The sequence below is a fragment of the Actinomycetota bacterium genome (assembly GCA_040905475.1).
GTDB lineage: Bacteria > Actinomycetota > AC-67 > AC-67 > AC-67 > DATFGK01.
Genome location: JBBDRM010000096.1, coordinates 1 through 52,673 on the forward strand (window position 1 = coordinate 1; position 52,673 = coordinate 52,673).

Here is a 52,673-nt window from a genome sequence, read left to right on the forward strand (position 1 = left end):
GATGGGGGGCACTCTGCTCCACTCCGTCGGCGGCACCGTGGTCTTGATCGTGATCCTGGTGCTGAACATCTACAAGCCTCAGGGCTTGACGCCCCACGGGTGGCGGAAGCAGCAGAATTGAGCGGACGCAGCACGAGGACTCCACGGCACTCGTGCCTTAGATCTCTGGGGGCGTCGATCGGCTTTTTGACAAAGATTCGGACCACGTGATTATATGAATAGCTATTCAGATGAAAGCGAGACGACCACCCGGACCAGGCGACCTGCACGAGCGGATCGCTCCGGCAAGGCTCGCTGAGCTTCGTCGGGTCGCGCCGTCGGGGGAGAAGCTCGACCGGCTCACCAACGCCTTCGGGCTGCTGGCCGATCCCCGCCGGCTGCGCATGCTCTCGGCGCTTCAGGCAGAGCCCGAACTATGCGTATGCGACCTGGCCGCCGTCGCCGGCATGGAGGAGTCCGCTGCCTCCCACGCCCTGCGCCTTCTGCGGGCGCACGGGGTAGTGAAGGCACGCCGGTGGGGGCGGATGATCTTCTACTCACTCTACGATGAGCGCGTTCGCGGGATCCTCGATGGCTCGATCCCGAAGACGAGGTCCCGGTGAGCGCGCCAAACGATCCGATCGTGATCTCGGCCGAGAACTCGACGGTGCTTTCTCTCGGGCCGATCTCCGCATGGGTGTTGCTGCGATCGGCAGATACCGGGGGCAGGTTCGGGCTCATCGAGTCGCCCATCCCGCCCGGGATCCTTGCGGCCCCGCTCCATACCCACAGCAGAGAAGACGGGTGGTGGTACGTCCTCGAAGGAAACTTCGCCGCCCAGGTTGGCGATCAGGTCGTTGATGCGGAAGCCGGTTCGATGGTCCGCGCGCCACGCGGCGTTCCGCACACCTACTGGAATCCCGGCCCCGGCCCCGCCACGTACCTGGAGATGTTCGCTCCCGGCGGACTGGAACGGTTCTTCGAGGAAACGGCGGACTTGCTGGCCGTCGACGCTCCCGACCTTGGAGCGATCCTGGAGCTTCCCTCGCGGTATGGACTGGAGCTCCTGTGGGAAAGCGTCGCCGAACTCCAGCAACGACACAACGTGCAACTCCCGGGATCGGGAAGGGGATGAGCATGCTCAGGAGACCTCGAGCCACAGCGCTTTTGGCCTCCGCGACCTTTCTGGCGCTCGTCGCCTGTGGGGGATCATCGGGAGATGGAACGCAGAGCAAGAGCGTTCGGATCATCCTGGGGCACCTGCGCTTCGCCCCGAGCTCTGTGACCGTGGAAGCGGGCACGACGGTGCGTTTCGTGCTCGCCAACTCCGACGCCATCGATCACGAGTTCGTCCTGGGCTCCGAGGACGTCCAGAACGAGCACGCGCGGATGCGCATGGGTGGCGGACACATGATGGACAGCTCAGGCGCCGTGTCGGTTCCTCCGAGCAAGACCGTTGAGCTGACACACACCTTCGACGAGCCGGGGACGGTGCTCTATGGATGCCACGTCGCCGACCACTATGAGCAGGGCATGAAGGGAACCGTGACCGTCACGTGAGCGACCGGACGTTCCTGTTCGCAGACCTCGCAGGCTTCACCGCGCTGACCGAAGCCCACGGCGACGTCGACGCCGCCGACGTCGCCGAGCGCTTCACCAAGCTCGCTCGCGCGTCACTCGTCGGGGGGTCGAAGCTCGTTAAGACGATCGGCGATGAGGCGATGATCGTCTCTTCGGATCCACTCAGTGCCGTCCGCACGGCGTTGCAGCTTTCGGCGGCGGTCAGCGACGAGGAACGTTTCCCGGGTCTGCGCGCCGGGATCCACTCCGGCAGCAGCGTCGAGCGCGACGGCGACTTCTTCGGCACCGCCGTCAACGTGGCGGCGCGCGTCGCCGCGCACGCACGCTCCGGTCAGATCCTGTGTACCGGATCCGTCGCGGATGCGGCGCGCTCGGTTGAAGGTGTCGACGTTCGCCAGGCGGGTCGCGGTCACTTCAAGAACGTCACCGAGCCGGTCGATCTGTTCGAGATCGTCGTCCGCGACGACGCCGGCGCCGACCTCGAGGTCGACCCGGTCTGTCACATGCGTATCGGGGCGGAGGCCGCGCCCGCGCGCCTGCCGTATGGGGACCGGACGTATCTGTTTTGCTCGTTCGAGTGCGCCCGCGCGTTCGCCGAACGGCCCGAAACCTACGCCGGGAGGTAGCCGTGCCCGAGATGGCAGGGATAGAGAAACGCGTGCTCGCGAGCCGGAGCTGGGCGGCGTTCTCGACCAGACTTGTCGCGCCCTGGGTGCTCCGGGTCGCGGAGCTTCCCGTCCAAGCAGAAGTCCTCGAGGTGGGCAGCGGTGGCGGCGGCAACGTCGAGGTGTTCGTGCGACGCTTCCCGGGCTGGCGGATCACCGCGTCGGACTACGACCCGGACATGGTGGAGCTGGCGCGACACCGGCTCGAGCCGCTCGCCGACCGTGTGAATGTGGCCCATGCGGACGCGACCTCGCTGGCCTTCCCCGATGGAAGCTTCGACCTCGTCATCAGCATCGGCGTGTGGCACCACGTCGGCGACTGGGGCAAGGCGCTCACCGAAGCTGCGCGCGTGCTACGTCCAGGGGGATACCTCGCCCTCGCCGACCTCCTCGAAGGCTTCTTCCCCGGGCCGATGAAGAAGCTGTTCCCACCCGAGACGCCCTACCGACTGTCCGACGTTCGCGACGCGCTCGGCCCGGCGGGCTTCTCGCGCTGGCGCGTACGACCGCTCCGCCGGCTCGCGTACCGGCTCGTCACGCAGGCTGCGGGAAAGGCATGAAAGGCCCGATCGAAGTCATCGCCTAGGAACCCCGGAAGTCCCTTGGGAAATTAACTCGGCAGCAAAGTGAGCGCTGTCAAAAGCTCTGAAGTCCTTCGACTGCTTCAGACTTCCAAGTTGGTCTTCCAGGCATATTCGCGAGGATGGTTCATAACGCGTGACGTAATGCTTATCACCCAGAACCTGAGCGTCAGGACACAGCACGGCCGAAGTACTCCTGAGCAAGGTGGTAGTCACTCAGGGTGTCGATCTCAACCCAGCGCAGACCCGTGATGTCGAGAGTCTTGAACGGCTCGCCGGCACGGATGATCGCGTCATACGCTACTTCGTAGTAGAGCTGATGATTGGCTTCATGCTCCATCATCTGCTCGAGCGTTGCGAAGAGCGCAGCGTTCGACCGTTCGTCGATCCTCTCGACGCCTATTGATTCACCGGCGGCGCTCGAAACCGGCAGCTCGTTTCCTATTCGGGCAACTGTCCCGTTTGCGTGGCACTGCACTTTGATGACCTCGTCGTCTACCCCCGAGCTATCGACGCAAACATAACTCGAAGCGCTGTCCGCTTCGACCAGTTGCCTGATGATCTCCTCCTGAAAGATCACGTCGCCATCTAACTTTATGAAGGATCCGCCCAAGAGGAGGTCTTTCGCGAGCATCAAGGAGTAGCCCGTGTTGGTCGTCTTGTATCTCTCGTTCGTCGCGAACGCGCAGTCCAGAAGCGGGAACGTACGTGCGACGTATTGCCGTATCTCTTTCTGCATATGTCCGCAGACGATCACGAACGATCGGATGTCGTATTTCACTAGTTTGCGGATCATGTGCTCAAGAGTGTTGGTGTCGCCGATCGGCAATAGCGACTTCGGCATTTCATTGGTGAGAGGCTGCATGCGGTTGCCCATGCCCGCCAGCAAGATGACTGCTTTCATGACTAACCGCTTGCCAAGATCATTTGCGCAGCGGATATGTTAGGGACTCCGGCCGGTTCACAAGCTGGCGACCGCGCTGTATGAGCCGAACCATGGCGATGGACATCTGGCCTAGCGCGAAAAGCCAGCACCACAGATCGGGCCGACCGATCAATGCCGCCAGCGCGCCCAACGTGACGTGTTCGGCTTCGTCGAGTGCGAAGAAGGCGCGATGCCGAAACCAGAGCCATTTGAGTTGCTGACGGAAGGTCTTAGGCTGAGCCTTCTGCGAATCGAGTTCGACGTATAAGTCGCGTCGGCGCGCGCTTGACTTGTCGAGGTAGTCCTTGTCCCTGCGAAGTGCACCAAATATTGTCTCCAGCTTGATGTAGTAGCGGAAAAGGAAGCCGGAGCACGAGAAGACCCCGAGCAAGAAGTAGTAACTGTGATCGGTAAGTTTGACTGCGGCAAGAGCCATCGCCACGTTGATAATGAGGATCTTCAGAACGTCAAGCGTTTTGTCCAGGTAGTCGCCGATCGCAGAGCTTCGGTTCGTGTACCGAGCTAGTTGACCATCCAGACAATCAAGGACATAAGACAACGGAAGTAGAACAGCCGCCAACAAGCTCAACCATCCGCCCACCACGATGAGGCCCGCACTGACGCCATAGAGAACGAAGGACGCCACGGTCACATGATTGGGCGTTAGGGCAGCGATCTTGCTGGCGCTTCGAAGGAGCTTGTTGGCGAGCCGCGGGTACCACAGGTCGCCCCAGTTGCTGAAGTAGTTCGGCTCGATCACAGAATCCAGAGGCGGATACTCACGACCGGGCATGGGCGACGCTTCCGCGTGGTGCGGGGATAGGAGGTTCTTGCTTTGCCGCGGCAAATCGCCGCATGATCTTCCGCAACTGGCGCAATGCATCCCGCGTGTCGTGCTTACGCAGTGCACCGATGTGTCCGATCTGAAAGATCTTGCCCTTCAGCACGCCCTTGCCCTCATAGACGACGATGCCCTCGGCCTTAAACTCCCGAGCGAGATTCTCGAAGGTGAGATAGCTCGGCAGCGTGATGCAGGTTACGACGCTCGACGTGTTTCCGTCGCCGTAGTCGGCGTACGGCAACTTCATTCGAGTCAGTTGTCTGCGGGTAAATTCGGCCCGGTCTCGAATGACCTGGCGAGAGCACTCTGCGCCTCGCTTGGTGATCTCTTTCAGTGAGGCATGCAATGACACGAAGACTTGCACCGCTGGTGTGTTCGGAGTTTGAGCGTGATCCCGCATGAACCGAAAATGCCGATGCAGATCTAGGTAATGACTCTGGGCGGAAGTGGGCTTGTGTCGCTCAAGCACGCTCTTCTTGACGACCAAGATTCCAACGCCGGGCATCGCCGAAAGGCCCTTGCCTGTAGCACCGACCAAGACGTCGACGCCCCATTGCTCAACGGAGATCCCCTCGGCCCCGATGCTGCTGATCGCATCAACAAAGATCAGCGTCCCGTGACGATGTGCAAGCTGTGCCACTTCAGCGACCGGATTCATCATGCCGCTACTGGTCTCATGGTGAACAAGGGCAACCAACTGGTAACGCTTCTGCCTCAGAGCCTCCTCGACCTTGCCGAGATCGATTTGCTCTTGCCATCGGAAAGGAAGGTGATCGACAGCGTCGTTGTGCAGCTTCGTGACGTCGAAGAGCCGTTCACCAAATTCACCGTTGCTGATGACGAGGGTGGGGCCGACGGCGCCGATGCTCGACAGGATCGTTTCGTTCGCCGCTGTTCCGGATCCGGTGATGAAGGCGATCTCGTAGAGGCTTTCTTCGCTCTCGATTCCGACCAGCGGTTTCAGCATGGTCACGCTTTCCAACATCAGCGAGGAAAATGCCGCCTCCCGATGGCCGATGGCTGTGTTTTTGACGGCGCGCTTAACCTGCCTGGAAAGCAGGACGGGCCCCGGGCAAAGCAAAACAGGCCGAGGTTTCTTGCCAAAGGCCTTGAGTAACTTGAGTAAATAGAACAATAGAGGTCCCTTCAGCGCCGAGATGACGGCTCGGTGAAAACTCCTAGAGCGGTAGAAATTGCCATCTTACTGTGGCCTGAGGCCTCCTTGCGTGTCGGGATGCGAAGGTGCGCTCACAAGAGTGAGGGCTCCATTTTGGCTGCACCGACCCGCGCGAGTTTCGTCCTGCCTGACCCAACCGGTCTATCGTGCCTGCATAGCGGAGGCGGAAGGAATCGAACCCACCCGGCCCGGTTAAGGGCCGCACCGGTTTTGAAGTCGCCTCCGAAGTGTCTACTGAGTCCGATGGCGTGGGCTGGAGCTGTCCATAGGGGTTGTCTGTGGAGTCGGCTCGCGTCGCTGAATTCGGGCGCCACGTGGTGTCAGAGAACCGCAAGGACGTTGCTATCGGGGCACGTAGTGGCTCCTATTCGCCTTGCGAGCGGAGCGTTCGACATGAGTCCACACCGCGTCGCAAGCGTCATGTCCTCTGGCGTCGAAGTCGCGCTCAGCCGGCACCAACTGGCTTTACCGCCTGCGCGTAGTGGATCCAAGGCCGGAGGTCACCTCTACGCGTCTGCTCGAAGCCGGCTTCCCGCACCATCGGCTCGAGCAGATGAACGGGATTGTTCCTCATGGCGGGACTGGCGTAGGGAGCACTCAGCAGGCGGCCGACTCGACTGTTGGGAGGTCGGAAGTCGGCGATGAGGACCGACCCGCCGGGGCGAAGGACGCGGAACATCTCGCGGATCACCTGCGGGCGCAAATCCTCGGGCAGGTGATGGACCACCAGGCTGCTTACCACGACATCATATGAGCCATCAGGCGCGTCGAGGGCCTCGGCGATCCCTTCGGAGAAGGTGCAGTTGGCGAGACCGGTGTGCCGGCGGGCGTATGCGATCATGTCTCCGGAGGGATCCACGCCCTGAGCCGTGCCGCCGGGCGTGACCGCTTCGGCCATCAGGCGCGTGAAGTACCCCGTGCCGCAGCCGACCTCGAGAACCCGGTCCCCCGGGCGGGCGCCGCTCTCGGCGGCCAAGCGGGCGTAGACGCTGCGTCTGCGGCCGCCGAAGAAGATCCCCGCCAGGACGTCGTAGCTGCGTGCATGGGCGATGAGCCTGCCGGGTGTGTGAGCGTCCACGTCACCGTGTCGAAGATGTCGTCTCACGGTCCATCCCCATTCAGCGCGGGCGGCGCAGACCTGCCAGCGTGACCGCAACAAGCCGGCGGACAGCGGCCTTTGACTGCATGTTCCTCGCCGCCGCGAGGGAGTGAAGGCAGTAGCTCGCAAGCTCGTCTGGCGCGACGTCGTCCCGCACGTCTCCCGAGGCTGCGGCTTCGGTCAACAACTCTCGGATCATGTGCCGGAGTTTCTTCTCCGCTCGGGGGACCTGTTCGTCCCGATGCAGGAACACCGCGAGCTCAGAGTTATGGTGTCCCTGTGACTCGTGAGCGATCAGCGCGTAGGCGTGCATGACGGCTTCGAGTCGCCCGCCGTCGTCGGTGGCTTGTTCTCGCACGTCGGCGAGATGCCCGAGGTGAGCATTGATCTGGCGCTCGTGCCACGCGTGCAGGATCGCCTCGACGTCGGGGAAGTACTTGTAGAGCGTTGCTCGTCCGATGCCGGTTTCCTCGGCGATCCGCGACATCGTCACGGCGAGCAGACCATGCTCGGCGGCGAGTGCTGCGGTGGTGTCCAGAACGGCTTCCCGCACCTCGCGGCGGTGGGATTCGATCGTGTCGTTCCAGAGCTTCGGCACACCCCGAGTATACATGATGACAAGAGGCGAGACATCTTGGTTTGACAGAGACACTCTGTCTCGCTAACCTCGCAACTCGGTGCGGGTCCAGAGATCGACGACGTAACCGCGGAGGCGACGGAAAATGAATGACCATCCGCCTTCCCCTCAGGCAGGGGTCGAACCCGGCCAAGGGGAGAAGCCTGGCATGCCGCGCTGGGTGAAGGTGTTTGTCATCGTTGCGGTCGTTTTGCTCGTGGTTGTCGTCATCGGGCTTCTCACCGGCCAACTCGGCCCCGGAGGTCCCCACGGCCCTGGCCGCCATCTGGGCGCCCGGAGCAACGCCACACCCGCCAGCGCTCAGCAGCAGAACACCGGAAACGTCGGAGGGCCGGCCGCCGCGAGCGAAGCGTCCCGCACGATCGAGGTCACGCTGCTCGACACGATGAGCTTCGAGCCGGCATCGATCAACGTGTCGGCGGGAGAGACGGTCACGTTCGCGGTGACCAATGCGGGCCGGGATGTCCACGAATTCACCCTCGGGGATGCCGCGATGCACCAAGAACATGCCCAGGCGATGGCCCACATACCCGCCGGGGTGACCCATAGCTTTCCCAACAGCCTTACGTTGCAGCCCGGGGAGACCAAGCGACTGACGTGGCGATTCGGTGACGCGGCGCTCGAGTTCGCGTGCCACGAGCGGGGTCACTACGAGGCAGGGATGCGCGGCCAGGTCATGGTCATTTGACTCAGGTTCTCAACCCCGAGGGATTGCGGCTATGACCATGGCCCCGGGCCTCCGCAAGTTCGCGCTCGCCGTGCATCTCACGCTCTCGATCGGTTGGATCGGCGCGGTGGCCGCGTACATGGCACTCGACGTTGCCACTGCGACGAGCCAAGAGGCTCAGCTCTTGCGTTCCGCGTACCTGGGGATGGACCTGATCGCGCGCAACGTCCTCGTCCCGCTGGCCTTCGCTTCGCTTATCACCGGGCTCGTCATGTCGCTGGGGACCAAGTGGGGCTTGTTCCGCCACTACTGGGTCCTGATCTCCCTGGTGATGACCATCATCGCAACCGCGGTCCTGCTGGTAGAAACGCGGACGATCAGCCACCTCGCCGGAGTCGCAGCAGACCCGACAACGTCGGCCGACAAGCTGCGAGCCCTGGGTAGCACGCTGGTCCACTCCGTCGGCGGCACCGTGGTGTTGGTAGTGATCTTGGTGCTCAATCTGTATAAGCCGCAAGGCATGACGCGGTACGGGTGTCGCAGGCAGCAAGAGGAGCGAACGCAGCGCGGTCGTACGGCTGCCGTGCCGTAGATCTAGTGACGCGTGTCGTGATCCGCTCGTCATGCAGGCGCGCTGTGTGGCCACTTGGGCAGACGTCGCGGTCGATGATGTCGAGGGGTTCGCGGACTCGCCAGTACTAGTCGAGCGCTGCGCGCCAGTCGGTCGCGACAGCTTGAGAGTACGGTTGGGTGAAACCGCATCCCCATGCGAAGCCTCCGTCGCCTGCCACCAATAGGCGCGAGCCTGGGTCGAGGGAGACGCTCGGTCCAGCGGAGGTGATGCCGCCCAGTGTGGACGCGCCCTTGAGCGTGATCTGCTCGCTGGTACCACCCTTGAACCACTCGCCGACGGTGAAGGTGACCTCGTCGCCGCTCACCGACTTCACCGAGCCGTCGAAGGCGACCTGCCGGTTGGCGAGCGTCTCGGGACTGTAGAGCTCGACGCAGGACGCAGCGCCCGGAGTAATCGGGCCGCTCCCTGGACCTGGTGCCGGTGTGTCCGCTCCTCGCGTCGCAAGCACGATGCCGCCGCCGGCCACGATCAGGACGGCCGCGGCAGCCGAAAGCGCGCCGGCGCGTGTGCGCAACCAGATGGTGCGTTGCTCGCTCATGACGATCCTTTCCTTCAGGGCCCGCGGGGCGGGATCCTCGGCGGAAGGGATCGCGGTGCCTTGCACGGGATCTGCGTCGCTTAGGCGGCGCAGCTCGTCGAACTCAGACATCGATCTCCTTCCGACGAGCCTGTGTCCGGGAGGAAGCGGATCCTGTCAGGCGGTCTCGAAGTCGCGCGCGGGCTCGGCTGAGGCGCAACGCTGCTGCGTTGGAGCTGCATCCGAGAACGATGGCGATCTGTGGGGCGCCGAGTCCTTCCCACGCCGCCAAGCGCAGGACCTCCCGGTCCTCGGGCCGCAGGGCCGACAAGGCCTCGATCACCCCTGGGTCTGATGAAGGTTCGGCGGACGCGGGTTCGGCGGCAAGGCGAGCGGCGAGGCGCAGCCGCCGGCGTTGGGAGCGCAGATGGTTGCCGACAACCTTGTAGGCGACGCCATACAGCCACGCCAGGCTCGACTCATCGTCCGGAACGTGGTCGAGCCGCCGCCAGGCAACGGTCAGGACCTCGGCGACGATGTCGTCCACATCTGAAGCGGGGACCCTGCGGCGCGCGTATGCCCATAGCGGCCCGTACGCGGACGCGAAGAGCCGGGTGAAGCGGTCTTCTCGCTCACCCATGTCGCTTGCTCTGACGCAGGGCTACTCCGAAAGGTTCCCCTGAAGCTCATACACAGGAGGCTTCAACCACTTCTCCTAGTCTCCTGTTAGCGAGACGCCGTGACGTTCCGAAAGAGTGGCCACGCTGTCGAAGTCCATCGCGAGTCCGAAGGATTCCAGCAGGTTGAATGCCTCCGGGGCGCTGGCCTTCTCATCGCCGATCAGGATCGCTCCCAGGCGCTCAAACATCAGTTCCAGCCCCGCGGGAGAGAAGATTTCGAGGTAGCGCGCAGGAGTATCACCGGGATTCCAATAGGTGTGTGGGACGCCTCGGGGCGCGAGGACGAGCGCCCCTTGACCGGCGTGCACCTCTTGGTCGCCGACTTGCGCGCCGAACTCGCCTTCGAGGACGTACCAGAAACCTTGCTCGTTGACGTGGGTGTGCATCGGTCCCGCAAGCACTCGCGGCTGGATCCCCGATTCGACGAGGCCGAAGGCGCCTGCCGTATCCGCTCCGGAAACCAGGATCCGCGCATCGATCTTGCCGAGTCTGATGAGAGCGGCGTCATCCGCACGAAGGACGATGCGTCCGACTGAGAAGTCCAACGATTTCCTCCCTAGTTCTGACCGTGCTACTCGCCTGCGGTCTGCGCCAGCGCGCGATACAGGAACGGACCCACGCTCGAGATCCGCCAGCGCGCAAAGCCTGCCTCGGGGATCGCAGCACGGACGTCCCGGATCGAGTAATGGCTCATCGGCGGGAACAGCTTCGCCACCGGTGGGGGGAAGAAGGCCGACGTGAGGTCGACGAGCAGGAGCTTGCCTCCGGGTCGCAGAACTCGAGCCGACTCCGCGAGCGCCTTCTGCCAGTCGCCGACGTGATGCCAGACGAACATGCTGATCATCAGATCGAAGCTCGCGTCGGGAAAGGCGAGCGAGGTCGCGTCGGCCTGTTCGACGCGCAGCCGGCTGTCGTAGCGCTCCAGCCTGGTGCGCGTCAGCGCGACCATCTCGGGGTCGTAGTCGCTGGCCGTGAAGCGCCAGCGGGGGAAGCGTCGGAGGAACATCTCGGCGTTGAATCCACCTCCCGAGCCCACCTCGAGCACGTCGGCGTCGGTTGGCAGCGGCGCGATGCGAAGCGCCCACGGCAATGTCATTCGCTGGGTGAGCGTCTTCCAGAGGTTGCTCTGAAGTACGCGTCGCTCGATCCCTTCCAGCTCGGGCATGTTCAGCCTCCCGTATAGGTGTCGGGCCGCTCGGCAAACGTGCGCGCGCAGTCGAACGAGCAGAAGAGCCATGTGCGTCCGGCGTAGACGAGCTGGCCCTGGGCTGTGCCTGACGCGATTCGCATCTGGCACACGGGATCAACATCGCTGGCGCCGTCGCGGTGTTGGGGATCGACGATCTCGAACAGGCGCACGGGCTCCGAAATGTTCTTGAAGTGTCCCAGGCCGGCGGCGATGGTCTCGATACCCGAGCCGGGAATGTTGGAGGCGACGGTGTCGGTACACAGGATCTGGCCCGAGCGCGCGTGACCCGCGACTCGCGCTGCCAGGTTGACGGCAGCACCGAAGAAGTCGGAATCCTGCTCCACGGCGGGACCGTGATGGAGACCGGCCCGCACGGCCGGGAAGAGCGACTCGGCTTTGACGGCCCGCGCCAAGGCAAGAGCTGTAGAGGCTCCTTCCCGCGGAGTAGAGGCGACGATCATCACCTCGTCGCCGATCGTCTTGACGAGTCGGGCGTCTCCGGCGAGCGCGTTCTTCGTGAGTGCCGAGAAGCGCTTGGCGATCTGTGCGGCGTCGAGATCTCCGTGCGCCTCGGTCAGGGCGGTGAAGCCCGATAGGTCGGCGAAAAGGAATGTTGCTTCAGTCGTTCTTCCATCCGCCTCGTTCATCTCCTCAGATGATGACGCATCGCCGCGGGACTCAACCAATCCGGCCCGCGACGCCGCCATACCAGGCCCGTGCGCGACGCCACTTCCAGCGAAGTGGCGTCGTCACGAACGAGCGTGAGGCTAGCACTAGCCGCCCATGATGCCGCCGGTGTGATGGCCACCCATCATGCCGTTCGAACCCATCGTGGCTGCGCCCATTTGACCGTTCATCATCTGCGTGTGGAGCTGGTCGCATTGCGCCTGAGCGGCGGCAGGCATCTGGGAATGAAGCTGCTGCATGGACACGCCGTGCTCTTGGGCCATCTGCTGCTGGCAGGTTCCCTGCTGCGGGCTCCCGGCAACGGCGTAGCCGACGCTGAGCGCGACGAGCGCGGCGAGCGCTACTCCGACGAAGATCCAGCGAGCCTTCATATCGGTCACCTCCGTTTCTGATGCGAAGGTAGCCGGGTTGTGTGTTGGGGAGATGAAGGATTCGGGTTGAGGGCATGAAGGACAAGCGGGACGGGGCAGGCGGGTCTGCCGGTTGGTAGCCTTGGGGCCGTGCGGATCGGATCTGGGAGGTCGCGGATCCCGGCGGCCCTGCTGCTGGTCGTGGCCGTTCTGTGCCTCGCTCTTGCGATGCATGCCGCCGCGATGGGCGATCACGTCATGTCGATGCTCGGCGCCTGCCTGGCCGTCCTGGTCGCGATCGTTCTGACGCTTTGGATACCGGTCGCTTCGTCGCTCCGGCTCGTCGGCCCTGACCGGCCGACGATCCGTTGGATCGCCCCCGGAGCGAGTCCGCCTCGCGGCCGATACCCGCCGGACGAGGGAACCGTCCTGCGACACTGATTCCTTCCGATCGCGATCCTTCCTTACAAACGAGATTCGGAGGAGTGATGCCTGTGTTCAAGCTCAAGTTCTTGGCCGTCCCGGCAGCTGCGGGTTTGCTGGCTCTTGCCGCGTGCGGCGGTGGTACCGATGCGGGACCGACGTCCGGGGGAGAGGTTCGCACTGTCGAGGTCAGGGCGCTCGACACCTTGCGCTTCGAGCCCGCTTCCCTCAGCGTTACCAAAGGCGAGAAGATCCGGTTCGTCGTGACCAACTCAGGGAAGATCGACCACGAGTTCGTCGTCGGCGACGAAGAGACACAGATGGCCCACGAGGACCAATCCGGTGAGATGGACCACATGGCCGCCGAGTCACTGGCGGCGCTGGACCTGAAGCCCGGCGAGACCAAGGAGGCGACCGTCACGTTCGACGAGGCGGGCAAGGTCTTGTTCGGCTGCCACGAGCCGGGTCACTACAACGGCGGGATGGTCGGAACGATCACCGTCGGCTAGGCACGATTCGATACGAAGCGAGGGCCCGCGCGAGCGGCCCTCGCTTCTTCATGCGGCGCACACATCTCGCGCACGACCTCCACACACCTACGGCGTAGGGGTATGGCGTGACTTCGAAGGAGGTGCGTCATGAAGGCGATCGGGATCGGAATCGTGGGTCTCGTCGTGGTCGTGGCAATCGCCGTTGCCGCGATCGGCGGCTCTGCCGGAACCGCTCCGGCGACGGGCTGGCCATCGAACGGCGTCCCGCACGAGCAGCTCGAGTCGGACCGGATCATGACCCAGCAGATGGGCGTCGATGTCGGTCCCGGGATGCAGGCTGGGATGCCGGCCAACGGCATGCTCGGTCGCTCGATGAGCGCGAGCTACGTGCGGATGCTCGAGCAGCATGCCACCGACATTGATCGGATGCTCGCCCGCCGGCCGTAGCGGAGGTGGCGGAGATGTCGTGGGATTGGTTGCTCCTGGTCGCGATCGTCGTCTGCATGGCGGCCGCCGCGTTCGTCTGGTTCTACGCCCTGGAGCGGGCTCGTCGTCGCGAGCGGAAGGCGCGGAGGTGAACCTTGTGCTGGGTGCTCGAGTTCCGGTCGCTCGCCGGAACATCCTCGCCGACCGCAGGCGGCTCGTGACCGGTGTCTTCGGTGTCGGCGCGGCGATCGCGCTGATCTTCTTGCTGCAGAGCCTGTGGGGCGGCTTCCAGGTGCAGCTCGGCTCCTATGCGAAGAATGTGGGCGCCCAGGTCTTCGTTGGTGACCTCGGGACGCGCACGTCGTGGGAGTCGTCGGTCGTGCCGCTCGCGGCGATCGACCAGATCCGCGCGATCCCGGGTGTCGAGCGCGCGGATCCGATCTTCCTCCGCTCCACGATCCTCACGCTCCATGCGCGCAAGGTCTTCGCCGCGCTCGTCGGATACGAGCCTGGAGCGCTCGGCGGGCCGTGGCGGATCAGCGCAGGACACGGTGTGCAGACCGCCGGCGAGGTGGTCATCGACCGGACGCTCGCCCGCCAGCACGACATCGGACTGGGCGATGCGCTCGAGGTCCAGGGCGCGCGGTTCCGCGTGGTCGGGCTGTCGGATGGGACGCGGACCTGGATGAGCGCGTACGTCTTCGTGTCCCGCGAGGCCGCCGCCGGCCTTTATAAGACATCGGGAACGGCGAGCTTCATCCTCGTCGAGACGACGCAGCCCGCTGCGGTGTCGGCTCGCATCGCTCGCGAGGTCGCTCTCACGCCGCTCGAAGTTCGCGAGCTGGTTCGGAACGATCGCAAGCTGATCGCTGCGATCATGCAAGGACCCATCGAGCTGATGGTGCTCATAGCCTTCGCCGCCGGCACGCTCATCGTCGCTCTGACCGTCTACTCGCAAGTCGTCGAACGCGTCCGCGAATACGGGATCGTCAAGGCGCTGGGCGCCGGATGGAAGCGCCTGTTTGCGATCGTGCTCGGACAGACCTTGGTTCTCGCGGCGCTCGGTCTCATCGCAGGCTTCGGGTTGTCCAAGGCAGGGGGCTGGCTGGTGATCTGGCTGCGCCCGCAGTTCTGGCTGAGCCTCTCCGGAACGCAAGCGCTCCAGGTCGTAGGCGCGGCCGCGGCGATGGCGCTGCTCGCCGCCGTCGTCCCGACGCGGCGGATCGCGCGCCTCGACCCGGCGAGCGTGTATCGAGGGTGATGGCGATGGCGGCTCCGATCGGCCGGCGCAACCTCTTCGCCGAACGACGCCGCGCGTTGCTCGGCATCGCAGGCGTCGCCACGGCGCTGCTGCTGGTGCTCGCGCTCAACGGCATCTTCGCCGGCGTGATGCGCCAAGTCACCAAAGTGATCGACGAGTCGCCGGCCGATGTGCTCGTCGCGCAAGCCGGAGTGCGCAACATGCACATGGTTTACTCCGTCATCCCCGCCGAGTCTGTGGAACGCGTTCGCGCCATGCCGGATGTCGCATGGGCGGAGCCGCTTCTGTACGACCTCGACGCCGTCGTCGGTCACAACGGCGAGCGTCAGAACTCCTATGTGTTCGGCTACGTGCCGGGTCGGCGCGGCGGCCCGAGCAGACTGATCGCCGGCGCGGCGCCCGGTCCAGAAGAGATCGTGCTTGACCGACTCGGCGCGCAGCGGATCGGCGCGCGCGTGGGCTCGAGTATCGAGGTTTTCGGTGCACGTTGGCGCGTCTCCGGCCTGACCGACGGGTTGACCAACATCACCAACACCGTGTCCTACGTCCGGCTCGAAGACTTCGCCCGCGTGCGGCAGACCGCCGGCGTCGTGAGCTACGTGCTGGTCGGCGCGCGCGCTGCGCCCGGGGCGCTGGCGCGCCGGATCTCGACTGCGACCGGGCTCTCAGCGCTCACGCGAGCGGAGTTCTCCGCGCAGGAGCGCAGGGCCGTCCAGGACATGTCGACCGACCTGATGCGCATCATGACCGTCGCCGCGTTCGCCATCGGGCTCGCGGTCGTCGCGCTGACGCTGTACGCGTCGACCCTGTCGCGGCTTCGCGAGGTCGGTGTGATGAAAGCGATCGGGGCGCGCTCGGGTCTACTCGGCCGGGTCGTCATCTCTCAGGCGGTGTGGACGGTGGGCGCGGCGCTGTCGCTGGCCGTTCCGCTGACGTTCGGACTCGGCTGGGTGGTCGAGCGCGCGTCGGGGAGTATCTCGCTCGCGGTCGAGCCGGGCTCCGTGGTGACCGCTGCCGTCGCGGCGGCAGCGCTGGGTGCGCTCGGCGCGCTCGTGCCGCTGATCAAAGTCTCTCGAGTCGATCCCGCCACTGTCTTCCGGAGGGCATCATGAACGAGATCGCGATCCGAGCCCAGGGGCTCACCAAGACATTCGGGGAAGGCGATGTGCAGGTGCGGGCCGTCCGCGGCGTGGATCTGGAAGTGCGCCGCGGCGAGGTCCTGCTGATCATGGGGCCCTCCGGCAGCGGGAAGACGACGTTGCTGTCGATGCTTGGCGGCATGCTTCGCCCGAGTGAAGGACGCCTTGAGATAGACGGCGTCGATCTCGCGTCCTTACCGGAGTCGAAGCTGCCCACATTCCGCGCGCGCCGCTTCGGCTTCGTGTTCCAGGACTTCAACCTGCTGTCGGCGTTGAGCGCCGAGGAGAACGTCGAGTTCGCCCTCAATCTCGGAGGCGAGAGCGGCAAGAAGGCGCGCGAGCATGCCCGGACGTTGTTGCGGGGCTTCGGGTTGGGTGAGCGGCTGCGGTTCAAGCCGCACAAGCTCTCGGGCGGGGAGAAGCAGCGGATCGCGATCGCCCGGGCGCTTGCGAACGAGCCGGCCGTGATCCTGGCCGACGAGCCGTCGGCGAACCTCGATTCCAAGATCGGCCACGAGATCGCCCGGCTGCTCCGGAGGGCCGCGTCCGAGCAGGGACGCGCGGTGGTGATCGTGAGCCACGACCAGCGCCTGAAGGACATCGCCGACCGGATCCTGTGGCTCGAGGACGGAGAGTTCCGGGCCATCAGCCAGATGGCCACCGACCCGGTTTGTGGCATGGCCGTGGAACGCGGCGGGACGCCCCATTTCAGCCTGGACGGCCAGACCTACTTCTTCTGCTCGACCGCCTGCCGCGACGAGTTCGCCGCCTCCCCACCGGCCCGCTTCCGCGTCGCCGCTGGAGGGGCGCGATGAGGACATCTCCGGCCAACGGACCTGCCAAAGCGAGGCCGTTCGACCCTGCCCGATCGCGGCTGCCGGCGCGACGCTATGCCGTGCGGGGGTACCGCACGAAAGTCGAGGACGAGGTGACCAGGAGCCACCAGGAGGAGGTGCTCGGCCGGCTCCGCCGGATCGAGGGCCAGGTCTCTGGCATCCGCAAGATGCACGAGGAGGGCCGCTACTGCATCGATGTTCTCGACCAGATCTCCGCCGCGCGCGCCGGCCTCGACGCCGCCGCGCTGCTCATCCTCGAAGACCACGTGAATAGTTGCGTGCGAGACGCCGTCGACGGCGCCGAGCGTGACACCAAGACCTCCGAGATGCTCGACGCCGTCCGGCGTTTCGTAAGGAGCAAATGAGCATGGGATCCGCGACGGTTCTTGTGGTCGACGACGAGCGGAAGATCCGCGACACGGTTCGCTCGTATCTTGAGCGCGACGGGTATGCGGTGCTCGTCGCCGACACCGGACAGCGCGCGATCGAGGCAGCAGCGCGCGCAACACCCGATCTGGTCGTGCTGGATCTGATGCTTCCCGATCTCTCCGGTGAGGAGGTCGCACGGTCGCTCCGTGCCGTCTCCGAGGTGCCGATCATCATGCTCACCGCGAAGGCCTCGGAGGAAGACCGGGTCGCCGGGCTGAAGCTCGGCGCCGACGACTATCTCGTTAAGCCGTTCAGCCCCCGTGAGCTGCTCGCGCGCGTCGAAGCGGTCCTGCGTCGAAGCCGCGGAGGCAGTGCATCCGCAGCGACATCCTTCGATGGGGGCAGGCTTCGCATCGATCGGGAGACGCGCGAGGTCGCCGTCGATGACGAGGCGGTGTCACTGACGCGCAGCGAGTTCGATCTGCTCACGGCGCTCGCATCGCGGCCTGCGCGCGTCTTCTCGCGCTACGAGCTGGTGACGCGCGTGCAGGGCTACGACTACGAGGGCTACGAGCGTGCGATCGACGTCCACGTCAAGAACCTGCGCCGCAAGCTCGGCGAGGATCCGCACCACCCGCGCACCATCCTCACGGTGACCGGCGTCGGCTACAAGTTCGGAGGCAAGCCGGATGCCTAGGACGTTCTCGTTCAAGCTCGGCGCCGCGTTCGCAGGGATCGGGATTGCCGCTGCGGCGCTGACCGCGATCCTGGTGAACGTCGCGTTCGGATCGCGCTTCACGGGCTATCTCGACTCCCAGCGCGCCGCGCGCACCGAACAGCTCGTGGACGCGCTCGCGGACTCCTACGACCGGTCGGACGGTTGGGACACCTCGGATCTGGAGAAGCTCGCACCCCTGGCACTGATGGACGGCGGCACCCTGCGGCTCGAAGACACCTCAGGGAGTCGCGTCTGGGAGGCATCGTCGGCAGCGCTCGGCGATCATTACGCGACGGCCCACCGCGCGATGATGAATAGCGGCGCGCTCGGACCGGAACGCCGGCTGGCGATCTCGGTCGACGGGAAGGGGGTCGGCGTGGCATGGGTTCGGATCCCCGAACCGGGCGTGCTTCCTGCCGACGTCTCGTTCCGCTCTGCGGTCAACCGCCTGCTGCTCTACGGTGGCATCGCCGCCGGGCTGGCCGCCTTGCTGCTGGGCATCGTGCTCGCCCGCCGCGCGACCGCGCCGGCCCGCGCGCTGACCGGCGCCGCCCGCGCGCTCGCGTCGGGCGACCGAGCCCAGCGCGTGGACTATCAGGCCGCCGACGAGTTCGGTGAGATGGCTCAGACGTTCAATCTGATGGCTGACACGATCGAGGAGGAGGATCGCCTGCGGCGCGTCTTCGCCTCCGATGTCGCCCACGAGCTTCGTACGCCGCTTGCGATCCTGCGCTCTGAGATCGAGGCGCTTCAGGACGGCGTTCGCACCTCGACGCCGGCTGCGCTCGGGTCGCTTCACGAGGAGACGCTTCGGCTGACCCGGCTCGTCGGGGATCTCGAGACCCTCGCCCGGGCCGACGCGGCGGGCTTCTCGCTCGAGCGCGCGCCTACCGATCTGGCGACGCTCGCGCGCGAGACGGTCGCCGAGTTCGAGCCGTTCTTCGGCGATCGAGGCATCCGCATCGAGGCACGCCTCGAAGCTGCGCCCGCCGAGGCAGACCCGGTCCGCATGCGCCAGGTGATCTCGAATCTGCTGTCCAACGCCTTGAAGTTCTCGCCCGACGGTGGCCGGCTCACCGTCGAGACTACGCAGGACGGTGCGTGGTCGGTGCTACGCGTTGCAGACGAAGGCCACGGCATCCCGGCCGACGAGATCGCCCGCGTGTTCGACCGGTTCTTCCGCGGCACCGGCGCGCGCGGAACGGGCTCGGGGATCGGACTGACCGTGGTGCGAGAGCTGGCGCGCGCGCACGGCGGAGATGCTTCGGTGTCGAACGAAGCCGGCCGGGGAGCAGCCTTCGCGGTGCGGATCCCTTCATCGGCTCCTCGCGCCGTCCACACAGTCTCTTCATCCCGCGACGCTACGGTGGGGTCGAACGAAGGGAGGACATGATGTGGCACTGGGGTTGGGGTTGGTGGATGGGCTTCGGAATGGTCGCCTTCTGGGTACTGGTCGGTGTCGGTATCTGGTTACTCGCCCGGACTTCGCCGCCTCGCGATCACAGCCCGAGGGAGATCCTCGCGGAGCGGTTCGCGCGTGGCGAGATCTCCGCCGAGGAGTACGACGAGCGACGCCGCGTACTGACCAAGCGATAAACCCCCAAGTTCCCCAAGAAGGCCCCGCATCCCCCGCGGGCCTTCATCGTGTGTCCGGCGGTTCTTCACATCCTCCACACATCGTTTTCCGACCATGGCGGTGATGGAGGACCGCTCATGACACCGCCGACTCTGACTCTGGTTGTCTCGTCCTCGTGCCACCTGTGCGAGGACGCGAGGCGGTCTCTTGAAGAGCTCGCATCCGAGTTCCGGTTGGACGTCCGGCTCGTGGACGCCGCCTCGCCGGAAGGCTGGGCGTTGCTGGCTCGCTACCGCGCCGGCCTGGTTCCGCTGGCGATCCTGGACGGCGAGTGGTTCAGCGCCGGTCGGCTGCCACGTCGCAAGCTCCGCAAGGCGCTCGAGGCAAGGCAGGTTCCGGCGTGAACCTGCTCGCCGGCGGATCGATCCTGGCGGCGTTCTTCGCGGGATCGGTGGCGCTGTTCAGCCCGTGCTGCATCGTCTTCCTGCTCCCGGCGTATCTCGCCTCCGCGCTCAAAGGCCGGCGCTGGGCCCTGTTCCCGCTGACGGTCGTGTTCGCGGCCGGACTCGCGGCCGTGATCCTGCCGCTGACGCTGGGCGTCGGGCTGCTGGCTTCCACGCTGACCCGCTACCACCTGCCCCTGTACATCACCGGCGGGCTGCTGATGCTGACGCTGGGCGGGCTCGCGATCGCGGGCCGTTCATGGAGCATGGCCGGCCTCCGCGCGCCGGCGTTGCGCTCGGACGCCGGTGGCGTGTTCGCGCTCGGCGTCTTCTCCGGGATCGCCTCATCATGCTGCGCGCCCGTGCTCGCCGGCGTGCTGGCCCTGTCCGCGCTGGCCGGGTCGCTGCCGGGATCCATGGCTCTCGGCCTGGCATACGTGTTCGGGATGGTGTTCCCGCTCCTCGTGATCGCGCTCGCTTGGGACCGATTCCGCCTGGGCGAGCGGAAGCTACTCGCCGGTCGCGAGGTCACGCTGCGTGCCGCAGGCCGCCTGCTCCGGACCTCCACCACAAACCTGCTCGTCGGGGCCGCGTTCATCGCGATGGGCCTCGGCGTGATCGCGCTGGCGCTGCTCGGCGACCCCACGGACGCCCCAGCGTTCCAGGTCGGCATCGGTCGGTTCCTCACCCGCGTGTTCGGCTCGGTGTTGACCGCTCTCGAGGACGTGCCGGAGGCGCTGCTGGGCGTGCTGCTTCTCGGTTTCGCCGGGCTGGTCGGCTGGCTGGGGATCCGCGGCGCGAAGAGAGCTTCGTCGAACCGGAGGGGGTCCTGCCATGACCACCAAGACGTTCACCATGCCGCGGACACCGAGCCGCAAACAGCAGGCACGGCGGCTCGCTCATCGACGCCGCCGACACAAGGTCTGGCGCACGCGGGCGCTGATCGTTGTGGGCCTCGCCGCACTCGGGGCGATGTTCTGGGCGCTCGGACGCGACGGCGGCGGATCCGGGACGATCGCAACCGGCGAGCCCGCTCCCGCCTTCTCGCTCGCGACTACCGACGGTCGGACCATCTCGTTGGCCAGCCTTCAAGGGCGCAACGTGCTGCTCTACTTCAACGAGGGCGTCGGTTGCGACTCGTGCTTCAGCCAGCTCGTGGAGATCGAGAAGTCCCAGGCGCGACTCGACGAGCTCGGCGTCACGCTGTTGCCCTTTATGCCGAACCCGGCCCCCGAAGTTCGTCGCGAGCTCGCGCGTTTCGGGCTGCGCACCCCCGCGCTGATCGATTCGTCGCTTGCCGTCGCGCGCGCCTTCGACACGCTCGGGCGTGGCCACCACGCCAACCTGCCCGGCCACAGCTTCATCCTTGTGGACCAGGCGGGGACGATCCGCTGGCGCGGCGACTATCCGAGCATGTATGTGGCGACCGCCGAGCTGCTCGAGACGATCGGCTCGCGGTTGGAGGGGTGAGCCTTCTTCATCTGAGGCTCGCGGGGTCCACACACCGTCTTCATCCCACGCGCCTATCGTTGCATCAGGAGGAGACCATGCAGGCCACGATCGCACACCCGAGCCGGTCTCCACGGATCCGGCGAAGCGTTCGTGTCGGTGCTGCCGCCTCGGCCATCCTTGCCGCCTTCTATGTCTCGGTCGTGTGGGGCGCCTCCCGGTCGGCAGGACACCTCGCTGATCAGATCGCGAGTGACTGGTACTTCCTCGTCCCGATCATGGCGGGCTTCGGCATCCAGATCGGGCTCGTCTCCGAGCTTCGACGGCGCCACCAGATGCGCGGCGCCGCTGCCGCGACGGGGGCGGCCGGCGCGGGATCCTCCACGGTCGGGATGATCGCCTGCTGCGCCCACCACATCGCCGACCTCGCACCGTTCATCGGCGCGACCGGTGCGGCGGCATTCCTCACCGACTATCGATCGCGTTCATGGGCGTGGGCCTCGGCGTCAACGCCCTGGGGGTAACGATCGCGTGGCGACGGCTTCGGCGGTCGCCGGGACACCTGGAGGAGGCGGCATGCGCGCCCGAGTGATCGGAGTCATAGGAACGGTGCTGGCCCTCGTTGTCGGGGTCGTGCTTTGGCTGAACGGCGGCACCTCGGAGAAGACGTCGTCGGCACTCGCGCCGAAGACCGTGAAGGTGGGAGCCATCGATGTCCGGATCGAGCCGCACCACATCGACGCGACGGGCGCGCTCGTGAAGGTCACGCTCGACACCCACACCACCGACCTCGACATGCCGCTCTCGGGAACCCTCGACGTGGATGGCGTCACATGGCAGGGCGGGAACTGGACCGGCGATCCACCCTCCGGTCACCACCGTGCCGGTGAGTTCCGCTTCCGGGCGGCGGGAAGTCCCACCGGAGCTGCAACGTTCACACTTGGCGGTTTCGACGATCCCGTCTCGGCGCAGTGGAGCCTGCGCGATGGCAAGTGAATGGGATGACGAACATGGAACGCACGCAGAAGCTGCGCATCTTCGGTATCGGCGCGGGTGTCGTCGCGACAGCGCTGTGGGCATTCGGGGTGCCGCTTGCAACGATCCTTCTCGTCGGCGTTTGGCTGCTCTGTCCGCTGATGATGATGGGCATGCACGGCGGTCACGGACACGGCTCACACGAGGCTCACCGCCCTGGGGACACCCTCGAGAAGCACGAGGCCTCAACCCACACCGGAGGCAACGGCCGCCATGGATGAGCGGCCTGCTCCTTAGCGAGGACACCGCAGATGCCGCGCGGCGATGTTGACCGCGATCGCCGCCTCGGCGCTGCTTTTCGGATGGTTGCTGGCTTTCGGCTGGTCGCGGGGCGACGCTCTGTCGGCCGCATCGGGCGCGCTGGTTTTTGCGTGTATCGGCGTCTGCGTGTGGGCGTGGATCTCCACAGAACGCGCCTGGCGCCGAGTCCCCCCTTATGGACCGCCGCCGGGCGCGGCGGACGCTCGCGGTCATAGGCTGGGACGAGCGCGCAAGGGAGCTGGCGGATGACGGGTGCCGAGATCCTGGTCACGGCCGGTGGGATCGCTCTCATCGGCGGGCTCGCCTGGTTCTTCTTCGGACCAAAGCAGGCGCGCCGCGCCGAGGTCCGCGGCGGCGTCCAGGAGATCGGCGTTCTGGTCAAGGGCGGGTACTCGCCGAGCTTGATCCGGGTCCGCCAGGGCGTGCCGCTGCGGCTGGTCTTCGATCGGCAGGACAACAGCGACTGCACCTCGCGCGTGGTCTTCCCCGACTTTGCCGTGAGCAAGTCGCTCGGCGCCTTCGCCAAGACCGCCGTCGAGCTGATGCCCGCGCGCAGCGGGGAGTTCGGTTTCGCATGTGGCATGAACATGCTTCACGGCACGCTCATCGTCGAGCCCGACAGCGATGGGTCCGCGGCTTCGGCTCAAGCTCCGTCCGAGGAAATGCATGCGCATGAGATCGCGCGCGCCGTGGGTGTCGGGCCAACCCAACCGGTTGGGCAGGCGCAGCGCGTCGAGTTCTCGCTGCGCGCCGACGGGGTCGCCTGCCCGACGTGCGTGACCAACATCGAACGCGCGCTCGACCACCTGCCGGGCGTCGACCGAGTCCAGGCGAGCCATGGCGCCGAGCGGGTGACCGTCGACTTCGATCCCTCTCAGCTCGGCGTCGAGCAGATGCGCGACGCGATCGGCTCCGCCGGTTACCGGGTCGAGGAGCGCCACGACCCGGGATCCGCCGAGACCGAAGACGCCGAAGCTTTGGCGCGCCGCACCGAGATCGCCGACCTGAGCCGGCGCGTCGTTTTCGGCGCGATCCTCACCGCACCGGTGCTCGCGGCAGTGATGGCCGTCGAGTTCTTCGATGTGACCTGGGTACCGGAGTGGCTGATGAACCGGTGGGCGCAGCTCGCGTTCATCGCGCCGGTCATGGCCTACACAGGCTGGCCGATCCATCGCACCGGCTGGCTCACGTTGCGCAACCGCACCGCCGACATGAACTCGCTCATCACCCTCGGCACCAGCGCCGCCTTCCTCTACAGCTTGTTCGTCACGCTCTTTCCCGGCGCCGTCCCCGAGAAGCTCCGTGAGGTCTACTACGAGGCGGTCGGCGTGATCCTCACGCTCATCCTTCTCGGCCGGCTTCTGGAGGCGCGCGCGAAGGCCGGCACCGGCGAGGCGATCCGAAAGCTCATCGGCATGCAAGCCAAGACCGCGCGCGTGCTACGCGGCGGCGAGGAGTTCGAGATCCCCATCGAGGACGTTCAGGTCGGCGACACGATCGCCGTGAAACCGGGCGAGAAGATCCCCGTCGACGGCGAGGTGACCGAAGGACGATCGGCGGTCGATGAGTCGATGGTCACCGGCGAGCCCATCCCCGTCTCCAAGGAAGCCGGCGACACCGTCATCGGAGCGACGATCAACCAGACCGGCGCGTTCCGGTTCCAGGCGACCAAGGTCGGGCGCGACACGATGCTCGCGCAGATCATCCGTCTCGTCGAGCAGGCGCAAGCCTCCAAGGCTCCGATCCAGCGCCTCGCCGACCTCGTCTCGAGCTACTTCGTCCCGGCGGCAGTGTTCATCGCGATCGGCGCGTTCATCATCTGGTTCAACTTCGGCCCCGATCCGGCGCTCACGTTCGCGCTCGTCAGCGCCGTTTCGGTTTTGATCATCGCCTGCCCATGCGCGCTCGGACTCGCGACGCCACTTTCGATCATGGTCGGCACCGGCAAGGGCGCAGAGAACGGCGTGCTCATCCGATCGGCTGAGGCGCTGGAAACCGCACATAAGCTCGACACGATCATCCTCGACAAGACCGGCACCATCACAAAGGGCGCGCCCGCGCTCACCGACGTCGTCGTATCAGACGGGACAGACGAGGGAGAGCTCGTGCGCCTTGTCGCATCCGCCGAGCGCTCCTCGGAGCATCCACTCGCCGCCGCCATCGTCGCCGGCGCCCAAGCGCGCGGGATCTCGCTCACCGATCCGACCGAGTTCGACTCGGTTACCGGCAAAGGCGTCCGCGCGACCATCGAGGGTCACAGCGTGCTCGTCGGACGCAAGCAGCTGCTCACCGAAGCGGACGTCGACCCCTCGGCGCTCGAAGACGTCGTCGGCCGGCTCGCCGCCGAGGGTAAGACCGCTATCTACGCAGCGATCGACGGGCGCCCGGCCGGAGTCGTCGCCGTCGCCGACACGCTCAAAGAGGACTCGCCTGCCGCCGTGCGCGCGCTGCGCGACCTCGGTCTTGAGGTCGTGATGATCACCGGCGACAACGCCCGCACGGCCGAAGCCGTCGCGCGCCAGGTCGGTATCGAGCGCGTGCTCGCCGAAGTGCTGCCGCAAGACAAGGCGCTGGAAGTTCGGCGGCTGCAAGACGAGGGCAAGCTCGTCGCGATGGTCGGCGACGGCATCAACGACGCACCCGCGCTCGCGCAAGCCGATGTCGGCATAGCTATCGGCACCGGCACGGACGTGGCCATCGAAGCGGCCGACGTGACGCTGATCTCCGGCGAGCTGCGCGGCATCGTGTCGTCACTCGCGCTTAGCCGGGCGACCATGCGCAACATCAAGCAGAATCTCTTCTTCGCCTTCATTTACAACTCGATCGGCATCCCGATCGCCGCCGGGATCCTGTATCCGGTGATGGGACTCGTATTGAGCCCGATGATCGCCGCCGGCGCGATGGCGGCGAGCTCGCTGTCAGTCGTGACGAACTCGAACCGGCTCCGCCGCTTCCGCGCGCCCGACCTGAAGGAAAGCGTGCGCCCCATCACCGGAACGGTGCACGTCGAGATCGGCCAAAGAGAACCGACCACCAGGGAGGAGACCATGGCCACCGTCCACGACCCCGTCTGCGGCATGGACATCGACCCGGCCGACGCCGCCGGTACCGAAGAATACGAAGGCAAGACCTACCACTTCTGCTCGAAGTCCTGCCAGGAGAAGTTCAAAGCCGAGCCGGAGAAGTATGTGGCGTGAACAGGCAGCATTGCTTCCTCGCTCGCACGTGATGACCTCGAATCCGATCGTGATCGTCAAGGCTCGATCCGTGGTCGTCGCAGCAGGGTGTCGGCCGGACTGTGCCGCTCATGTTGCCGGCGAACGCCTGCGGCTGCGAGCTCGACGTAGCGTCGAACCATCGCGAGCGAACGATGGCCGAGGAGCTTCTGGAGCGTGAAGACATCCCCGCCGCTGAGGATGAACCGCTTGGCGCCGGTGTGCCGCAGGGTGTGCGGCGATGAGCGTACGCCTTGGATACTGGCGCGGCGCTCGTAGGTGCGCATCGCGGCGGCGAAGCCTTCGCGCGTCAGCCGTCTTCCGGTTCGAGAGATGGACAGCGGATCGCTCGGCTGCAGATCTACAACAGTTCGTAGATACCGCCCGATCGCCTGGGCTGCGACCTGGCCGGGGGGAAGCTGGCGTTGGCGGCTTCCCTTGCCCATCACCAGGATTGATCGCTCGGCGAGATCGACATCCTCTCGGTTGAGCCCCAGCAGCTCGGAGACACGCGCGAGCGTGTCCAGTAGCAGGATCAGGATCGCCCGGTTGCGGATGCCCGTCCATCGCCGTTGATCCACCACGTCGAACAGATTTCGGAGATGCTCGTCGGTGAGGGTGGCGATGATCATCTGCGGCACCTTCGGCAACTCGATGTCCCGCGAGATCTCCTCGTCGAGATAGCCATTGCGGTACCCGAACCGCGCCATGCTCTTCGCAACCTGACCGGCGCCGTGAACCGTGTGCGGCGCAACACCCGAGGAGTGAAGCGCGAGGAGGTAGTCGTCGAGATGCGCCGCCTGCAGATCCGCTGCGAGCGCGACGCCACGCGCGACGCACTAAGTCGAGGAACGCTCCGGAGTGACGCTCGTTCCACTCGATCGTTCGCGGAGCGAGATTCTTGGCGTGCGCGCGAGCCAGGTACTCCTCGCGCAGGCAGGCCATCGATGGTCGTCTCACGGAGCCCGCTGGCGTTGCCGGAGGGGTGCGCCATGGCTGTCTCCTCTCTCGCGGATGAAGCGGAGAGTGGACGGCAAGGGGCGACCTTCGGGTAACGCGTGGTGCCAGAGCCGTTCGAGTCGCGGCAAAGCTGCAGGTCATCGGCCGTGCGTCAGCGCGGGTCCGGTTAGAAAGACCGGTGGGGGTTTCGAACGACGTTTGCGCAGGTCAGCGACTTTGGCACCTGAAAAACCGGTGTCACTTGTCTGGCTGGTTCCGCGACCAGCGCACCACCCCTGCGGCTGCTGAAAGCACCAAACGCGCAGGTCAGACTGGGGAGGCGGAGAGAATCGAACTCACCAAGTGGCTCAACGCCACTTCTACGGTTTTGAAGGGCCCGGCTTTCGGTTCTTCCGTGTCTGACGCGACGGCCTGAGTCGCGTTTCTGCACGTCCGTCTAGGGGCTCCATCCGAAGCGGTCTGGCCGGTTGGCGCTCATCCGGGGGAGTCGTCTCGAGATTGGCGGCAGAATTGGCGACACTGTGCTCCGTTCTGCTGGCTTCCGTGCCGCAACATGACCCGACACGAACCCGGCCGTTCGGACGCCTGGGAAGCCGCCAAGCGGCGACTCAGTACCACCGCCGGAGCCAGTACTTTTCGAACGCGACCTTTGCGATGTGCCAGCGGCGGCCGGGGCTGTGCAAGCGGACGTCGGGCGCCTCCTCCGCGTAGAAGTTCCCGGTGGCGTAGGCGGCGATTCCGTCTCCCATCTCCACGAAGCACGAACCCATTCCAACGAACGACGCGGTCGGGGTGCGTCCAGCAAGCTCGTCGGCGATCCGCTCCGCGACGACCTTGGCCTGGCCGTGGGCGAACACGCCGGCCTTCGGAAGGAACTTCCCGCCGGCGATCGGGATGGCCGTCGCGTCGCCGATCGCGTAGGCGCCTTCGGCCGCGGTTGCGAGCGTCGCGCGGTCGACCGGAACGAACCCGTTGGCCGTCAGGCCGCTGCGCGCCAGTAGCTCGGGCGCGCGGTGTGGCGGGATCCCGAGCAGGAGATCGAAGCCGGCGCGCTCGCCGCCGGCGAGGACGAGCTCCCGGCCCGCGGCGTCGATGCCTTCCACGGTCGCTTCGGGATGGAAGCCGATCCCTCGGCCTGCCAGCATGGCCTCGAGTGCTTCACCGATCTCAGGGCCGGCCGTCGGCATCGGGAACGGCTCGGGGGTGAAGACGTCGATGCTCACCCGGTCACGGATGCCGCGGCGGCGGATGATCGACTCGGCGAGCATCGCGGCCTCGTACGGGGCGGCCGGGCACTTGTAGGGGAGCCGGGAGACGACCACCGCGATCCGCTCGCCTGCGAACTCGCGGAGCGCGCGTCCGGCCGCCTCGGCGCCCTCGACCGTGTAGAGGTTGTGCGCCGCATCGACGAATCCGGGGAGGGCCTCTGGCGCGAGCTCGGCGCCCGGCGCCACGACCACACGGTCGTAGGGGATCGCGGGACCAATCGTTTTGACGGTGCGGGCGTGCGTGTCGATCTCTAGGGCCTCGGTCTCGATCACGTCGATGCCGGCGCGCCGGAGCCGCCCGAGATCGGCCGTGATCTGGTCACGGCGGCGCGCGCCGCTCATCAGCCAGAGGAGCGAGGGCTGGAACCGGTAGCTCAGGCTGCGGTCCACGAGGGCGATCCGGCCGTCGCGAAGCCGTCTCCTGAGGAGCCGAGCTGCGACCACTCCGCCGATCCCGCCCCCGAGCACCACGACGCTCTTCTCCGCCATCGCAAGCCTCCTCACCGTTCCGCTACGGGATCACCGCTCCCTTCCAAAGGGTTGAGCTTGCTTTCGAGCGCTCGGTTGATCGTGCCGACGAAGGTCTCCCTCGTCGCCGGGAACGGGATCCGCTCGCAACCGCGAACGAGATCCTCGTGCCTGGCGATGTCGGGCTGCGGGGCCTCGACGCACACGGGCGTTGCGGGAAGGACGGTCCGCAGGGCCCGAAGAACGGCCTGTGTCTTTGGTCGGCCCAGTCCGAGCCCGAACACGATGACGTCGGCTCGGGCGGCAAGCGGACACATGCCTTCGTCCACGAGTAGGCAACGACGGCGGGGAAACAGCTCCGGCGGACCCTGCGGGCCGGGACATGTCGCCACCGCGAAGCCTGCACGGCGCAGCAACCTCTCGTCGGCCCATAGTTCCGCGAGATCGGGGTTCTCTACGAGCACGGTCGGCGGGCTCCGGTGGGACCGCGCGTCCGACTCATCCGCTCGGGGCGCAATCATTCGTTGCCGTTCGGGCGTTCTGTTTCCGTGCGGCTCGCCCATGCCCCCCTCGCCCATCAGCCCGATGTAAAGGTCGGTCCACCGCATCCCCGCCACCTCCTCTCGGGAGCGATGCTCTCCTCGACGCCACCATCCGGCGGATGCGCTGCCGCTCCCAGGGCCGAAGGACCCTCCGGATAGAGGCCGATAGATGGTGCCGCCACGTGGCCTCGATGCGGAGACTTCGAGCGTCGCGTGTGGTCACGAGCTGTGAGAGGCGTAATGCAGTTATCGCCGTCGGGAGGCCCGAGAGCCGGCGCGATGGGCCCGCCCAGACCGCGCATGTTCCTCGTCTGGTCGGCCGAGTCCTGGTCGGGCGCGCAGCGCCTCTCGGCGCAGGCCGGCGAAGCTCGTGCGAGCGAGCTTGGCCTCGAGCGCGGCCTGGGCATCGAACCACGCGTCGTGCACCGCGCAAGTTCCGTCGAGCCGGCAGGGGCCTCCGCGCAGGACGCACTTCTGGCTGCGGACCGGCCCCTCAGAGGCCTCGATCACCTCGAGCAGCGAGATCTCGCGGGCGGGTCGGGCGAGCGCATAGCCTCCGTCGGGCCCGGCGAGCGACGTCACCAGGCCGGCCTTGATGAGCGCGCCGAGCACCTGGGGGAGGAACTTCTCGGGCAGATCCATCTCCGAGGCGATCTCGCGGCCCTTCAGCCGACGCCCGGCGCGGGCGAGCGCCAGCACCGATCGCACTGCATAATCGCCCGTCTGGCCCAGCTCGATCCGCATGACAACCTTGAGTTTACAGCTAAAGGTTCCTATGGTAAATCTTTAGTTGGTGACTTAGGGTTATGGGCGCAAGAGACGCAGTGGACCGGCCGGCCGGACGTCGCGGGGTGACGGGCCTGTATCACCGCTCGGCGCAGGTGTGGGCGGCGGGGGCTCTCCTGGCGATGCTGCTGCCGCCTGGTGTGCGGCTGGGCTGGTGGCTTCCTCTCCATCTGGCGCTCGCCGGTGCCGTCTCGCAGTCGATCGTGGGTGGTCAGTTCCAGTTTTCCTCTGCGCTGGCGATGGCTCCTCCCTCGTCCCCGGTGTTCCCATTGGTCCGTCTGGGCGTCATGAACGTAGGTGCTCTTCTCATCGTCCTCGGTCGAGTGATCGGATCCCCGGAGACCCTCGTCGTCGGCGCCGCCGCGCTCGGGAGCGCGATCCTGTGGGCGGCCGTCGCCGTGGACGGGATCTGGCGGCGTTCGATCGTGCGACGCTTCCCTGCCACTCGCGGGTTCTATCTCCTTGCGAGCGTGAGCATGCTTGGGGGTGCCGCGCTCGGCGCAGTCCTGGGCGGCGGGGCGTTCCAGTCCGGTGAGGCCTACCTGTCGCACCGGCTGACGCACATGAGCCTGAACCTGTTCGGCTGGGCGGGACTTACCATCCTGGGAACGCTTATCACCTTCCTGCCGACCGTACTCCACGTCCGCGTACCGGCGGCGCGCGCCGCCGCGGCGACGCCGGCTGTGATCTTCTGCGGCCTCGGGCTGCTCGCGGCCGGCCTGGCTGCCGGCTTTGACGCTCTGGCGACGGCCGGCGGGTTGGGGTTCGCGGCGGGCCTCGCGCTGTTCGGACGCCAGGTCTTCGGTGTCCTCCGTCAGAGGCGTCCGCGCGCGGTCCCGGTTGTCGCTCGCCACCTGTTCGCCGGCCTCGGGTGGCTCGCCGTTGTGACGGTCGTGCAGGTGCCGCTGCTCGCGCGCGGCGATGCGGCGGCGCTGCGCGACCTGTGGGTCGTGGGGATCGGTGGCGGGCTGGTGCTGCAGGCGGTGATCGGATCCTGGGCGTTCCTGCTGCCGATGTCCCGGCCGACCACGCCGGCGCGCAAGGGTCGCGAGCTGGTGGCCTTCGAGGTCGGCGCCCGCGCGCAGGTCCTCGCCTACAACGCGGGTCTGGCGCTGGTGCTCCTCGCGCTACGCGGGTTCCTCCCGGGGCAAGCTGGGGCGGCGGGGATCGCGCTGGCCTGGTCGGCGGCGGCTTGGGCGCTCGCAAAGACCGTGGTGTTTCCGATGATGGCGCGCCAGCGTCGGGTGCACCGCGCCGCCGAGGAGTGGTGGTCACCGCGCGACGCGGGCCAGAGATCCGCAGCAGAGAGGTGAGCAGCGATGAAGACGATGCCCGAAGTTCCCACCCAACAGCCCACGGCGCCACCGCCGCGGGATCCACGGCATGCCCACCGGGGGCTGAGCACCCTGTTCGGGGTGATGCTCATCCTGGTCGCCGTGCTCGCACTCATCACCGCGCTCATCGGGGGCGGCGACGTGCCGTCGAAGACCGACGCGGAGCTCAAGCTCACGCCGAAGGCCGAACTGCCGGTGATCGAGGCGCGGGAGGCGGTGAATTGGACCCATGCTCCAAACGTGCCGCCGCGGATCGATCGGAACGGGCAAGCACGGCTGGTGGTCAACTGGAGGGCGACCGAGTTCGTCGGCGACCTCGACGCGGCGAACAACGTCCGCTACTCGTACTGGGGCTTCGAGGGCTCAGTCCCCGGCCCGATCCTGCGGGCGCGGGTCGGAGACCTGGTCGAGGTCCATCTGACCAACGCCGCGGGCAACACCCATCCGCACAACATCGACTTCCATTTCGCAACGGGGCCCGGCGGCGGGGCGTCTGCGCTCAACGTCTCACCGGGTGAGACGGCAATCGTCGAGGTGCGCGCGCTGGCACCGGGGATCTACATGTACCACTGCGCCACGCCCGACATCCCCACCCATATCGCCAACGGCATGTACGGGTTCGTGATCGTCGAGCCCGAGGAAGGATTGCCGCCGGTCGATCACGAGCTGTACGTCGTGCAGTCCGAGTTCTACACCGCGCCCGGCGGCAAGGCGGCGCCCCTGACGCTGGATGTGAAGAAGCTCGACCTCGAGGAGCCCGACTACGTCGTGTTCAACGGCGCCACCGGCTCCCTGATGGGCGACAGCGCGCCACAGGTCAAGGTCGGGGATCGCGTTCGGATCTGGTTCGGGAACGCGGGGCCGCAGCTCATCTCTTCGTTCCACGTGATCGGCGAGATCTTCGACCGCGTGTACCGCGAGGGCGACCTCGTCTCGCCGCCCGCCCGGGGGGTGCAGACGACGCTCGTACCGGCCGGCGGTGCGACGGCGGTCGAGCTGACCGTCGACGTCCCCGGCACCTACCTGCTCGTGGATCACGCGATCGCTCGCACGGTCCACAAGGGAGCCCTCGGCTCGATCATGGCGGAGGGCGCGGCGAACCCGGAGGTTTTCGCACCCGGCGCGGACAACCCGCCGCCGGCCGGCGATGACGGCCACGGCGGCGAACCCGCCGGGCAGCCCGTCACGATCACCCAGGGAGCCTGGGATCAGGCCAACGCAGAGCACGCGTACGACCCCGCCGTGATCCGGGTCAAGGCCGGAACGACCGTTACCTGGACCAACGGCGACGAGGTCGCACACACCGTGACGGCCGACGACGGAAGCTTCGATTCCGGGTTCCTGAACGCCGGCCAGTCCTGGAGTCACACGTTCACCGAGCCGGGAACCTACGCCTACCACTGCATCCCGCATCCCTGGATGAAGGGAACCGTTTTCGTCTCGTAGCCGAGCGAGCCCCGGAAGGCAGGGCCCGGTGAGCAGCTCCGCTGGCCGGCTCACGGCCATCCGGCCCGGCGGCCCGGGGCCCGTCCGCTCTGGTGGCCGTGGCGCGCCGCCGGGTGAGATGAGGAAGGGATGGAAGTCCAGACGATGTCGATGTTCTTCGCGCTCCTCACGGTGGTCGCGAACCTCGTCGTGCTGTCCGCGTCCGGGCTCTGGGTGTGGGGCAAGCTGACCGGGTACGGGAGCGAAGGAGCGGAAGGGCTGCGAGCGTGGATCGCCCCGCGGCCCTGCCGCTGGCCTGGGCGGTCGCTCTCGTCGCCACGACCGGGAGTCTCTACTACTCGGAGGTGGCGGGGTACGTCCCGTGCACGATCTGCTGGTACCAGCGCGTCGCGATGTACCCCATGGCGCTGGTGCTCTGCATCGCCTCTTTCCGCCGCGACTCGGCCATGCCCGGCTACAACGCGGCCGATGCGCTCGAAGCCTTGTCGCGGATCACGGAAGCCGCGATCGGCCCCGAGGCGGCCGCCACCGTCGACCAGCAGGTCGTCTGCGACCTGCCGGCGCGCGCGCTGGTCGAGGCGGCTGTGGGGAAGGAGCTGTTGGTTCTCGGCGCGCGTGGGCTGGGCGGGTTCCGCGGTCTGCTGGTCGGTTCAGTCAGCCAGCGCTGCCTCCGTCACAGCGCAACCCCGGTCGCCATCATCCGCAAGATCCCCGACGGACCGACCAACCGGGAAGAACGGGTCGTCGCCGCCGTCGACGGATCGGACACGGCGAACAGAGCGCTGCGGTGGGCGCTCGAAGCGGCTCGAGTGCGAGGGGCTACCCTCGAGGTGGTCCATGCATGGCTTCCGCCATACATCGGCGGACTGGCGACCACTCCCTCTGAGAGCAGGCCGTACGAGCACGCTTCTCGGCAGGTCATCGACGCGGCGCTTGCCGCGGTCGACGCGGATACGTTCGACGTTCCGATCAGGCCCATCTCGATCGAACGCTCGCCGGCGGGCGCGATCCTGGATGCTGCGGAGGGCGCGGATCTGGTGGTGATGGGCTCGCGCGGGCTCGGGGTGTTCAAGGGAGTGCTGATCGGATCAGTCGCGACGCAGGTGACGAACCACGCGACCTGTCCCGTGGTCGTCGTGCCCCCGAGCCGGCTCCAGATCGGCGAGGGCCCACGCAGACGGGCTGCACTCGAGTGACGTTGGGAGCTGAGATGCGTGCGCTGCTCGGCTGAAAGCGGTTCACGGCAATCATTATCGTCGGCCGGCCAGCGCGGATTCAGAGTGGGAATCACCTCTGTGTCGCGGCCGGCGGGACACCGAAGCTTCGACCGCTGACGAGGGCCGTCTCGATCCGCAGGAAGCGGTCGGCGGACCCGTCCCTGAACGCCCAGGCGCGCAGCGGTAGGGCGCGAGCCTCCGCCAACTCGGAGGGATCGGTGATCTCCGAGCCCTGTCCGCAGATGAGGACGCTCCATCCCCACGCTCCGGCGGGATCGTGGTCGTCGACCTCGAATGCCACTACCCGCTGGTGGATGGCAGCATCCAGTTTGGTCCCGGGAACGGTGCGGATGACGATCTGATCGCCTGCGAGGGCGAAGTTGACGGGCAGGATCGCGGGAAGGGCCTGGATGCTCACGCCGAGCCGGCCTACCGTAACCGTTGCCAGCAGTGCTAAGCACTGCTCGCGGGTGAGCTCCTCCAATCGCTCAACGGGAGATGCGGTCGGGGATGCCTCAAGGTCGTGCTTCATCGCGTCAGGGTTGAGGGATCATGGACGACCGCCCAGGACCCGACCTCGCATCGGCCTTTGGGGTTCCGCTGGAAGGATCGTGGTCTCGTGATCGACTCTTGCCTCCCGGTCCCGTGCCGCCGCCAGCGTCCACGCCAAGGCGACAGGGCGGATAGGGTCGCCCGGCCCTACCCGGAGGGGCCTATCGGCGCCGGGCGCCGGTTCACTCGTGGACGGCGAGCGCCGCGACGAAGCCCGCCGCTGGGTCGTAGCCAGCGCGCGGCGCCTCTGCCTCGTACGCCGCGGGGCCGGGCGGCTGGTAGAGCGACGAGCGGATCGATACCAGACGAAATCCGGCACGCGCGAGCATCGACTGGATCTCCTCCTGCGCGAGGAAGTGCGCGTCGCGGAAGGAGGGGTCTCCCTCCGCCCCGCGGCGGGCATACCATCTAGCCCAAGGTCCCTCCCGCGGAAGCTCTCCGAGGACCAGGCCGCCGGACGCCACAAGGACGCGGTGTGCCTCGGCGAACACTCGCTCGGGGTCGCGGACGAAGCACAGCGTGAAGGCGATCAGGACGGCCCCGAATGTAGCGTCGGCGAACGGCAGGGTCTCGCCCGTGGCCTCCACCACGTTGACGCCGCGGCCCCGGGCGAGCAGGAGGGCATCGTGCGAAGGGTCGATCCCGAACTCGATGCCCAGCGCCTCGGCGAAACGCCCGGTTCCCACACCGATCTCGAGCCGGGGTCGCCGCAGCCCCTCGAACATCGGCTCGAGACAGGCCAGCTCAACGTGGAAGAGGGTCCGGCCTTTCGGACTGTCGTACCAGGCGTCGTAGTCCTGCACCGAATGCTCGTCCATCAGCGCTTCCGCGATCCCGGTTCCGTGAGTGATCGCTGCTCCCTCACAGGCCGGGTTTCCAGACCATCAGGACCGCGACCGCGATCAGGAAGCTTCCCGCGACTGATCCCGCCGCGGCCTGGCGCGTCCACAGCGCACGGAGTCCCGGGTCACTCGGTTCGGTGCCGGCCGCGAGGACGCGGCGCGCTCGAGCGGAGCCCGGCGTGAGCACTGCCGCGACGAGGAGGATGGCGATCCCGTAGAGGATCAGTGCCGTCGCGAGCCACGCCTCGCCGAGGATGGAGCGACGGCCGAGCAGGATCAGGGCAATCCCGCTCGCGATCTGAAGGGCGATGAGCGGATACACGACGCGGACGCGCGCATGGGCGATCGCCTCGTAGACGACCGCCGCGGTCGCCCCGCTCTGCCTGCGCGCCCGGGGACCCATGATGCCGAAGGCGATCTCCGGTCCCACGCCGCCGATCGCGGCGAGGACATGCAGGACGAGCCAGACGCGCATTGCTCGCAGCGGCGACCTAGGTGACGGTGAACGCGGCCCGCATCCCCATCCTGTAGTGGGCTTCGGTCGCGCCGTGCTCCGTGTGCATGAGGTTGCAGATCAGCACGTACTTCCCCTCCGAGAGGTCGAACGTTTGGCTCTCGGTCTGTCCGACCGCGAACTCCTCGATCTCACCGACGATCTGGATGCCGGCGCCCTCTTCGTCGACCGAGCCATCGTCCCTCACGGGAAGCGCGTCCGGCGCGAGATCGGTGCGGATCACGACGAGCTCGTGCTCGTCCTCGGGACCGGTGTTCTCCGCGCGGAAGGTGATCTGGCCGGCCGGCGAGGACGCCTGGGCCGGGAGCACGGCCCATTCCTGAAGGCGAACGTCCACCGTCGTGCGCGCGCCTCCCGCTTCCTCGCCGCCGCCGCAGGCCGCGAGCAAAAGCACCGGCGCGGCAAACGCAGAGAGCACGACGGCCCAACGGCCCCGCATCGCAGCCATGCGCATAGCTCGCCTCCTCCCTGATCGACCTTACTCGAGCCGGGCTCCGGGCTTCGTCAGCGCGTGCAGGAGGTCGCGTGCCGAGACCATTCCTATCATCCGCCCCTTCTCGAAGACGGGGAGGTGCCTGGCTCCGAGCATCAGCATCATCGCCGCCGCCTCGGACACGTCGGTCTCGGGGGAGACCTTCACGACGCCCTCCGTCATGTAGTCGCGAACCTCGGTCATCACGGGATCCGCGCCCTCGGCGATCGCGCGCGCGAGGTCCCGCTCGGTCACGATTCCGGTCAGGTGGTTCCTCTCGAAGACGGCGAGCGAGCTGAGCTCGTGATCGTGCATGCGGATCGCGGCGGACTTCAGGGTCTCCCCGGTTTCCGCCGCCATGATCCCCGGTTCGTAGATGCTGCTGACCTTCATCGCTTCGCCCCCTTGGACGGTCGCCGCGCGCGCGGCGCCGCGCGCCGGCCCGTGCCTCGTCCGGCGGGCTGCAGGCTGTTCATCCGTGAGCCGCGCCGGGTGCGGCTCGGCGACGGTTGGGTCTCGCGAGGGAACCGCGCGACGTATTCGTGCTCCAGCTCGAGCATCCGGTCGGTGTGCGCGCGGATGGCGTGGGAACCGCCGTGGAGGATCGTCTCCTCGCGTGTGCGCCAGAGCCGACGCGACTCACGCTCGAAATCGCGATCGCTCAGCTTCGCCGCGGGCACGCCGAGCTTGCCGCCTCTCGGGGCCGCGGCTCCTTTCGATCCGCTCATGACCGCCGCTCCGTGTGCGTCGTGCGCATACGGCACGTCCCGCGGCTCCAGGGGATGCCCGCTTCGAGCAGGCGGCAGGCGCCGGCGGCTGGATCGTAGTAGAAGCACTGCTCGTCACCACACTCGGGTTCGAGCAGGATCACGGCGTGGAGTCGGCTCGGACCGACCCCATCCGACTCGATCAGCCGCTGCCAGGCGTCCATATATGGATCCGCAGGCTGCGGCTTGCGTATGAGCAACGGCGCGTCGGCCACGGTGGCCTCCTTCACAGGGTCAGCGTTCCATCGCGAGGGGGAACCGGGCAGAGGCTTCAGGCCCCCGGACCGAGGGTCTCCCGGGCCCTGCGTCGGGCGGCTGCCCCTGCCATGCTCGTGCCGAGGACCCTTTCGAGGGGGTTGAGATGGCCGCGAACCGGATCGTGATCGGCCTGGACGGATCGGAGGGATCGGCTCGCGCAGTCCGGTGGTGCGTGGAGCTTGCGCGCGACCTCGGTTCGGCGATCGTAGCCGTTCACGTCTTCTCTGTTCCGGTCTATGAGGCGGTACCGGCAGGTTTCCCGGTCGCGCCCCTGGATGACGAGACGATCCGCAAGGAGCTCGCCGAGACGCTCGAGCGAGAATGGTGCGCGCCCATCCGCGATGCCTCGATCCCGTTCCGCAGCGCGGTCGAGGGCGGGCATCCGGCAACGGTCCTCATGGAGGTCGCCGAGCGGGAGGACGCGCGCATGATCGTCGTGGGCAGCCGGGGGATGGGCGGATTCAAGGAGTTGCTGCTGGGAAGCGTGAGTCACCAGCTCGCACACCACGCGCGCCGCCCACTCGTCATCGTGCCCCCTCCAACCTAGTCACAGCTATGAAAGGACCGTGATGAGACTGGCGCGCTTCCTGCACGGCACGTCGGGTACATGCACACCCGGTTGTCGCTCTGGAGGAGGCGGAGGACGGAGGCATCGCCGGCTTCTTCGACGTCGCGCCGCTGGAAGCGCTCGAGCCGTCCGGACCCCTCCCGAAGGGCGTGTCCTACAGCGGATTGGAGTGCGTTCGCCAGGATGGACGCTGGCGCTGCCGGGTGCTCATCGACGTCTGAAGGGTTTCGCATCACGACACCTTACGGAGCGTCGGCTTCTCCGTCCGTTCCTCCGGCGGGCTCCTCTTCGCGTACCCCATCAGCCGTGCCGTCACGACGGCGACGGCGAGGATGGCGACGCCGGTGAGCGCCAGCGCGGTCGGCACCCCGAGTGCTTCTCCGAAGTAGCGGACGACCCCGCCGGTCACGTAGGCGAACAGCCCGACGGCTCCGATCGCCAGCCCGGGCGGGAAGCGCAGACCGACGGCGAGCGCCATGATGCTCCCGGCCGTGACGAGTCCGAGCCCGTAGACGCCGCCGTCCTGCTCGATCGCCGTCGGCGCGATGAGCGCAGTGATCGTGCCGAGCGGCACGCCGGCCCACCAGGGCTCGAGCAGGCGGCGCCAGCCGCCGATCGCCCATCCGGCGCCATAGACCCACCACGCGAGAGCGAACGTCCAACCCGGCGGCTCTTGCGAGGTCCACGCCACCGACGAGCTGACGAGGACGAGGCCGGCCGCGAAGAGCGCGAGATGCTGGAGTGCGCCCCGGTTGAACCGCCAGAGGATGGTCGCATACACGGTCGCCGCGAACGCGGCCGCCGTCACGACCGCTCGCTCCTCGAGATCGTAGGTCCAGGTCGCGATCAGCGCAGCGGTGACGCCCACGCCGACCGTCGAGACGAGCCAGACGACCGAGGTGAGGCGGCGGAACGCTGGCTCGCCGGACCGGCGTGCGGCGACGCCGGCGACGAGGAACCCGACGGCTGCTGCCCCGATCACCCCGATGCGAAAGGTCTCGCTCATCTCGTCCCATCGCTGCCCGATCGCAGCGCCGCCTCCGGCCAGCACGAGGATCGCCCCGATGTACCCGATCGCCTCTGCGAGCAGAGAGATGCGCCGGGGTTGAACGTCGGCGCTGGGGTTCGTGGCCGCCCTGTTCGCTCCAGAGCGCCGCACCCACAGGAAGACTCCCGCGATCAGTCCCCCGACGATCACAACCGGAATCAGTGCGGTCAGGAACCTCACGTCGTCCACCTCCCGCTCGCATCCTGGCCTCACCGGCGACCCGGAGCCAGGGCCGGATGCCCCCTGCTCGCAGGGTCACGAGGCAGGCGCGGATGACGGAGCAGTCCGCGTCGATGGAGCCCGCAAAGGTCCCTGCGTCTCGGGGCCGCCCGACCCTCCCCCGGGCGGGGCTCGGCGCGGAGCATGTGTGTAGACGCCGGGGGTTACGCCATGCTGACGCAGGAGACGGTCGATCGCATCCGCCGCTTCAGGGGGAACTCGTTCCCCGTCCTGTCGGTGTACCTGAACCTCGGTCCCGACATCCGGGAATCTCGATCGGTGGGTGCCCGGCTGCGGGACATGCTCAGGCCCATCCGCGCCGCGACGGAATCGCTCGACCATCGGGCAGCGACTTCGCTCCGCAGGGACGTCGAGGCGGTCCTCGATCTCGAGAAGCGGATCGCGAAGGAGGTCGGCCACGGAGTGGCCGTCTTCTCATGCGCGGGTGTGGACTTCCTCGAATACCTGAGCCTGCCGCGCAAGCTGTGGGACGTCGCGATCGCAGACGCGAAGCCGTACATCCGGCCGCTCGACGCTCTCCTCGACGAGTTCCATCGGTACTGCGCGGTGATCGTGGATCGCCGGCGCGCGCGGATCTTCGAGTTCTACATGGGCGAGCTCGAAGCGTGGCATGAGACGGTGCAAGAGGGGAGGCGCATCAGCAATTTCGGTGGCTGGTACGGCCTTGCCGAGTATGGCGTCCGCCGCCACGCGGAGGAGGTCGCCCACCGCCATTACCGCGAGACCGCCACGGTCGTCGGCGAGCTGTTCGAGGAGCGCCGCTTCGACATGCTCATGCTCGGGGGCCACAAGGGGAGCGTGGAAGAGTTCTTGCCCTTCCTTCCCGCCTGGCTCGCCAAGCTCGTCGCGGGGACCTTCGTCTTGGACCCGCATACCGCAACTCCAGCCATCATCAGGGAACGCTGCACCAAGCTCGAAGAAGCCTACGAGCGATCGCTCGAACGCCAGGCCGTCGCCGAGCTGTTCGGTCGCGCGCGCCGTGCGCGGCTCGGAGTCGTCGGCCTCGGCCGCACCCTGGCCGCATCCAACGCCCGGGCGGTGGACGTTCTTCTCGCGGACGACGGCGCCACCGCTTCCGGCGTGGAGTGCGACGCGTGCGGGTGGCTCAGCCTCACCGGAGAGACTTGCCCGATCTGCGGCGCCGTCACACGCGCGAGCGCGGACGTCATAGACCAGATCGCCCGGCGGGTCATCGAAAACGGCGGCACCGTGGAGCACGTCTTCGCCGAGACGCCGCTGCGCGGCCATGTCGTGGGAGCGTTGCTGCGCTTCCCGATCCCGGATCCAACCGGCAAGAAGCGATAGGAGGCTGCCATGGAGATCACGCTGTCGATCATCAAGGCCGACACCGGCGGGTTCGTCGGTCACACCGAGGTCCACCCCGACATGATCAAGGTCGCGACCGAGCGTGCGGCCGGCGCGGTCGAGACCGGACTGCTGATCGACGCGCAGGTCAATCGCGTCGGCGACGACCTCGCGCTCATCATGACGCACACGCGCGGCGCCGACAGCCGGTTGGTGCACGAGTTCGCCTGGCAAGTGTTCCTGGCAACGACCGAGGTCGCGAAGGGCCTCGGCCTCTACGGGGCGGGACAGGACCTGCTTTCGGACGCCTTCAGCGGGAACCTGCGTGGGATGGGTCCGGGCTACGCGGAGATGGTCTTCGAGGAGCGTCAGAGCGAGCCCGTGGTCATCTTCCTCGCCGACAAGACCGAGCCGGGTGCCTTCAACTATCCGCTGGCCAAGATGTTCGCCGACCCGTTCGCGAGCTCCGGCCTCGTGATCGACACCAAGATGCACGACGGATTCGCGTTCGAGGTACTCGACCTAAAGGCAAGTCAGGTCGTTCGACTGGAGACGCCGGAGGACTATTACGACCTGCTGATGCTGATCGGCGCGCCGCACCGGTACGTGATCCGGCGGATCTGGTCGCGTGCGCTCAACATCGTCGCCGCGGCGACCTCGACGCAACGGCTGTCGCTCATCGCCGGGCGCTACGTCGGCAAGGACGATCCGGTGATGGCGGTTCGCTGCCAGAGCGGGCTACCCGCGGTCGGCGAGGTGCTCGACCCGTTCGCGTTCCCGCACCTCGTCGGCGGGTGGATGCGCGGGTCGCACTTCGGGCCGCTGATGCCGACGTCGGTCGAGGATGCGACGCCGTCGCGTTTCGACGGGCCGCCCCGCATCGTCGCGCTCGGCTTCCAGATCCACGAGGGGCACCTGGTCGGTCCGCGCGACATGTTCGGGGACCCGGGGTTCGATCGGGCTCGGCAGACCGCGCTCGAGGCAGCCGACTACATGAGGCGCATGGGCCCCTTCGAGCCGCACCGGCTCGGCCTTGACGAGCTCGAATACACGACGATGCCGGAGCTCATGAAGCGCTTACAGGCCCGGTGGCAGCCGGAAACCTGAACGAGGGAGGTGAGCGGGATGAACGTCAAGAGATGGATCGCGATCCTGGCGGCTGCCGCAGCCGCGTTAGCGATCCTCCGGTGGTGGGATCGCCGGCGGAAGGCCGAAGAAGACCTCGGGTTCGAAGCCGAGGGGCGGAGGGCGGCGGAAGCCGCGTGACGCTGGAGCATCACAACGACAGAAGGGAGGTGTCATGTCTACCGTCACCGAGTACCTCGCTGATCGTGAGGTTGAGTTCCTGGCCTTCGATCACACGCGCACGGAGACGGCGATCCAGGAGGCGCGGACGCTCGGCGTGGCTTCCGGGGAGGTGGCGAAGACGATCGTGCTCGACACGTCGGTGGGGCACGCGCTCGCGGTGATCCCCGCGTCGCGGCGTCTCGACACGAAGCGCGCCGCCGACGCGATGGGAGACCGGCACGTGAGGCTCGCCACCGAGGCGGAGATCGCGAAGGACTTCGCAGACTACCAACTCGGCGCGATCCCCCCGCTCGCCGGGTTGCTTGGGATCCCGCTCTACGTCGACGAAGAGCTTGCCCGTCACGAGAGCGTCGTCTTCGCGTCGGGAAAGCAGACGGAGTCGGTGAAGATGCGCACGGCGGACCTGCTCGCGGATCAGAAGGTCACGATCGTGCCCCTGTGCGAGCGCGAGGCGACCTTCGACGAGGACTGGATGGAGTAAGTCACCGGTCCGGAGAGGATTGGATGGTGCAGGCGCACGCCGGGCTTGCGCGTCCTGACGGCACCGTTCGACGCTCTCAAATCGGGCAAAGCGTCCCCAGGTCGGCCATGGGAGCTGCTTGCCCCGGCCTGTAGAATCGTCGCTGCGCAAGCGCGGAGGATTCATGGCGGATCGGCTGGGGGCCTCGTCCGCATCGTCGCGCGGCGGAGCCGCACGCTGGTCGACGCATCCGTCGCGAGCGTCGTGACCCCGGAGCTCGGGGACGAGTTGCTCGTCGTGAGGGTGGCCGACGGCGAGCACGCGTCGGAGCTCGAGGGCATGCGCTTCCCAGCGAACGAGTCGATCTCCGGAGTGGTCATGCGCTCACAGGAGACGCTGATCCTCACCGACGTGTCTGCCGACCCCCGGGTGCATCAGCCTGTCGTGAAGACGGCCTCGGTCGGTCCCGCGATCTTCGCCCCGCTCGCCGTCGCGGATCGCGTCTTCGGCACCCTTCTGATCGGGCGCCCCGTGGAGGCGCAGCCGTTTCTCGACGAGGAGCGTTCGGTGATCGAGCTGTTCGCCTCGCAGGCGGCGATCGCTCTGGAGCATGCGCGCTTCCAGAACGAGCTCCACCGGCTGGCCGTGCTCGAGGATCGCGAGCGCATCGGCCGCGAGCTGCACGACGGCGCCATCCAGTCGCTGTTCGCGGCCGGCATGAAGCTCCAGTCGGCCGTCAGTGCCGGCGGCGCCGACGCCTGGCAGCGCGTCGAGCAGGCGGTGGGCGACATCGACCACGTCATCGGGGACCTGAGGAGCTACATCTTCGGCCTGCGGCCCGGAGTTGCGGCGCGGGCCGGGACCGCCGAGGCGCTGCGCCGGCTGGGACAGGAGCTGCAGGACAGCTCGGGCGTCGTCGCGGTCATCGACATCGATCCCGAGGCGGCGGCCCGGATCGAGCCGGCCGACCACGTCGTGCAGTTCGTGCGCGAGGCCCTGTCGAACGTGGGACGGCACGCGCGCGCGACCACCTGCAGGCTCTTCGTCGGCAGGGTCGGCGACGGCGTGCTGGTCGAGATCGATGACGACGGCGACGGGTTCCACCCGGACGACCGGATTGGGGCGGGGCAGGGGCTCCCGAACCTTCATGAGCGCGCCGCCGCCCTCGGAGCCAGGCTCGAGATCGACTCCGGTCCAGGCAGGGGGACGACGGTCCGAGCGACGATTCCCGGCTGACCCCGGTCGCCCGGCCGGCCGTCGGACCTCTCCGTGAGGGGCTCTTGGCCCCTATCCGCCCTTTGGCCCGCGGACGAGACTGAACCCGACGGACGAGATGAAGACACACGTCAAGGACGCGCCCGCGAGAGCGGGGGAGGAGAGGAGGACGTCATGGCAACCGCCACCAAGACGAAGCGGACGGCGAAGAAGCCGGCCGGAGCCGAAGTCGGCAAGAAGGTCCTGACCGCCGCGTTCGGCGCGCTCGAGACAGCCGGCAGGCGGATCACGAAGTTCGCCCACGAGAGCAAGAAAAAGCTCTCGACGAACGGACACAAGACGAAGGCGAAGGCTACGTAGCCGACCCGGAGACCGGAGCTCGCCGATGCCGGGAGCGCTTCTCACCGATCTCTACGAGCTGACGATGGCGGCGAGCTACCTCCGCCGCGGGATGGAGGGGCCGGCCATGTTCAGCCTGTTCGCGCGCCGCCTCCCCGCGAACCGTGGCTTCCTCGTCGCCACCGGCCTCGAAGATTGCCTGACGTTCCTCGAGTCCTTCTCGTTCGAGGACGCCGACATCGAATACTTGCGGCGGTCTCAGGGATTCGACGAGGCGACGCTGCGTGCGTTCCGGGAGATGCGGTTCACCGGCGACGTGTGGGCCGTGCCCGAGGGCCGCGTCGTCTTCGCCGACGAGCCGCTGGTCGAGGTGACCGGTCCGATCGCCGAAGCCCAGCTCGTCGAAACGGTCCTGCTGAACCACATCACGTTCCAGACGACGGTGGCGACGAAGGCCGCGCGCTGCGTGCTGGCCGCGCGCGGCAGGGATCTGGTCGACTTCTCCTTCCGCCGCACGCACGGAATCGAGGCGGGGATGGCCGTCGCGCGCGCCTCCGCGATGGTCGGCTTCGTCGCGACGAGCAACGTCGAAGCCGCACGGCGCTACGGGCTTCGCGCGGCGGGAACGATGGCCCACTCCTACGTGGAAGCCTTCCCGCTCGAGATCGAGGCGTTCCGCGCCTTCGCGGAGGACTTCCCCGACCGGACGACGTTCCTGGTCGATACCTACGACACGCCGGCGGGCGTGCGCGCGGCCGCTCGTGTGATCGTGGAGCTCGGACTGACCGAACGGCTCGCCGTGCGGCTCGACAGTGGCGACCTTGCCGCTCTCGCGCGAGAGGCCCGGCGCATCCTCGACGAGGCCGGCCTGCCCTCGTGTCGCATCCTCGCCAGCGGGGGGCTCGACGAGTACGACATCGACGAGATGCTGGCCGGCGGCGCGCCGATCGATGCCTTCGGCGTCGGCACCAAGTTGGGAACCTCCGCCGACGCGGCGTCGCTCGACTCGGCCTACAAGCTCGTGCAGTACGGCGACCGGCCGGTGCTGAAGCTCTCCTCCGGCAAGGCGACCGCCCCCGGCCCCAAGCAGGTCTTCCGCGCCGAGGGCATGCGCGACGTCGTCGCGTTGCGCTCGGAGCCTGCGCCCCCCGGCGCGCGTGCGCTCCTCGAGCCGGTGATGCGGCGCGGCCGGCGCCTCGGGCCGCCTGGGACGATCACGGCGGCACGGGAGCGATTCGAGGCGGATCTGGCGACGCTGCCCCCGGACGCTCGGCGCCTCCGGGATCCGGACCCACCGAGGGCCCGGTTCTCCGAGGCGCTGCTCGATCTGACCGCGGTCCTGAAGCAGCGAGCCGCCGAGAGTGCGGACTTGCCCGGGTAGCTCGAGCCGCCCCGACGGGTCACGGCGCCCCCCGGCTCCGGGCCCTTCGACCCTAGGTGGGAACGCTGGGCGCGGGAACGATGGACGCATGGAATTCGCGCTGCCGACCGCCCTGGCCGCCCTGGTCCTGATCCTTCTGTACTGGCGCGCGTGCCGGCACGGCCGCCGAACTGCGGCGCCCGGGCTGGAGGCGAGGCCTGCGGCGCGCGTGACGGTCGTGCTCGACGTGGGGGACGCCGAGCCGGGAAGCGAGAGCGTGCGCAGGCTGGTCCACGAGGCGGCCTCGCGTGCGCGCGCCGGCCGTCCGGAGATCACCGAGATCGAGGTCCTCGGCCGGACCGGGAAGCTGCTCGAACGCGTCTCCTCCGCCCCTCCGGAGCAACACCTGGTGAGCTTCCCGTCGATATCCCTGCTCGAACCGCGCGCGCGCCATCGAACGCCGGAGCCGCCAGGTGGACTGGAGGACGAGCTGCACCCCACGGTGATCCCGCGGTTCGAGCCTCGTGAGCGGCCGGCGCCGAAGCGCCCCCTCGCGGATTCCTTCGACCTGCCCGAACCGGTGCAAAGCCGGATCCGGGACCGGGATGATCCGATCGACATCGTGCGCGCGATCCTCGATGCGGCGGGCTTGCGCGTCGAGGTGGCGGGGGACGTCGTGCAGAGCGGCGACACGGCGATCGTGGTTCTGCCGCACACGCACGAGTATCCAGCGGATGCGCTGAATCATGCCTTCTTGCGGTTCCGCGAGAGCGGCGCCTTATCGGGGTTCGTCGTGAGTCTCGGCCTCATGGATCCGGGTGACGTGCGCAGGAGGGAGTTGCTCGCGCCCGAGTTCCGCCACGCGGGCCGTGAAGCGATCCAGCGGATGGGCGACGCCGTGGCGGTCGGATCGAACCCGCTCGCGTTCGCCTTCGGGCCGGCCGTCCTTCCCGAAGCCGTCAAGCAGGGAGGAAATGGTGGAGACGTTCACGGTCGCGGTCGACAAGCCGGATGACCTCAACGTCATCCTCGGCCAGGCGCATTTCATCAAGACGGTCGAGGATCTCTACGAGGCGCTCGCGGGGAGTTCGCCGCACCTCAAGTTCGGCCTCGCCTTCTGCGAGTCGTCGGGTCCGCGGCTGGTACGGCGCGCGGGCAATGACGCGGAACTCGTGGACCTAGCGGTACGCAACGCGCTCGCGATCGGTGCGGGACACAGCTTCGTCGTCTTCGTCCGCGAGGGATATCCGGTGAACGTGCTCAACCAGGTGAAGCTCGTGCCCGAGGTTTGCCGCATCTTCTGCGCCACCGCCAACCCGGTCGAGGTCGTGGTCGCCGAGACGGAGAGCCGGCGCGGGATCCTGGGCGTGATCGACGGAGCGGCGCCGCTCGGCGTCGAGACGGCGGAGGACGAGCGCGAGCGCAAGGAGCTGCTGCGCGCGATCGGCTACAAGCTCTGACCGAGAGGAGGAAGCGATGAAGGCGAAGGTAGGAGACCGGTTGGTCATCAAGGGACACCACATCGGGGAGCCCGTGCGCGACGGCGAGATCTTGGAGGTTCGGGGACCCGACGGGGGACCGCCGTATCTCGTCCGGTGGGAGGATGGCCATGTCGGGCTCGTCTTCCCAGGTTCGGACGCGGACGTCGAGCACTTCGAGAAGCACCCTGCGGCGGTTGCCCGCTGAGGTGAAGCAACCCCGCGTGACCGTGGCGCCTCCTGCGGTCCATCCGAAGACCCTCGACGAGGAGCTGCTTTCCTGGCCGCTCCCCGAGGCCGCCGCGGATGAACCGGAACGGGTCGCACGGATCTCGGCCGAGATCTCGCGGGGGTTCCGTATCCTGGCGCAGATCGGCCCGGCGGTGTTCATGTTCGGATCGACGCGGACCCCGGTCCGTCACCCCGACTACGCGTTCGCCCGCCAGGGGCCGGCCGAGATCAGCGGAGCAGGGTTCGCGATCATCACGGGAGCGGGACCCGGCATCATGGAAGCGGCGAACCGCGGCGCGCGCGACGCCGGGGCGCTCTCTGTCGGCCTCAACATCGAGCTCCCGGACCCCCAGCGAATCAACCCGTACGTGGACCTGGTCCTGAGCTTCCGCTATTTCTTCGCCCGCAAGCTCATGTTCGTGCGCTACGCGTCCGCGTTCGTCTTCTTCCCCGGCGGGTCCGACGCTGGATGCGCCAGCGGAACGGCGTCTCCTCGATGAGTTCCAGGGTGCCGGGCTTCGCGTGTGGCGCCGGGGCATCGGGGCGCGAGGCCGCCGGAGAGCCGGGGCTCACGGGTCCCGCCTCGCTTCCCTCCGCGCGAGGAGCCACGCGAGCGCGCGGCGGTCGGTCTGCAAGGCGACGCCGTAGGCGATCAGGCCGCAGCCTCTGACGTCAGGATCGTGGAAGAGGCAGGTCTCCTCGTCGCAAGTCGGATCGTCGAGGAGGCGGGTCGCCCAAACGCTCGTGGGATCCCACAGCTCCTTGCGCTCTAGCTTGCAGGCCGGGAACCCACCGCGCCGGGCGCCATCCGACCGAGCCTTGATCAGAGCGTCGCGCTCCCGGAGGACCTCCGCCGGTGAACGCATCCCAGTCACCTCGCCCGGGTGGGGTGTTCGTGCCATGCGCTTGCCTGCGCCGTTGCTAAGACGTGGATCGCCCCATCGACGTCGCAGACTGCGGCGAGGGTGTTGTAGATCGTTCCGTGCCCCTTGATGTTTCGGTGGAGCAAGTCGACCCGTTGCGCATCCTCATCGGTAACGATCGTCAACACGTAGCGGATTCTCGTCATGCGCGGTGGTGCGTCTTGGCGTTCGCTGGTGACGTGGATGCGGGCGTGCTCGTATCGGAACGGCAAGATCTCGGAGAAACGTTCGACGTTCTTCAGGATGCATGCGGCGAAGGCTGCCGTCATCAGGTCGGCTGGTCCGGGGAGATCCTGGGCTTGGGTCGCGGAGGCGTCGAACCGGATCGTCCTTCCGTTCGTGGTGGCCTGTGCGGCTCCGCCGCGCGTGGATTCAGCATCGACGTCGTAACGGTGCGGAGTCTGGGTGGGTGTCATGATGCGACTCCTGCGGTTTTGAGATGCTTGTCTTCGAACTGGTCGAGCGCCTCGAGCGCTTGGGCGCCGTAGACGAGGGCGGGGCCGCCGCCCATCATGACTGCTACGCCGATCGTCTCGAGCACTTCGTCGCGGCTGGCGCCGGCCTCGAGCGCGTCATGCACGTGGTAGGCCACGCAGCCGTCGCAGTGGGCGGTGATCGATATGCCGATGGAGATGAGTTCCTTGGTCTTGGTGTCGAGCGCGCCCGGGCGCAGCGATTCGGTGTGCAGGCGGAAGAAGCTTCCGATGGCTGCGGGAAGTTCTGCGCGCAGTTGTGCGATCAGCTCGTTGAGGTGCGCGTGGTAGGCGGGGAAGTCGGTGGTCTGGCTCATGACACACCTCCATGTGTGGTGCCCGTGGGCGAAGGGCTTCCTCGAAGATCGGTCGCCATCACGCACCTCCGGTGCGGCCGGACTCCTCCAGCCTCCCTCTCGCCTGCCGGGATCGGAAGGGTCCTTGGGCCCTGCTTGGGCGGGGCGTTCGAGCGCTCTGCCGCGCGAGTTCGCCGGGGCCGGCTCGCCACGGGGCCATCGACCCGGAGGAGGCGGGCCTGTCGCCCCTGAGAGCTACGGCCGGCCCCGGCTAGATTGAGGCTGTTCCGAGAGGTAGAGGAAAGCCTATGGAGGTGGACCAAAGCCACTCGGAACATCCATTTCAGCGTTTGGAGGGCCGATGCGAGCCAGGGAGATCATGACCGCCCCGGTCGTCACGGTGCGGCACGAGACTCCGGTCAAGGAAGCCGCGGCGCTCCTCGTGCAGCACGGCATCAACGCGATGCCGGTCACCGACGAGAAGACCGGCATCGTCGGCATCGTCTCAGAGCGTGACCTGCTCCCGCTGGAGACCGAACCGGATCCGCGTCTCCACGTCATCGTGCCGCGGAGCCGCCCGCACGTTCCCGCGACGGTCGCCGAGGTCATGACCCGGGAGGTCGTCACGATGGCGGAGGAATCGGACGTGGCCGACGTTGCGCGCGCGATGCTCGACGCGCACGTGAAGCAGGTCCCGATCGTCTCCTCGGGCAAGGTCGTCGGGATCATCGCGCGGCGGGATCTCCTGCGGATCCTTGCCCGCGACGACACGGCGATCGAGGCCGACGTGCAGGCGATGCTCGACGGGTCCACCGGGGTGATCGGAGCGTTCCGTGCCCGTGTCTCCGGCGGCGTCGTGACGCTCGACGGTCCGCCGGACGAGAGGGATCGGAGGCTCGCCGAACGGCTCGCGCGGTGCGTTCCCGGTGTGGTCGCCGCCGTCTTCGCCGACGAGTCGCCGCCGCCGGTGACCGCTCCACCGGCGAGGGCCGCCGGTAAGTAGTGGTCGGAGTTACGCCTCGGTCGCGGTAGCCAGCGCCGCGAAGATGTAGTCGATGCAGGCGTCGAGCGTTTCGATCTTCGGGTAATCGCGCTCCGGGACGTCCACGCTGATCTCCTGCTGGATCCCGGAGACGAAGTTGAGGAAGTCCATCGAGTCGAGGTCGAACTGCTCCTGCATCGACCGCCCCGGGTCGATCCCCTCGAGGTCGGCCTCAGGTGCGACCTGCCCGAGGATTCGCAGGACGGCTTGGCGGATCTCGTCTCTGGTCATAGGTGCTCCGGCTCCTGGAGGAGGTGGTCGATCGCCGCGAGGAACAGCCCTCCGCGATGCCCATCGCTCGCGGTGATCCGCGGAGAGCGTCGCGGTGACGATAGGCCGGGATCCGAGCAACCCCTCGTGGGCCCACGGCCGGTCGGCGATCCTCCCGAAGCCGACGAGCGACACTTGCGGTGGGTAGATGACGCCGAAGACGGTTTCCACCTCCTGCTCCCCGAGGTTGGTCACGGTGACCGTGGGGTCGGACATCTCGGAAGCGCGAAGGACGCCCGCGCGCGCACGCTGCACGAGATCGCTCCGTGTGGGAGGGAAGTGATGCGACGAACCGTTCGAGACGTCATGACGACCGAGGTGGTGCTCGCCCACGAAGCCTCACCGTTCAAGGAGCTCGTCCATCTGATGCAGTCCGCGGACGTCAGCGCTCTCCCCGTTGTGAACGAGACGGGCGAGCTGGTGGGGATCGTCTCGGAGGCGGATCTCCTCCGCAAGCAAACAGGTTGGCGACGAGCCCGCGCTGCTTCCGCGGGACCGTCGCAAGGCTGCCGCCCTGATCGCGGGGGAGCTGATGACGGCGCCGGTGGTTACGACGGATCCGGAAGCAACCCTGGCAGAGTCCGCCCGCCTGATGCACGAGCACGGCGTGAAGCGGCTCCCCGTGATCGACGGCGACGGCAAGCTCGTGGGGATCGTGAGCCGCAAGGATCTGCTGAAGATCTTCCTACGCGCTGATCGAGACATCCTGCGAGACGTCGTGCACGACGTCGTGGACCGGACGCTCTGGATGGGGCCGGAGGAGGCTGGGCTTCGTGTCGACGTCACACAAGGGATCGTGAGGTTCGAGGGAAAGGTCGACCGCCGCCGGGCGATCCGGATCCTGGTCGGACTCGCCTGGGGGATCGACGGCGTCGTCGGAGTCGATAACGCCCTCTCCTATCGCATCGACGACGAGATGATCCCGACCGGGTACGTCAGCCCATCAGAAGTGAAGCGCTCCTCGTAGGGATCGAGCACCGCTCGGCCGGGCGTCTCAGTCCACTCTCGAGAGGCTTCTGGCCCTGGCGGTTGACGCTCCGAACACGGGATGAAGCGTGATTAGCGGTCGCTTTCGCTCCAGAGGCAGCCGGATGATCCGTGCTTCCTTCGGGTACTCGGCTAGGCATACCTGGCAGAGCCCGTGCTCTATCGACCCCGCGCTCCTGCAACGATCGCAATCTACGAGCCGGCCCCTCACTCGTTCCTCCTTGGTAGAAGGCGCAGGTCACAGTACGAGCGGGCGCGCTGCTGGGGTGAGTGCCTGAGGTCCTCCCGGCTCAGGGCCGATCGGCCCTGGGACAGGCGTGGTCGCCGGCCCGATTGGACTACTTCCTCCAGAGATCGGACGGTTCCTCTCACCCGCCTCTGGGAGTCGCCCGGCTATGGACGGACCGCGGCCTGGATCTCCTTGCGAACCGCGTGTCCCAGCCGGCCGATCTGCTCGGCGAACGTCACGACAAGGTCGTCGAAGGAGACGACACCCGTCAGGTGCCCCTTCACGTCGAGCACAGGGAGCCGCCGCAAGCCCTTCTCGGCCATCTCGCTCGCGGCGGCGAACACGTCGGCGTTGTCGTAGAGGAACGCGACGTTGCGGGACATCACGCCCTCGACCGGCGCGCTCCCGTCAAGCCCTTCGGCGATGCCTCGAACGACCATGTCGCGGTCGGTCACGACGCCCTTCAGCGCGCCGTGCTCGTCGACAACCAGAACGCTGCCGACGTTGTCTTGCCGCATCGTTCGCGCAACCTCGACGATCGGGGCGGACGGCGAGCACGTCGTCGCGGGTCGGTGCTGAAGCTCACGAACATCCATCGGTCTTGCCTCCTTCGGCGGCTTCATCGGGCAGGATGAGATAGAAGAGCGTGCACCCCTCGATGCCTGCTCGAGCGCCGTGCTCGACACCGGCCGGGACGTGCGCATAGCTGCCCGCCCGGAGGTGATGACCGTCGAACATGCAACCCCCGCTCACCACCCACACGTGATGCGCGGCGCGACGGTGCTTGTGCGACTCGATCGACGCTCCCGGCTGTAGATGGAGTAGGGCCGCCCGCGCCTGCCCCTCGATCCACAGCACTCTCTCCCGAGCGTCGACGTGGTGCGCGAACGCCTCCCAGGGCAGCTCCTCCGCGATCGAGTGCTGCAGCACGATGGTCGTCGACCGTGCCATTCGGCTCACTCCTCAACATGGATCTTGTGGGAGGCCGCGCCTCGCTCCCAGGGCCGATCGGCCCCGCCGGTGCGGTCCGCGCGGCCCAGGTGCGCCGCGCTCCCTGCCTCCTACCGTGTTGTCCCAGGAGATCATGTTGAAGGCTGATCCCGCCCCTTCGGAGACGGCCGCCCGCGGCAGTCTCGTGCGAGCCGCCATGGCGACCACGGATGAGCTCACCCGGGAGCTCGGCACCACACGCCAGGGACTGAGCGCAGGCGAAGCCGCCGCACGCCTCGGCCGTCTCGGAGAGAACCGGCTGCCCCAAGCGCACGGCCCGAGCCTCCCGCGTCAATTCGCCGACCAGTTGACCCATTTCTTCGCGCTCATCCTCTGGGTCGCCGCCGGACTGGCCTTCATAGCGGGGATGCCCCAGCTCGCGTGGGCGATCATCGCGGTTGTTCTCATCAACGGCGCGTTCAGCTTGGCACACGAGTACCGAGCCGAGCGGGCCACCCGCGCGCTCTCCGCGCTCCTGCCCCGCATCGCGACCGTGCTGCGCGACGGACGGAAGACCTCGGTGGACGCCGCCTATCTCGTGCCCGGCGACGTCATCCTGGTTCGCGAGGGTGACCGGATCTCGGCCGATGCGCGGTTGATGCGCTCCGACGGGTTGAAGGTGGACAACTCCGCG

Annotated in this window: 70 protein-coding genes and 2 pseudogenes; 41 read left to right on the forward strand and 31 right to left on the reverse strand. The window is 67.4% G+C overall.

Features of this window, described 5'->3' with window-relative positions; translation table 11 throughout:
• The first annotated feature begins 230 nt into the window (after positions 1-230).
• The 5 genes from WEB06_10565 to WEB06_10585 are packed head-to-tail and all read left to right on the forward strand — an operon-like array spanning position 231 to position 2,785.
• Positions 231-602, forward strand: coding sequence for a metalloregulator ArsR/SmtB family transcription factor (locus tag WEB06_10565; protein MEX2556064.1), 372 nt, complete (start codon positions 231-233; stop codon positions 600-602).
• Complete coding sequence (locus tag WEB06_10570) at positions 599-1,114, forward strand: cupin domain-containing protein (protein MEX2556065.1); 516 nt, start codon at positions 599-601, stop codon at positions 1,112-1,114. The genes WEB06_10565 and WEB06_10570 overlap by 4 nt, the downstream gene beginning before the upstream one ends.
• A gap of 2 nt (positions 1,115-1,116) precedes the next feature.
• Complete coding sequence (locus WEB06_10575; GenBank protein MEX2556066.1) at positions 1,117-1,539, forward strand: plastocyanin/azurin family copper-binding protein; 423 nt, start codon at positions 1,117-1,119, stop codon at positions 1,537-1,539.
• A complete protein-coding gene (locus tag WEB06_10580; GenBank protein ID MEX2556067.1) occupies positions 1,536-2,186 on the forward strand; it encodes an adenylate/guanylate cyclase domain-containing protein in 651 nt (216 codons plus the stop codon). The genes WEB06_10575 and WEB06_10580 overlap by 4 nt, the downstream gene beginning before the upstream one ends.
• 11 nt (positions 2,187-2,197) lie before the next feature.
• The gene (locus WEB06_10585; GenBank protein ID MEX2556068.1) at positions 2,198-2,785 is read left to right on the forward strand and encodes a class I SAM-dependent methyltransferase; all 588 of its coding nucleotides are present in this window, start codon (positions 2,198-2,200) and stop codon (positions 2,783-2,785) included.
• A 190-nt stretch (positions 2,786-2,975) separates the two neighbouring features.
• On the opposite strand, the gene WEB06_10590 is transcribed toward WEB06_10585, so the two are convergent.
• The 5 genes from WEB06_10590 to WEB06_10610 all read right to left on the reverse strand — a co-directional run bounded on the left by WEB06_10590 (position 2,976) and on the right by WEB06_10610 (position 7,446).
• Positions 2,976-3,710 carry a phosphocholine cytidylyltransferase family protein gene (locus WEB06_10590; protein ID MEX2556069.1) on the reverse strand — a complete coding sequence of 245 codons (735 nt, stop codon included), beginning with the start codon at positions 3,708-3,710 and terminating at the stop codon, positions 2,976-2,978.
• Positions 3,711-3,729: 19 nt separating this feature from the next.
• On the reverse strand, positions 3,730-4,524 hold the full coding sequence (locus WEB06_10595; protein ID MEX2556070.1) for a CDP-alcohol phosphatidyltransferase family protein: 795 nt from the start codon (positions 4,522-4,524) through the stop codon (positions 3,730-3,732).
• The gene (locus WEB06_10600) at positions 4,511-5,707 is read right to left on the reverse strand and encodes an aminotransferase class V-fold PLP-dependent enzyme (protein ID MEX2556071.1); all 1,197 of its coding nucleotides are present in this window, start codon (positions 5,705-5,707) and stop codon (positions 4,511-4,513) included. The genes WEB06_10595 and WEB06_10600 overlap by 14 nt, the downstream gene beginning before the upstream one ends.
• A gap of 487 nt (positions 5,708-6,194) precedes the next feature.
• The gene (locus WEB06_10605; protein MEX2556072.1) at positions 6,195-6,827 is read right to left on the reverse strand and encodes a methyltransferase domain-containing protein; all 633 of its coding nucleotides are present in this window, start codon (positions 6,825-6,827) and stop codon (positions 6,195-6,197) included.
• Between the two features lie 40 nt (positions 6,828-6,867).
• Positions 6,868-7,446: a helix-turn-helix domain-containing protein gene (locus WEB06_10610; GenBank protein ID MEX2556073.1), complete on the reverse strand. Its 579-nt coding sequence runs from the start codon at positions 7,444-7,446 to the stop codon at positions 6,868-6,870.
• A gap of 187 nt (positions 7,447-7,633) precedes the next feature.
• Here WEB06_10610 and WEB06_10615 point away from each other — a divergent pair, with 187 nt between their 5' ends.
• Both WEB06_10615 and WEB06_10620 read left to right on the forward strand, forming a co-directional pair.
• Positions 7,634-8,173 carry a plastocyanin/azurin family copper-binding protein gene (locus WEB06_10615; protein ID MEX2556074.1) on the forward strand — a complete coding sequence of 180 codons (540 nt, stop codon included), beginning with the start codon at positions 7,634-7,636 and terminating at the stop codon, positions 8,171-8,173.
• Between the two features lie 31 nt (positions 8,174-8,204).
• Positions 8,205-8,744 carry a DUF2269 domain-containing protein gene (locus tag WEB06_10620; protein ID MEX2556075.1) on the forward strand — a complete coding sequence of 180 codons (540 nt, stop codon included), beginning with the start codon at positions 8,205-8,207 and terminating at the stop codon, positions 8,742-8,744.
• A gap of 106 nt (positions 8,745-8,850) precedes the next feature.
• On the opposite strand, the gene WEB06_10625 is transcribed toward WEB06_10620, so the two are convergent.
• From WEB06_10625 to WEB06_10650, 6 genes are all read right to left on the reverse strand, one after another.
• Positions 8,851-9,435: a hypothetical protein gene (locus WEB06_10625; protein ID MEX2556076.1), complete on the reverse strand. Its 585-nt coding sequence runs from the start codon at positions 9,433-9,435 to the stop codon at positions 8,851-8,853.
• Entirely contained in the window at positions 9,428-9,943 is a 516-nt protein-coding gene (locus tag WEB06_10630; GenBank protein MEX2556077.1) for a sigma-70 family RNA polymerase sigma factor, read from the reverse strand. The genes WEB06_10625 and WEB06_10630 overlap by 8 nt, the downstream gene beginning before the upstream one ends.
• 75 nt (positions 9,944-10,018) lie before the next feature.
• Positions 10,019-10,528: a cupin domain-containing protein gene (locus tag WEB06_10635; protein MEX2556078.1), complete on the reverse strand. Its 510-nt coding sequence runs from the start codon at positions 10,526-10,528 to the stop codon at positions 10,019-10,021.
• Between the two features lie 26 nt (positions 10,529-10,554).
• Positions 10,555-11,148 (reverse strand): class I SAM-dependent methyltransferase, encoded by a 594-nt coding sequence (locus WEB06_10640; GenBank protein MEX2556079.1) that lies wholly within the window; start codon positions 11,146-11,148, stop codon positions 10,555-10,557.
• A gap of 2 nt (positions 11,149-11,150) precedes the next feature.
• Positions 11,151-11,819: an adenylate/guanylate cyclase domain-containing protein gene (locus tag WEB06_10645; protein ID MEX2556080.1), complete on the reverse strand. Its 669-nt coding sequence runs from the start codon at positions 11,817-11,819 to the stop codon at positions 11,151-11,153.
• A gap of 126 nt (positions 11,820-11,945) precedes the next feature.
• Positions 11,946-12,230: a hypothetical protein gene (locus WEB06_10650; GenBank protein ID MEX2556081.1), complete on the reverse strand. Its 285-nt coding sequence runs from the start codon at positions 12,228-12,230 to the stop codon at positions 11,946-11,948.
• A 129-nt stretch (positions 12,231-12,359) separates the two neighbouring features.
• On the opposite strand from WEB06_10650, the gene WEB06_10655 reads away from it, so the two are divergent.
• The 12 genes and pseudogenes from WEB06_10655 to WEB06_10710 all read left to right on the forward strand — a co-directional run bounded on the left by WEB06_10655 (position 12,360) and on the right by WEB06_10710 (position 20,379).
• On the forward strand, positions 12,360-12,650 hold the full coding sequence (locus WEB06_10655; protein MEX2556082.1) for a hypothetical protein: 291 nt from the start codon (positions 12,360-12,362) through the stop codon (positions 12,648-12,650).
• A gap of 47 nt (positions 12,651-12,697) precedes the next feature.
• Positions 12,698-13,141 (forward strand): plastocyanin/azurin family copper-binding protein, encoded by a 444-nt coding sequence (locus WEB06_10660; GenBank protein ID MEX2556083.1) that lies wholly within the window; start codon positions 12,698-12,700, stop codon positions 13,139-13,141.
• Positions 13,142-13,270: 129 nt separating this feature from the next.
• A complete protein-coding gene (locus WEB06_10665) occupies positions 13,271-13,570 on the forward strand; it encodes a hypothetical protein (GenBank protein ID MEX2556084.1) in 300 nt (99 codons plus the stop codon).
• Positions 13,571-13,697: 127 nt separating this feature from the next.
• Entirely contained in the window at positions 13,698-14,810 is a 1,113-nt protein-coding gene (locus WEB06_10670; protein ID MEX2556085.1) for an ABC transporter permease, read from the forward strand.
• A gap of 5 nt (positions 14,811-14,815) precedes the next feature.
• On the forward strand, positions 14,816-15,922 hold the full coding sequence (locus WEB06_10675) for an ABC transporter permease (GenBank protein MEX2556086.1): 1,107 nt from the start codon (positions 14,816-14,818) through the stop codon (positions 15,920-15,922).
• On the forward strand, positions 15,919-16,764 hold the full coding sequence (locus tag WEB06_10680; protein MEX2556087.1) for an ATP-binding cassette domain-containing protein: 846 nt from the start codon (positions 15,919-15,921) through the stop codon (positions 16,762-16,764). The genes WEB06_10675 and WEB06_10680 overlap by 4 nt, the downstream gene beginning before the upstream one ends.
• 113 nt (positions 16,765-16,877) lie before the next feature.
• Complete coding sequence (locus WEB06_10685; protein MEX2556088.1) at positions 16,878-17,150, forward strand: metal-sensitive transcriptional regulator; 273 nt, start codon at positions 16,878-16,880, stop codon at positions 17,148-17,150.
• On the forward strand, positions 17,147-17,851 hold the full coding sequence (locus WEB06_10690; protein MEX2556089.1) for a response regulator transcription factor: 705 nt from the start codon (positions 17,147-17,149) through the stop codon (positions 17,849-17,851). Before WEB06_10685 ends, WEB06_10690 begins: the two co-directional genes overlap by 4 nt.
• Positions 17,844-19,265, forward strand: a complete 1,422-nt coding sequence (locus WEB06_10695) for an ATP-binding protein (GenBank protein MEX2556090.1) — start codon at positions 17,844-17,846, stop codon at positions 19,263-19,265. The genes WEB06_10690 and WEB06_10695 overlap by 8 nt, the downstream gene beginning before the upstream one ends.
• Positions 19,265-19,468 carry an SHOCT domain-containing protein gene (locus WEB06_10700; GenBank protein MEX2556091.1) on the forward strand — a complete coding sequence of 68 codons (204 nt, stop codon included), beginning with the start codon at positions 19,265-19,267 and terminating at the stop codon, positions 19,466-19,468. Before WEB06_10695 ends, WEB06_10700 begins: the two co-directional genes overlap by 1 nt.
• A gap of 117 nt (positions 19,469-19,585) precedes the next feature.
• On the forward strand, positions 19,586-19,852 hold the full coding sequence (locus WEB06_10705; GenBank protein ID MEX2556092.1) for a glutaredoxin family protein: 267 nt from the start codon (positions 19,586-19,588) through the stop codon (positions 19,850-19,852).
• 47 nt (positions 19,853-19,899) lie between these two features.
• Positions 19,900-20,379, forward strand: a pseudogene (locus tag WEB06_10710) (cytochrome c biogenesis protein CcdA).
• A gap of 21 nt (positions 20,380-20,400) precedes the next feature.
• Here the strand turns inward: WEB06_10710 and WEB06_10715 are convergent.
• The gene (locus tag WEB06_10715) at positions 20,401-20,727 is read right to left on the reverse strand and encodes a hypothetical protein (GenBank protein MEX2556093.1); all 327 of its coding nucleotides are present in this window, start codon (positions 20,725-20,727) and stop codon (positions 20,401-20,403) included.
• Here WEB06_10715 and WEB06_10720 point away from each other — a divergent pair.
• The 5 genes from WEB06_10720 (at position 20,726) to WEB06_10740 (ending at position 25,833) form a co-directional block, all read left to right on the forward strand.
• Positions 20,726-21,361 (forward strand): redoxin domain-containing protein, encoded by a 636-nt coding sequence (locus WEB06_10720; protein MEX2556094.1) that lies wholly within the window; start codon positions 20,726-20,728, stop codon positions 21,359-21,361. The two genes, WEB06_10715 and WEB06_10720, sit on opposite strands and share 2 nt — an antisense overlap.
• 77 nt (positions 21,362-21,438) lie before the next feature.
• Positions 21,439-21,864 (forward strand): hypothetical protein, encoded by a 426-nt coding sequence (locus WEB06_10725; protein MEX2556095.1) that lies wholly within the window; start codon positions 21,439-21,441, stop codon positions 21,862-21,864.
• Between the two features lie 52 nt (positions 21,865-21,916).
• Positions 21,917-22,336, forward strand: coding sequence for a hypothetical protein (locus WEB06_10730; protein ID MEX2556096.1), 420 nt, complete (start codon positions 21,917-21,919; stop codon positions 22,334-22,336).
• 14 nt (positions 22,337-22,350) lie between these two features.
• Positions 22,351-22,596, forward strand: a complete 246-nt coding sequence (locus tag WEB06_10735) for a hypothetical protein (GenBank protein MEX2556097.1) — start codon at positions 22,351-22,353, stop codon at positions 22,594-22,596.
• 285 nt (positions 22,597-22,881) lie between these two features.
• Positions 22,882-25,833, forward strand: a complete 2,952-nt coding sequence (locus tag WEB06_10740; protein ID MEX2556098.1) for a heavy metal translocating P-type ATPase — start codon at positions 22,882-22,884, stop codon at positions 25,831-25,833.
• Positions 25,834-25,889: 56 nt separating this feature from the next.
• Here the strand turns inward: WEB06_10740 and WEB06_10745 are convergent, their stop codons facing one another.
• From WEB06_10745 to WEB06_10760, 4 genes are all read right to left on the reverse strand, one after another.
• On the reverse strand, positions 25,890-26,561 hold the full coding sequence (locus WEB06_10745; protein MEX2556099.1) for a tyrosine-type recombinase/integrase: 672 nt from the start codon (positions 26,559-26,561) through the stop codon (positions 25,890-25,892).
• 858 nt (positions 26,562-27,419) lie between these two features.
• Positions 27,420-28,568, reverse strand: coding sequence for an FAD/NAD(P)-binding oxidoreductase (locus WEB06_10750; protein MEX2556100.1), 1,149 nt, complete (start codon positions 28,566-28,568; stop codon positions 27,420-27,422).
• An 11-nt stretch (positions 28,569-28,579) separates the two neighbouring features.
• Positions 28,580-29,155, reverse strand: coding sequence for a hypothetical protein (locus WEB06_10755; protein MEX2556101.1), 576 nt, complete (start codon positions 29,153-29,155; stop codon positions 28,580-28,582).
• Between the two features lie 180 nt (positions 29,156-29,335).
• Positions 29,336-29,833 carry an Rrf2 family transcriptional regulator gene (locus tag WEB06_10760; protein ID MEX2556102.1) on the reverse strand — a complete coding sequence of 166 codons (498 nt, stop codon included), beginning with the start codon at positions 29,831-29,833 and terminating at the stop codon, positions 29,336-29,338.
• A 107-nt stretch (positions 29,834-29,940) separates the two neighbouring features.
• On the opposite strand from WEB06_10760, the gene WEB06_10765 reads away from it, so the two are divergent.
• The 3 genes from WEB06_10765 to WEB06_10775 all read left to right on the forward strand — a co-directional run bounded on the left by WEB06_10765 (position 29,941) and on the right by WEB06_10775 (position 33,851).
• The gene (locus WEB06_10765) at positions 29,941-31,188 is read left to right on the forward strand and encodes a hypothetical protein (protein ID MEX2556103.1); all 1,248 of its coding nucleotides are present in this window, start codon (positions 29,941-29,943) and stop codon (positions 31,186-31,188) included.
• Positions 31,189-31,194: 6 nt separating this feature from the next.
• Positions 31,195-32,655, forward strand: a complete 1,461-nt coding sequence (gene nirK, locus WEB06_10770; protein MEX2556104.1) for a copper-containing nitrite reductase — start codon at positions 31,195-31,197, stop codon at positions 32,653-32,655.
• Positions 32,656-32,921: 266 nt separating this feature from the next.
• Positions 32,922-33,851, forward strand: a complete 930-nt coding sequence (locus tag WEB06_10775) for a universal stress protein (GenBank protein MEX2556105.1) — start codon at positions 32,922-32,924, stop codon at positions 33,849-33,851.
• Positions 33,852-33,942: 91 nt separating this feature from the next.
• Here WEB06_10775 and WEB06_10780 read toward each other — a convergent pair whose 3' ends face one another.
• From WEB06_10780 to WEB06_10810, 7 genes are all read right to left on the reverse strand, one after another.
• The gene (locus tag WEB06_10780; protein ID MEX2556106.1) at positions 33,943-34,404 is read right to left on the reverse strand and encodes a pyridoxamine 5'-phosphate oxidase family protein; all 462 of its coding nucleotides are present in this window, start codon (positions 34,402-34,404) and stop codon (positions 33,943-33,945) included.
• Positions 34,405-34,606: 202 nt separating this feature from the next.
• Complete coding sequence (locus WEB06_10785; GenBank protein MEX2556107.1) at positions 34,607-35,242, reverse strand: methyltransferase domain-containing protein; 636 nt, start codon at positions 35,240-35,242, stop codon at positions 34,607-34,609.
• A gap of 43 nt (positions 35,243-35,285) precedes the next feature.
• Entirely contained in the window at positions 35,286-35,741 is a 456-nt protein-coding gene (locus WEB06_10790; protein ID MEX2556108.1) for a DUF2269 family protein, read from the reverse strand.
• Between the two features lie 16 nt (positions 35,742-35,757).
• The gene (locus WEB06_10795) at positions 35,758-36,234 is read right to left on the reverse strand and encodes a hypothetical protein (GenBank protein MEX2556109.1); all 477 of its coding nucleotides are present in this window, start codon (positions 36,232-36,234) and stop codon (positions 35,758-35,760) included.
• A gap of 24 nt (positions 36,235-36,258) precedes the next feature.
• Positions 36,259-36,645, reverse strand: a complete 387-nt coding sequence (locus tag WEB06_10800; protein ID MEX2556110.1) for a CBS domain-containing protein — start codon at positions 36,643-36,645, stop codon at positions 36,259-36,261.
• A complete protein-coding gene (locus WEB06_10805; GenBank protein ID MEX2556111.1) occupies positions 36,642-36,980 on the reverse strand; it encodes a DUF6158 family protein in 339 nt (112 codons plus the stop codon). Before WEB06_10805 ends, WEB06_10800 begins: the two co-directional genes overlap by 4 nt.
• Complete coding sequence (locus tag WEB06_10810) at positions 36,977-37,234, reverse strand: hypothetical protein (GenBank protein ID MEX2556112.1); 258 nt, start codon at positions 37,232-37,234, stop codon at positions 36,977-36,979. The genes WEB06_10805 and WEB06_10810 overlap by 4 nt, the downstream gene beginning before the upstream one ends.
• 146 nt (positions 37,235-37,380) lie before the next feature.
• Here WEB06_10810 and WEB06_10815 point away from each other — a divergent pair, with 146 nt between their 5' ends.
• Entirely contained in the window at positions 37,381-37,824 is a 444-nt protein-coding gene (locus tag WEB06_10815; GenBank protein ID MEX2556113.1) for a universal stress protein, read from the forward strand.
• Positions 37,825-38,077: 253 nt separating this feature from the next.
• Here the strand turns inward: WEB06_10815 and WEB06_10820 are convergent, their stop codons facing one another.
• A complete protein-coding gene (locus WEB06_10820) occupies positions 38,078-39,073 on the reverse strand; it encodes a hypothetical protein (GenBank protein MEX2556114.1) in 996 nt (331 codons plus the stop codon).
• 210 nt (positions 39,074-39,283) lie between these two features.
• On the opposite strand from WEB06_10820, the gene WEB06_10825 reads away from it, so the two are divergent.
• From WEB06_10825 to WEB06_10875, 11 genes are all read left to right on the forward strand, one after another.
• On the forward strand, positions 39,284-40,438 hold the full coding sequence (locus WEB06_10825) for a hypothetical protein (protein ID MEX2556115.1): 1,155 nt from the start codon (positions 39,284-39,286) through the stop codon (positions 40,436-40,438).
• A 9-nt stretch (positions 40,439-40,447) separates the two neighbouring features.
• Positions 40,448-41,545, forward strand: coding sequence for a fructose-1,6-bisphosphate aldolase/phosphatase (fbp, locus tag WEB06_10830; protein ID MEX2556116.1), 1,098 nt, complete (start codon positions 40,448-40,450; stop codon positions 41,543-41,545).
• A gap of 18 nt (positions 41,546-41,563) precedes the next feature.
• A complete protein-coding gene (locus WEB06_10835; protein ID MEX2556117.1) occupies positions 41,564-41,704 on the forward strand; it encodes a hypothetical protein in 141 nt (46 codons plus the stop codon).
• A 34-nt stretch (positions 41,705-41,738) separates the two neighbouring features.
• Positions 41,739-42,227 (forward strand): YbaK/EbsC family protein, encoded by a 489-nt coding sequence (locus WEB06_10840; protein MEX2556118.1) that lies wholly within the window; start codon positions 41,739-41,741, stop codon positions 42,225-42,227.
• 45 nt (positions 42,228-42,272) lie between these two features.
• Positions 42,273-43,442, forward strand: coding sequence for a GAF domain-containing sensor histidine kinase (locus tag WEB06_10845; GenBank protein ID MEX2556119.1), 1,170 nt, complete (start codon positions 42,273-42,275; stop codon positions 43,440-43,442).
• Between the two features lie 153 nt (positions 43,443-43,595).
• Entirely contained in the window at positions 43,596-43,781 is a 186-nt protein-coding gene (locus WEB06_10850) for a hypothetical protein (protein ID MEX2556120.1), read from the forward strand.
• 25 nt (positions 43,782-43,806) lie between these two features.
• A complete protein-coding gene (locus tag WEB06_10855) occupies positions 43,807-45,141 on the forward strand; it encodes a nicotinate phosphoribosyltransferase (protein ID MEX2556121.1) in 1,335 nt (444 codons plus the stop codon).
• Positions 45,142-45,229: 88 nt separating this feature from the next.
• Positions 45,230-46,135 (forward strand): hypothetical protein, encoded by a 906-nt coding sequence (locus WEB06_10860; GenBank protein ID MEX2556122.1) that lies wholly within the window; start codon positions 45,230-45,232, stop codon positions 46,133-46,135.
• Positions 46,095-46,580 (forward strand): adenosine-specific kinase, encoded by a 486-nt coding sequence (locus WEB06_10865; protein MEX2556123.1) that lies wholly within the window; start codon positions 46,095-46,097, stop codon positions 46,578-46,580. The genes WEB06_10860 and WEB06_10865 overlap by 41 nt, the downstream gene beginning before the upstream one ends.
• 16 nt (positions 46,581-46,596) lie before the next feature.
• The gene (locus tag WEB06_10870) at positions 46,597-46,806 is read left to right on the forward strand and encodes a DUF1918 domain-containing protein (protein MEX2556124.1); all 210 of its coding nucleotides are present in this window, start codon (positions 46,597-46,599) and stop codon (positions 46,804-46,806) included.
• Between the two features lies 1 nt (position 46,807).
• The gene (locus tag WEB06_10875; protein ID MEX2556125.1) at positions 46,808-47,329 is read left to right on the forward strand and encodes an LOG family protein; all 522 of its coding nucleotides are present in this window, start codon (positions 46,808-46,810) and stop codon (positions 47,327-47,329) included.
• 69 nt (positions 47,330-47,398) lie between these two features.
• On the opposite strand, the gene WEB06_10880 is transcribed toward WEB06_10875, so the two are convergent.
• Genes WEB06_10880 through WEB06_10890 form a run of 3 tightly spaced genes read right to left on the reverse strand, consistent with a single transcriptional unit; the run spans position 47,399 to position 48,542 of the window.
• Positions 47,399-47,695, reverse strand: coding sequence for a hypothetical protein (locus WEB06_10880; GenBank protein ID MEX2556126.1), 297 nt, complete (start codon positions 47,693-47,695; stop codon positions 47,399-47,401).
• A 5-nt stretch (positions 47,696-47,700) separates the two neighbouring features.
• Entirely contained in the window at positions 47,701-48,168 is a 468-nt protein-coding gene (locus WEB06_10885) for an OsmC family protein (GenBank protein ID MEX2556127.1), read from the reverse strand.
• Positions 48,165-48,542: a carboxymuconolactone decarboxylase family protein gene (locus WEB06_10890; GenBank protein MEX2556128.1), complete on the reverse strand. Its 378-nt coding sequence runs from the start codon at positions 48,540-48,542 to the stop codon at positions 48,165-48,167. Before WEB06_10890 ends, WEB06_10885 begins: the two co-directional genes overlap by 4 nt.
• A gap of 340 nt (positions 48,543-48,882) precedes the next feature.
• Between WEB06_10890 and WEB06_10895 the strand changes: the two genes are divergently transcribed.
• Positions 48,883-49,524, forward strand: coding sequence for a CBS domain-containing protein (locus WEB06_10895; GenBank protein MEX2556129.1), 642 nt, complete (start codon positions 48,883-48,885; stop codon positions 49,522-49,524).
• A gap of 9 nt (positions 49,525-49,533) precedes the next feature.
• On the opposite strand, the gene WEB06_10900 is transcribed toward WEB06_10895, so the two are convergent.
• Positions 49,534-49,794, reverse strand: coding sequence for a phosphopantetheine-binding protein (locus WEB06_10900; protein ID MEX2556130.1), 261 nt, complete (start codon positions 49,792-49,794; stop codon positions 49,534-49,536).
• Positions 49,791-50,097: pseudogene (locus tag WEB06_10905) on the reverse strand (2-oxo acid dehydrogenase subunit E2). The gene WEB06_10900 and the pseudogene WEB06_10905 overlap by 4 nt, the downstream one beginning before the upstream one ends.
• A 268-nt stretch (positions 50,098-50,365) precedes the next feature.
• On the opposite strand from WEB06_10905, the gene WEB06_10910 reads away from it, so the two are divergent.
• A complete protein-coding gene (locus WEB06_10910) occupies positions 50,366-50,800 on the forward strand; it encodes a CBS domain-containing protein (protein ID MEX2556131.1) in 435 nt (144 codons plus the stop codon).
• A gap of 413 nt (positions 50,801-51,213) precedes the next feature.
• On the opposite strand, the gene WEB06_10915 is transcribed toward WEB06_10910, so the two are convergent.
• A complete protein-coding gene (locus tag WEB06_10915) occupies positions 51,214-51,645 on the reverse strand; it encodes a CBS domain-containing protein (GenBank protein MEX2556132.1) in 432 nt (143 codons plus the stop codon).
• A complete protein-coding gene (locus WEB06_10920) occupies positions 51,632-52,000 on the reverse strand; it encodes a cupin domain-containing protein (protein MEX2556133.1) in 369 nt (122 codons plus the stop codon). The genes WEB06_10915 and WEB06_10920 overlap by 14 nt, the downstream gene beginning before the upstream one ends.
• Between the last annotated feature and the right edge of the window lie 673 nt (positions 52,001-52,673).

Excerpts from the sequence above, each read along its gene's own strand:
- WEB06_10780 (MEX2556106.1), bottom strand. The coding sequence starts at position 34,404 with ATGAAGCACGACCTTGAGGCATCCCCGACCGCATCTCCCGTTGAGCGA.
- fbp (MEX2556116.1), top strand. The coding sequence starts at position 40,448 with ATGGAGATCACGCTGTCGATCATCAAGGCCGACACCGGCGGGTTCGTC.
- WEB06_10835 (MEX2556117.1), top strand. The coding sequence starts at position 41,564 with ATGAACGTCAAGAGATGGATCGCGATCCTGGCGGCTGCCGCAGCCGCG.
- WEB06_10860 (MEX2556122.1), top strand. The coding sequence starts at position 45,230 with ATGGAATTCGCGCTGCCGACCGCCCTGGCCGCCCTGGTCCTGATCCTT.
- WEB06_10625 (MEX2556076.1), bottom strand. The coding sequence starts at position 9,435 with ATGTCTGAGTTCGACGAGCTGCGCCGCCTAAGCGACGCAGATCCCGTG.
- WEB06_10585 (MEX2556068.1), top strand. The coding sequence starts at position 2,198 with ATGGCAGGGATAGAGAAACGCGTGCTCGCGAGCCGGAGCTGGGCGGCG.
- WEB06_10630 (MEX2556077.1), bottom strand. The coding sequence starts at position 9,943 with ATGGGTGAGCGAGAAGACCGCTTCACCCGGCTCTTCGCGTCCGCGTAC.
- WEB06_10565 (MEX2556064.1), top strand. The coding sequence starts at position 231 with ATGAAAGCGAGACGACCACCCGGACCAGGCGACCTGCACGAGCGGATC.
- WEB06_10880 (MEX2556126.1), bottom strand. The coding sequence starts at position 47,695 with ATGCGTTCACCGGCGGAGGTCCTCCGGGAGCGCGACGCTCTGATCAAG.
- WEB06_10645 (MEX2556080.1), bottom strand. The coding sequence starts at position 11,819 with ATGAACGAGGCGGATGGAAGAACGACTGAAGCAACATTCCTTTTCGCC.
- WEB06_10865 (MEX2556123.1), top strand. The coding sequence starts at position 46,095 with ATGGTGGAGACGTTCACGGTCGCGGTCGACAAGCCGGATGACCTCAAC.
- WEB06_10890 (MEX2556128.1), bottom strand. The coding sequence starts at position 48,542 with ATGAGCCAGACCACCGACTTCCCCGCCTACCACGCGCACCTCAACGAG.
- WEB06_10715 (MEX2556093.1), bottom strand. The coding sequence starts at position 20,727 with ATGGCAGGACCCCCTCCGGTTCGACGAAGCTCTCTTCGCGCCGCGGAT.
- WEB06_10895 (MEX2556129.1), top strand. The coding sequence starts at position 48,883 with ATGCGAGCCAGGGAGATCATGACCGCCCCGGTCGTCACGGTGCGGCAC.
- WEB06_10590 (MEX2556069.1), bottom strand. The coding sequence starts at position 3,710 with ATGAAAGCAGTCATCTTGCTGGCGGGCATGGGCAACCGCATGCAGCCT.
- WEB06_10660 (MEX2556083.1), top strand. The coding sequence starts at position 12,698 with ATGCCTGTGTTCAAGCTCAAGTTCTTGGCCGTCCCGGCAGCTGCGGGT.
- WEB06_10700 (MEX2556091.1), top strand. The coding sequence starts at position 19,265 with ATGTGGCACTGGGGTTGGGGTTGGTGGATGGGCTTCGGAATGGTCGCC.
- WEB06_10920 (MEX2556133.1), bottom strand. The coding sequence starts at position 52,000 with ATGGCACGGTCGACGACCATCGTGCTGCAGCACTCGATCGCGGAGGAG.
- WEB06_10640 (MEX2556079.1), bottom strand. The coding sequence starts at position 11,148 with ATGCCCGAGCTGGAAGGGATCGAGCGACGCGTACTTCAGAGCAACCTC.
- WEB06_10595 (MEX2556070.1), bottom strand. The coding sequence starts at position 4,524 with ATGCCCGGTCGTGAGTATCCGCCTCTGGATTCTGTGATCGAGCCGAAC.
- WEB06_10785 (MEX2556107.1), bottom strand. The coding sequence starts at position 35,242 with ATGGACGAGCATTCGGTGCAGGACTACGACGCCTGGTACGACAGTCCG.
- WEB06_10805 (MEX2556111.1), bottom strand. The coding sequence starts at position 36,980 with ATGAGCGGATCGAAAGGAGCCGCGGCCCCGAGAGGCGGCAAGCTCGGC.
- nirK (MEX2556104.1), top strand. The coding sequence starts at position 31,195 with ATGAAGACGATGCCCGAAGTTCCCACCCAACAGCCCACGGCGCCACCG.
- WEB06_10665 (MEX2556084.1), top strand. The coding sequence starts at position 13,271 with ATGAAGGCGATCGGGATCGGAATCGTGGGTCTCGTCGTGGTCGTGGCA.
- WEB06_10690 (MEX2556089.1), top strand. The coding sequence starts at position 17,147 with ATGAGCATGGGATCCGCGACGGTTCTTGTGGTCGACGACGAGCGGAAG.
- WEB06_10575 (MEX2556066.1), top strand. The coding sequence starts at position 1,117 with ATGCTCAGGAGACCTCGAGCCACAGCGCTTTTGGCCTCCGCGACCTTT.
- WEB06_10825 (MEX2556115.1), top strand. The coding sequence starts at position 39,284 with ATGCTGACGCAGGAGACGGTCGATCGCATCCGCCGCTTCAGGGGGAAC.
- WEB06_10900 (MEX2556130.1), bottom strand. The coding sequence starts at position 49,794 with ATGACCAGAGACGAGATCCGCCAAGCCGTCCTGCGAATCCTCGGGCAG.
- WEB06_10750 (MEX2556100.1), bottom strand. The coding sequence starts at position 28,568 with ATGGCGGAGAAGAGCGTCGTGGTGCTCGGGGGCGGGATCGGCGGAGTG.
- WEB06_10705 (MEX2556092.1), top strand. The coding sequence starts at position 19,586 with ATGACACCGCCGACTCTGACTCTGGTTGTCTCGTCCTCGTGCCACCTG.
- WEB06_10735 (MEX2556097.1), top strand. The coding sequence starts at position 22,351 with ATGGAACGCACGCAGAAGCTGCGCATCTTCGGTATCGGCGCGGGTGTC.
- WEB06_10720 (MEX2556094.1), top strand. The coding sequence starts at position 20,726 with ATGACCACCAAGACGTTCACCATGCCGCGGACACCGAGCCGCAAACAG.
- WEB06_10725 (MEX2556095.1), top strand. The coding sequence starts at position 21,439 with ATGCAGGCCACGATCGCACACCCGAGCCGGTCTCCACGGATCCGGCGA.
- WEB06_10850 (MEX2556120.1), top strand. The coding sequence starts at position 43,596 with ATGGCAACCGCCACCAAGACGAAGCGGACGGCGAAGAAGCCGGCCGGA.
- WEB06_10745 (MEX2556099.1), bottom strand. The coding sequence starts at position 26,561 with ATGGCGCGGTTCGGGTACCGCAATGGCTATCTCGACGAGGAGATCTCG.
- WEB06_10620 (MEX2556075.1), top strand. The coding sequence starts at position 8,205 with ATGACCATGGCCCCGGGCCTCCGCAAGTTCGCGCTCGCCGTGCATCTC.
- WEB06_10790 (MEX2556108.1), bottom strand. The coding sequence starts at position 35,741 with ATGCGCGTCTGGCTCGTCCTGCATGTCCTCGCCGCGATCGGCGGCGTG.
- WEB06_10800 (MEX2556110.1), bottom strand. The coding sequence starts at position 36,645 with ATGAAGGTCAGCAGCATCTACGAACCGGGGATCATGGCGGCGGAAACC.
- WEB06_10870 (MEX2556124.1), top strand. The coding sequence starts at position 46,597 with ATGAAGGCGAAGGTAGGAGACCGGTTGGTCATCAAGGGACACCACATC.
- WEB06_10730 (MEX2556096.1), top strand. The coding sequence starts at position 21,917 with ATGCGCGCCCGAGTGATCGGAGTCATAGGAACGGTGCTGGCCCTCGTT.
- WEB06_10815 (MEX2556113.1), top strand. The coding sequence starts at position 37,381 with ATGGCCGCGAACCGGATCGTGATCGGCCTGGACGGATCGGAGGGATCG.
- WEB06_10760 (MEX2556102.1), bottom strand. The coding sequence starts at position 29,833 with ATGCGGATCGAGCTGGGCCAGACGGGCGATTATGCAGTGCGATCGGTG.
- WEB06_10650 (MEX2556081.1), bottom strand. The coding sequence starts at position 12,230 with ATGAAGGCTCGCTGGATCTTCGTCGGAGTAGCGCTCGCCGCGCTCGTC.
- WEB06_10840 (MEX2556118.1), top strand. The coding sequence starts at position 41,739 with ATGTCTACCGTCACCGAGTACCTCGCTGATCGTGAGGTTGAGTTCCTG.
- WEB06_10740 (MEX2556098.1), top strand. The coding sequence starts at position 22,882 with ATGACGGGTGCCGAGATCCTGGTCACGGCCGGTGGGATCGCTCTCATC.
- WEB06_10695 (MEX2556090.1), top strand. The coding sequence starts at position 17,844 with ATGCCTAGGACGTTCTCGTTCAAGCTCGGCGCCGCGTTCGCAGGGATC.
- WEB06_10675 (MEX2556086.1), top strand. The coding sequence starts at position 14,816 with ATGGCGGCTCCGATCGGCCGGCGCAACCTCTTCGCCGAACGACGCCGC.
- WEB06_10795 (MEX2556109.1), bottom strand. The coding sequence starts at position 36,234 with ATGCGCATGGCTGCGATGCGGGGCCGTTGGGCCGTCGTGCTCTCTGCG.
- WEB06_10615 (MEX2556074.1), top strand. The coding sequence starts at position 7,634 with ATGCCGCGCTGGGTGAAGGTGTTTGTCATCGTTGCGGTCGTTTTGCTC.
- WEB06_10855 (MEX2556121.1), top strand. The coding sequence starts at position 43,807 with ATGCCGGGAGCGCTTCTCACCGATCTCTACGAGCTGACGATGGCGGCG.
- WEB06_10755 (MEX2556101.1), bottom strand. The coding sequence starts at position 29,155 with ATGCGGTGGACCGACCTTTACATCGGGCTGATGGGCGAGGGGGGCATG.
- WEB06_10680 (MEX2556087.1), top strand. The coding sequence starts at position 15,919 with ATGAACGAGATCGCGATCCGAGCCCAGGGGCTCACCAAGACATTCGGG.
- WEB06_10910 (MEX2556131.1), top strand. The coding sequence starts at position 50,366 with ATGACGGCGCCGGTGGTTACGACGGATCCGGAAGCAACCCTGGCAGAG.
- WEB06_10885 (MEX2556127.1), bottom strand. The coding sequence starts at position 48,168 with ATGACACCCACCCAGACTCCGCACCGTTACGACGTCGATGCTGAATCC.
- WEB06_10915 (MEX2556132.1), bottom strand. The coding sequence starts at position 51,645 with ATGGATGTTCGTGAGCTTCAGCACCGACCCGCGACGACGTGCTCGCCG.